This window comes from Lientehia hominis (assembly GCF_021044755.1).
In the GTDB taxonomy this organism is placed as follows: Bacteria; Bacillota; Clostridia; order Lachnospirales; family Lachnospiraceae; genus Lientehia; species Lientehia hominis.
In genome coordinates this window covers 57,672-111,690 of the sequence record NZ_JAJNOR010000008.1, presented here as the reverse complement: position 1 = coordinate 111,690, position 54,019 = coordinate 57,672, and the positions used below count along the sequence as shown (strand labels likewise).

Sequence of the window (54,019 nt, the reverse complement as noted above, 5' to 3'; positions counted from 1 at the left end):
CCCAGGCCGCCGGGCAGCCAGCCCACTATGGCCCTCGCGAACTTAAACAGACGGTCCGTGACTCCGCATTTGTTCATCAGCTTTCCGGCGAGCAGGAAAAGCGGCACCGCCAGGATCGTAAAGCTGTTGAGGCCCGCCATCATCTGCTGGCCGATGGTGATCCATTTCATGCCCGTGCTGAACCGCATGATGAACAGCGCGGAAAAGCCCAGGGCATAGGTGACCGGCAGGCCGGACAGGAAAAGAACCAATAAAAGTAATAATCCCCAGATCGGATCCATATGCTATTCCCCCTTCTTCTCAAGTTCATGCTGTTTTTCAAACGCTTCTTTCGCGGCTTCCAGCTCCATGGCGTCTTTCTCATCCTGTGAGATGTAGACGGCCTGGCCGGTCAGCAGGAATACGCATCGTACGATATTGAAGATCACGGTAGCCACCAGGCCGACCGCCACGATGATATAGACCCAGCTGATGTGCAGCCAGCGGTTGGACGCGGCGATGATGCCCTTCGCGTTCTCAATGTTCTTGATCAGGCTGTAGACACAGATCCCCGCAAATACAGACATGGCAATATGAAAGACCGCCAGCACTGCATGCCGTATCTTTCCCGGCAGCTTATCGAATAAAAAGGTCACGCATACGTCCGTCCCCCTCAGAGCGGCGATGGGCCAGGCCAAGAATGCGAAGATCACATATGCATATCTTGCCAGTTCCTCGGTGCCCGTCATGGAGATGTTCAGTTTTCTCGCAATAACCTGGAACACTACAATAATGGTGATGATAACGAGCAAGATGCTGTCAATGGTTATAACAGCCTTCTCGATGGCGTCCAGAATCTTGTTAAAGGTTTTCACCATATATCCCCCTTCCTTGATAAATGATGGAAAAGACACCCGCACACCTTATATTCCCATTCGAATATAACCGGGCGGGTGTCTTCAAATGAAGTCAAGCAATATTACTTTTTACAATGGCTTCAAAATATGATTTCTTATTGTTCGCCGGCCATGATCGCCTGAACCTCTTCCAGTGTGGATGAAGTCCAGGTAGATTTGAAGTAATCAGCCCAGATAGCTTCTGCTTTTTCTTTAAATCCACTCATGTCGGGCTGGATGAACTCACAACCGCCGTCGATCAGCTGCTGCTTGTAGTCGTCTTCTCTTGCGATGGCTTCTTTCTCAAGGTAATCAATCGCTTCCTGTCCAGCCTTGTCTACGACAGCCTTGTAGTTGTCGGGAAGAGACTGATACAGATCTTCTGCCATCCACATACCAACGCTCTCACAGATATGCTTTGTTTCAATGATATAATCCTGAACCTCTTCCAGATTGATGCTCTTCATCTGCTCCCAAGGGCCTTCTGAAGCATCGGCAGCGCCGTTCTGAATGGAAGTGTACAGCTCGCCTAAAGCGATCGGAACGGGTGTAGCGCCAAGAGTGCTCCAGCTCTCGCTCCACAGCTGGTTGTCATTCAGACGAAGCTTAACGCCCTTAAGGTCATCAACAGAATTGATCGCTTTGTTGCAGGACATGTTCCTGTATCCACGATATGCCATGCCGGCAACGTCTCTCGTGTTGTACTCATTCCTCCAAAGCTCTTTAGCCTGCTCTACCAGATCACTGTTATAGAGATTGTTGTAAGCTTCGCGTGTCTCGATCAGGAAAGGAGCAAGCATGAAGCCATAATCCTCACTGTAAAGATAGAACGGTGTAGGTCCGAATCCACAGAATTCCAGTTCGCCGGACTTAAGAGCCAGGAAGGAATCGTTCTCGCCCATCAGGGAAGAATCCGGGAATACGTTCAGGGTGATAGCACCGTCAGAATATTCGTTCATCAGATCCGCAAATTTATAATATGCGTCGACCATGGGTGTTCCGGTTGCATATGTAGTCGCTAAAGACCAGGTATATTTCTCATCGAAGGGACCTTCGATCTCGCCGGCTGCGGCTTTCGTCGTTTCGTCGCCGGCTGCCGTAGTCTTCTCTTCTGCTGCCTTTGTGGTTTCTTCCTTGGCCGCCGTCGTCTTTTCTTCCGCAGCCTTTGTAGTCTCTTTCTTGTCGCCGCCGCAGGCCGCCAGTGACAGCACCATGGCCGCCATCAGAACAAGTGCTAATAATTTCTTTTTCATGTAATTACCCTCCACTCTTTAAATATCTTTTTTAAGTGCTTTCTGTTTTAAATATTTTAAGACCTGAAACCTCCTTTCCTGCAATTTTTTCTGTCAGCTTATTAAGCTCCCCCGGGTCAGTATCAGTTGCTTACTCTATTAAGTCTCAGCTTGTTGCTGCTGCAGAAGTTCTGCTTATAAAAACGAATAACGAATCTCACAAAATCCCGTTGTTTGGATTTTCATAAAGATTCCTATTGTGTTAAGATTATATAAAAGTTCCGTTAGCTTTGTGTTAAAATAAAGTTTATTCTCTCTAAAACTTTATAAAATTTCTTACTTCATTCTTAAATAATTATATCTTTCAGATTTCATTTCCTCTTCATTTGACATACTAAAGAAAAGTGCAAGTTTTGTGTTGCTGTCACAAATTCCCATTTTCCTATATTTCGTGAATTTACCGCCGACCGTTGACTGCCCCGGCAAAACCCGATATAATGGAGGTCAATGTCATATAAAAGAACGTGTTTTATCACGAATAAGAAAGGATCTGTCTGCCATGTGGACTGCCGATAATTGGAACGATTACGAGGTGATCGACACCTCAAAAGGAGAGAAACTGGAACGCTGGAACAGCTATCTGCTCGTCCGTCCAGACCCTCAGGTCATCTGGGACACCCCCCGCATCCACGGCGGCTGGAAACAAAAAAACGGCCACTATCACCGCAGCAGCCGCGGAGGCGGGGAATGGGAGTTTTTTGACCTGCCGGAGCAGTGGAGTATCCGTTATGAGCCTCTCGGCCTTACCTTCAACCTTAAGCCCTTCAGCTTTAAACATACGGGACTTTTTCCGGAGCAGGCCGTAAACTGGGACTGGTTTTCCGGAAAAATAAAAAAGGCCCGAAGGCCTGTGAAGGTTCTGAATCTGTTCGCCTATACCGGCGGCGCCACTCTGGCGGCGGCTTCTGCCGGCGCTCAGGTGACCCATGTGGACGCTTCCAAGGGTATGGTGACGTGGGCCAGAGAAAACGCAAGATCCTCCGGCCTCTCCGAGGCCCCCATACGATGGATCGTAGATGACTGCGTGAAGTTCGTGGAAAGGGAGATCCGTCGCGGCAATACCTACGACGGGATCATCATGGATCCGCCCTCTTATGGAAGAGGGCCTAAAGGTGAGATATGGAAGATAGAAGACGCCATTTACCCTCTGGTAAAGCTGTGTACAAAGCTTTTATCGGATGATCCTCTGTTTTTCCTGATAAATTCTTATACCACCGGGCTCGCCCCCTCTGTCCTTTCCTATATGATGGAAATCCAGCTCTCCCGTTTTCAGGGCGCCATAACCGCCGATGAAGTAGGGCTCCCCGTGACAGAAAGCAGCCTGGTGCTCCCCTGCGGCGCTTCTGGACGATGGGAATCTCTCTGACGGCAGATCATTTCCCCATCTCCTAAAGGAACCCTTTACCATTTGTTCCGTACTTTCTCTGCAAACCCCATCATATGACTGATCTGGATCTCCGTTCCGTCGTCTAAGACCGCACTGCCGTCAAAATGACCGAATATCTGATGCTGATCACTCAGGATAAGTACCGCCGACGTACACGCACTCCGGTTTAAGACCGGAGTAAACGTAAGCTTCAGCCGCCCGTCGGATGAAAATACATTCCATGGCTTCATGAACTCCGGCTTCCCATCTTCTTCTCCCGGAATCCGGAATGTGACCGTTCCAAGCTTATGCGCCCTGCCGTTATAAAAGAGCATATTTTCCGTAGCTGCCGAAGTATCCCCGAATCCATAGCCCAGGTTAAAGCCAAACTTTCCGTTTCCGGCCTGGCCCATGGCGGCGCTCCAGTACCAGGTATTGTGATATGTCCAGACACCTCTTCCCCAATCCAGAAGCCCGAGGCTGTCCTCCGGGCGAAACTCGTAAATCTTCCCTCCGAATTCTGCCTGTCCTCTAGCTTTCATCCCTATAATCTTCTGATTATAATAAAATGCGGTTTTTTTCTCCGGAAACGGCGTGGCAATGACCATGCTGTCCTCCGGTTCCTCCGTCAGCTCGAAGCGGACCCGTATCGGCAGTCCCTTATGAAATTTATCCATCTCCCCTTCCAGGATTCTCTTCTCTCCCTCATGGCGGAAGGACATCCTAATATTCTTTTTCTCCAATGACACGTCCCCCTTTGCCGAGGAAGCCGGAAATCCTGTTTTTCCCATCGGAAAAGCGGTCATCGGACTGCTGGTATACTCTGTCTGTTTTTCAAAATCCAGGAGGGAAATGCTCGCCAGCCCCATATATGAATTGTCATCCAGCGTAAGGGCGACTCCGTACCTTTCATTGTAGATCAGATAATAATCCCACTCCTTGATCCGCATGGCACCCGCCTTGATCCTGCTCCTGTCATATGTTTTTACGAGGGACGTTGCATATCCCGCCTGACAGAGCTCCCCCCTGCCGTTCAGCAAAGGTCCCGGCTCCAGGAGCATTTGTTTTTCCGGTCCTCCGTAAACATCTCTGTTTTTTCCCTTTGTCATATTAATATAGGTTTTCTTCATGGCCGTCCTCCTCACCCGATACAAACAACAAGCCGCCGGATTCCTGAATAATGAGCTCCCGCTTTCGCGGGAGCTCTCAACCTGCTCATTTTCTATATTCTTTTAAAACTTCTGAAGATTCAGATACTGCTCTGCCGCCGTCACCGCATTGGCTCCGTCGGAAGCAGCCGTCACGATCTGGCGCAGTTTTTTTGTGCGGATATCTCCAGCCGCAAAAATCCCAGGCACTGACGTAATCCCGTCTTCACCGGCCACAATATAGCCGGCCTTATCCATCTCCACTAATCCCTTGTATGCTTCCGTCTCCGGCAGAATCCCCACAGCGATGAAAACTCCCTGGACGTCCTTTTCCTCGGTATTGCCAGTCTTCACATTTTCCAGCACAATGCCGGAAACCGTATCTCCTCCGCGGATCTCTTTTACAACAGTGTCCCAGATCACTTCCACATTATCAAGGGAAAATAATTTCTCCTGAAGGCTTTTGGCGCCTCTGAGCTCATCCCTTCTGTGGATCAGATAGACCTTCTCGCAGATTCTGCCCAGAAAAATAGCGTCCTCAATGGCTACGTCGCCGCCGCCGATGACAGCCGTCGTCTTGCCTTTGTAAAAAGCCCCGTCGCAAGTGGCGCAGTAGCTGACTCCCATTCCAGACAGCTCTTCTTCTCCCGGCACACCCAGAAGCCTGTGCTTTGCTCCTCCGGAAAGGATTACCGCTCTCGCTTCGTAGCTCCCATTTTCGCACACCACAGTCTTATAGGGTGAGCCGTCCTCTACCCGTACTACATTATCTTCTACAAATTCCGCTTCCTGCTTGTCTGCGTGCTCCCGCATCTTCATTCCCAGATCAAAGCCGTTGATTCCGGGCAGTCCCGGATAATTGTCCACCTCGTAGGTATTCAGCACCTGTCCTCCGCTCATCATAGCTTTCTCTATTACAAGTGTATGAAGCCTGGCTCTCTGGGCGTAAATAGCCGCCGCCAGTCCGGCCGGACCTGAACCGATGATCACCAGATCATATTGGTTTTCCATAAGCAATCCCTCCTGAAACCATAATAGGCGATGGAAATGCGGATGTCAAGGCAGAACCCCTCGCAGAAACCAAAGCGGCATGCTATAATGATCACAAATACCATCTTAAGATCGGGGGTTCTTATGAAATCCATGAAACAAAATAAAAGTAAGACTGTTTTGATCACCGGCGCTTCCCGCGGCATCGGGAGGTCCATCGCCCTGCGCTTTGCCAGAGAAGGATTCCAGACCGCCATATGCGCCAGAGGAGAGCAGGCACTCCTTCATACAAAGCAGGAGATTGAAGCTGCAGGTATCCCCTGCCTCGCTGTCGCCGCGGATGTGGGAAAAGCCGGCGGCTGCCGCAAGGTATTTACTGCCGTTGAAAAAGCCTTCGGCCATGCGGACATCCTCATAAACAACGCCGGCATCTCCCATATCGGCCTTTTGCAGGACATGACGGAAGCCCAATGGGATGAGATCATGAGCATCAACCTCTCCTCCGTCTTTTACTGCTGCCGTCTGGCCATTCCCTCCATGATCGCCGCAAAGCACGGAAAAATCCTGAACATTTCCTCCGTCTGGGGAAGCGCAGGCGCCTCCTGCGAAGTGGCTTACTCCGCTTCCAAAGGCGCCGTGAATTCTCTCACCAAAGCCCTGGCAAAGGAACTGGCCCCTTCCGGCATCCAGGTAAACGCTCTGGCCTGCGGGGTTATCGACACGGAAATGAACCATTTTCTCAGTCCAGAGGACCGGGCCTCCCTCATAGAAGAGATCCCCGCGGACCGGCTGGGCACGCCGGATGAAGCCGCGGAAATGGCTTTCCAGATCATATCTTCACCTGCTTATCTGACAGGGCAGGTCATCACCCTGGACGGCGGCTGGCAGTGATCTTCTCCACCCACTCTCCGCGGCTCACTCTTCAAAAAGGAGGATTTCCCTGTCCTTTTCTGCAAAATAGGGAGTACCAAGAAGCTCCATCACCGCCCGGCCGCTTGTAGCTTCCGTCACTTTTTTCATAAACAGACCCGTCTGTTCTTCAGGTACAAGAATCCTAGACGTCACCATATCTGTATAGCTAGTATCCAGAGTATGGACTCCCATCTGACCTGCTGTGTACTGGATCTTTCCGATTCCATTGTAATCGCATTTGACCAATATTTCCTGTCCTGGCTTTTTTTCCAGAATGACGCAGTCCGCAAGCCCTTCCTGGACGGCTCTGGAATAGGCCCTGACCAGCCCTCCGGTTCCCAGCAGCGTGCCTCCGAAGTACCGGGTCACAACGGCGCACACATTATGCACCTGTTCTCCCAGCAGCACATCCAGCATAGGCCTCCCGGCCGTCCCTCCCGGTTCTCCGTCATCACTGCACCTCACCAGTTCATTCCGGACTCCGATGCTGTACGCCGTACAGTTATGATTCGCGTCCCAATATTTCTTTCTTGTCTCTTCCACAACGGCGGCTGCCTCCGCCTCTGACTTCACCGGCCGGATCGTCGCAAGAAATCTGGACTTCTTTTCCACGATTTCTCCTTCGCCGCCCTCATATATTTCCAGATAGCTCTGTCTCATACAGTCCTCCCTTACGGTTTTCCGGCTTTTGTTTTCTGTAACATAATTGTAATATAGAAGAGTATTTCAGGCAACCGCCAATTGAGCCGCGGATTTACCCCTTTATTTGTACCTGCTTTTTTGCTATAATGTAGAAACAAAACTTTATTTGTTTCAGTGAAATGTGTATCCGAAACTCAGGAGGGTTTCTTTATGAATTACGGTAAAAATGGCCTAAAGGAACAGATACGTTCCGCTTCGGCGAAATCCGGCAGGAAAAGGACGAGGGCGGCCGTCATTATATTCAAGATCCTGCTGGCCGGCGTCCTCAGCCTGTTTGTGATAGCCGTCTCCACCGGCGCCGGCATGTTCCGCGGCATACTCAAAAATGCCCCGGATCTGAACACTTTGGACATGTCCCCGGATGCGTCCGCGACCATCATCTATGACGCAGACGGCAAGGAAATGCAAACCCTTGTGATGGCCGGCTCAAACCGCCAGCCTGTGGAATATTCGGAGATTCCCCAGAACCTGATCAACGCTTTTGTTGCCATCGAGGATTCCCGCTTCTGGACCCACAACGGCGTGGATGTAAAGGGCATGACAAGAGCAGTGTTTTCAGGGCTGACCACCGGCGATTTTGACCAGGGGGCCAGTACCATTACCCAGCAGCTGATCAAAAACGTGGCTTTTAACGGCGGCGCGGAAAAATCCTTCGGATCCAAGATCAAACGAAAGATACAAGAACAGTATCTCGCCATCCAGCTGGAAAAGACCATGGATAAAAAGATCATCCTGCAGAATTATCTGAACACGATCAATCTGGGAGCCAATACCCTGGGAGTGGAAGCCGCCTCTGAGAGGTACTTCGGTAAAAGTGTCAGTGAGCTGAATTTATCGGAATGTGCCGTCATCGCGGCTATTACCCAGAATCCCACCAGATATAATCCCATCACCAATCCGGATGAAAATGTCAAACGCCGCAACATCGTTCTGGAGGATATGTTTGAACAAGGCTATATCACTCAGGAAGAGCTGCGTGCCGCGGAAACTGACGATGTCTATGTCCTTATCCAGGAGGTTGACGCGGCAAAGTCCAACGAATCCTCCGTCTACAGCTACTTTGTGGATGAGACAATCGTACAGGCTTTATCAGACCTGCAGGAGAAAGCCGGCTATTCGGAAACCGAAGCCAGAAACCTGCTCTACAGCGGCGGGCTCAAGATCTACACCACCCAGGATTCTGATCTCCAGAAAATCGTGGATGAGGAGATTTCTGACCCCTCCAACTACAGCAGTGCCATCCAGTACAGCTTCTCGTACCGTCTCTCCATCACGCATAAGGACGGTTCTACAGATAATTACTCCGAAGCGAATATAAAGTCCTACCTGCGGGAAAAGAACGGAGCGGCCGTAAAGCTGATCTTTGATACGGAAGACGAAATCCGGCAGTATGTCCAGGAATTCCGGAGCACTGTTGTCAGCCCGGAAGATATGGTCCAGGGAGAACGCCTGGACATCACTCTCCAGCCCCAGGGCTCCTGTGTCCTGATGGAGCAGGATACAGGCTATGTGAAGGCCATAAGCGGCGGGCGGGGCGAAAAGACCACCAGCCTGAGCCTGAACCGCGCTACGGACAGTCTCCGGCAGCCAGGTTCCACCTTTAAAGTCCTGACCGCATTCGCACCGGCTCTTGACAGCTCCGGCGCCACTCTGGGCACAGTCTATTACGATTCTCCCTATACACTGGGAGACAAGACCTTTTCCAACTGGTGGCAGTCGGGCTATGTCGGCTACGCCAACATCCGTGACGGCATCACTTATTCCATGAATATCGTGGCCCTCAAGACCATGATGAACACGGTGACCCCTCAGCTCGGATATCAATACGCCCTGGATTTTGGCATTACGTCATTGGTGGAAAGCGAAAAAAACATAGACACAGGAGAGATTTCCACCGATATCGGTCCCTCCCTCTGCCTGGGCGGCATCACCCATGGAGTCAGCAATCTGGAGCTGACCTCCGCATACGCCGCCGTTGCCAACAAGGGAGTGTATACCAAACCGGTTTATTACACGAAGATTCTGGACAGCAATGGAAAGATCCTCGTGGACAATGAACCGGAAACTCACACTGTGATCAAAGAATCCACGGCGTGGCTTCTGACCAACGCCATGGAAGACGTATGTGAGACCTCCTATCTGTACGGAAGGACCGACATCCGTTCCAGCGCTCCCCAGGCCAAGGTGGAGGGTCTTCCCACCGCCGGGAAGAGCGGTACTACTACGGCGAGCAACGACGTCTGGTTTGTGGGATATACACCGTATTACACGCTGGGGCTCTGGCAGGGCTACGATGAGAACAGCCCCATGTCCACCGGAGAAGATGTGAAATATATGTGGCACAAAATCATGAGCAGGGCCTGCGAAGAGCTTCCCGAAAAATCCTTCCCTGACATGCCGGGAAATATCGAGCAGGTGTCCATATGCCGGAAATCCGGCAAACTGGCCGTACCCGGTATCTGCGATCAGGATCCTGCGGGAGACATGACTTATACAGAATACTTTGCAAAGGGAACGGCTCCAACAGAGGTCTGCGACCATCATGTAAAGGTGACGGTCTGCTCCCTCAGCGGTTCCCTGGCGACGGAATTCTGCCCGGATTCTCTGAAGCAGACCAAAATCTACCGGGTCCTCACCGGAGATGCATCCGGAATCACTGACGACAGCGCTTATTTGCTGCCGGACGCGCTGAAAAACAGCTCCTGCTATATCCATACCGGGCACGCCTTCCCCTTTATGAACGGAGAAAACGAGACGGACAACAGTCTTTTGGATCCGGGAAATGGACTGGACGGTACAACTCCGGAAAGCAGCGAATCCAATATCGGTCCCCCCGGCGTGTTAAACAGTACCCTGGGTAATTGACCAAAGACGGCCGTCACAAAAATTTAATATTATGTATAAAATAATCCATACTGCACAGACTTTTCCTAAGAAAAAGTTTACCGGAAAGGTCGTGCAGTATGGATTATTTAAAAGCATTCTTAATCGGAGGCGCAATCTGCGCCCTGGTACAGATTCTGATGGACAAAACGAAGCTGATGCCTGGCCGCATCATGGTGCTTTTGGTGTGCTCCGGCGTAGTCCTGGGCTTTCTTGGTGTTTACGAACCCTTCATCGAATGGGCCGGGTCGGGCGCTTCCGTTCCTCTACTCGGCTTTGGCAATACCCTGTTCAAAGGTGTGAAAGAAAGTGTCAGTGAAGAGGGACCTCTCGGTTTGTTTTTAGGCGGTCTGAAAGCCAGTGCGGCAGGTATCAGCGGTGCACTGATCTTCGGCTACATTGGCTCTCTGATCTTCGAACCCAAAATGAAGGATTAACGGCGCGCTCTCATTCAGGCCGCTGTCCATAAGGAACGGGTGTATCGTTTTGCAGCGGTACGCCCGTTTTTCTCTGTTTTATTTCCAGGCAGGATCATAGAGGGTGATTTTCATCAGACATACCGGATCGCCCATCTTTATACTTTTCAGCAGCTCCACATCTGCCTTGCATGCAAACGCCTTTTCAAAAAGCACTTTACTGTAGCCGGCCGAACACTGACACCACGTTTTTGTCTCTAACCGATCCACTTCTGCAAGCATAGGGCACGGACAAAAATAAAACTGCAGGAAAAGTCCGCCATCTTCGCAGAAAAGCCCGGCAGCCCTCGCTTTCTCCGAATCCACAAATTCTTCTATGGATTCTGCATTTGACTTTAACTCCTTCACAAGCGCAAGTTTCTCTTCCATTCCGTAGCCGCATTGACAATTCATCCGTATTTTCTTCACTGCTCCGGGTTCAAATCTGCTTTCCAGACGGCGCATCGCAGACTTTACCCATTCAGCGTCGTTTTCCACAAGATTCATCCGTTCCCCGCCATACACAACTCTTTTGGCTGTATCCACGTCGCTTTCAGCTTTGACAGATTCATAAATTACTTTCTCCTGGATTTTCCTTATATCAAACATTGTTTCCTCCGTTTCTGAGATTTATCGATGAAACACCTTTGATTATAGAAAAAAACCATACTGCCGGCTTCTGAATTCTTGCTTTTATTCGATAGGGATGCATAAATCCATAACAACGCTGTGGTTATCCCAGTCGATACTGTGATAAAAATTCAATCCATACTGCCGCGCCATTCTGCAGCCGCTCTGAGGCAGCCATACACTAAAGATCCCTTGTAATGTCTCATAAATATCTTTGATTTCTCCATTGAAGTGATATACGATCCATCTGCCGCCTTCAATCCGCATTACATTATTCAGACCACAATCCGGTTCCGCCGTCATGCAAATATCACAGATACATTGAGATGAGTCTGTAATGGCAGGATCGTTAAAAAATCGTTCTGCCAAAATTGTCTTTTCCAACAAGAATTCCTTATATTTATCCAAAAAACAATACCAGTTCCTTTCAATATCCGCGTAGCTTCCAATAAATCTTTCATAGATTACAAAAAGATCATTTATCTCCTGAATCTCAATGTGGGCGGCATATTCCTTCTCTGTTTTAAAAGGAACGGCCCGTTCCGGAGTAAAAGGGACAGACATGCTGTGAGTTGTTATGGACTGCTTAAATACAGCCGGAGAAACCTTATGGCGCTTTCTAAATACAGTGCTGTAGTTGGAAGAACTGTATCCATAATCCAAACCGATCTCTGTAATCGCTTTTGTTGGGTTCAGCTTTATATCTACAGCGCTTTGGTCGATTCTGCAGCGTTTGATAAACGAATAAACACTTTCACCCGTTTCTTCTTTGAACATGCGGCTGAAATGAAATTTTGACATATAGGACCGCGCGGCAACGGTATCAAGCGACAGCTCCTCATTCAAATGCTGCATAATATAGTCAATACTCTGATTGACGAGTTTTTTCCTGTCCATATGTCCCCATTCTGTCAAAACAACCGTTTTCCATTTAAAATATCGATGCCAAGCTCTTTCGCCGTACTGGACTGCTTAAATGGATTGATCTTTTCCACTGCTCCGTCACGTTTAAAAAAGGTTCCTGTACTTTTAAACCAGAATGTAACATTTGCATTTATACATTGTTCACGGATGTTAAGCACCCATTCATAATCACATTCACGGGCTTCCCTCCCTGTTTCTCCGCCAACGGTAACATGGTCCGCCCCATGAAGATATGGCGTCAGGTCTATCGCCTCTAAAAGCGGCGCACAGGCGATGAAACGCCGTTTTATCGGATAGGATAAAAACAGGGGAAGCCGATGATCCGCCGTACTTTGGTTTTCGACCGTACATCCAATATTCACATTGTCGTATCCTGCCCCCCAATCTGACGGAAGTGACACAGGAAAACGATCGATGCGCTTTGTCAGGATCAAAAAATCAATGTCTGTTCTTTCCTTGATGAAAGCCCAGACTTCTTTCCTCCATTCGTCCGCTTCAGGAAGAAAAAAGTCGGTGGCAAAGCAAGTGGCAAGAATCTTATTTCCTTTAATGTTGTATTCCCCTTTTGCGTTTTTCCTCATGGGCCAATCAAATTTATCTGTCTTTTTTATCGTGCTCTGACCATAGCGTTTTGCGTTCGGCCCATAAAAATAGCAGTTTGCACAGCCGTCGCTCACTTTGTAACAGCCCGTCCAAGGTTCCCAGTTCATAGATTTCCTCCTCGTGAAATGCAAAAACGGCATAGCCTAAACTACGCCGTTTTTGGAAATAACTCTATGCCGTTATTCTTTTAATAAAAAACATGGCCGCCAATTGTGATTCCCTCATATCCGGGAGCTATGGTACGGAAGTGGAGAAGGTCCCCGATATAGTTTTCCGTCCCGTTCATGGCTGCCTCCGCCGCCTGCCTGCAGGTTGCGTTCACCCCGTTTTTTAGGGCATTGATATACTTCGGATATCCCCAGGGGCTGAACTGGTAGGGCTGAGAGAGTACACCCAGCATGGTATTGGGATACCGGCTGCTTCGGATTCGGTTCATGATGACATTCCCCACTGCTACCTTGCCTTTCCATGGCTCCATATTGGCCTCACGGTAGATCATGGCAGCCATCAGTTCCAAATCCGTATATTGGGAATAATCGATCTCATCCTCTCCGCCGTCAGGCGCCTGAGTGGGCGCTTCCGTTGGTGCTTCTGTGGGAGCCTCTGTCGGCGCCTCCGTTGGTGCCTGGGTGGGCGCTTCCGTAGGCTTCTGGGCAGGCGCCTCTGTGGGGGAGTCGGACGGCTTTACCGGAGTATCCGTACTCCCGTTTCCGCCGCTGGGTTTGTCGGCCGCCGCCGTACTCCCGCCGCCGTTCTCATTTCCTCCCATCCCGTTATTTCCGCTGCCGGAGCCGCCGTCCGCGACCTGAGTCCCGTTGTCTGTGAGCTCCGCCATCTGATTCTCCGCCTCCAGTTCCTTCTGCTGCAGCTCCGACCGGTACTGCGCCAGCTGTCCCTCGGCATCCTCCAGATTTCCTGCACAGGCTTCCATCTTCTCAGCCGTCTCTCCGATGGCTGCGAGAACTTCGTTCCTCTTCTGTTCTGTATCCCGCACAACCTGCTCCAAAGCGTCCTGCTCCTCCAAAAGGTCATGTTCCTTTTGAGCCACCAGCTCCTTTGTCTCTTTATATTCTGTCAGCATTCTTCTGTCATATCCGGCCATGTCCATGGCATATTCTGCCTTATTCATGATTCCGGACAGGCTTTCTTCGGAAAATATCAATCCCACAAAGCCGGCGTCCCGGTTTTCATACATATATTGGATCCGCTTTTTCATATCCTCATACTGCCTGGACTCCGTTGCCTTCGCTTCCTCCAGCTCCTCCTCCGTAATGGTCAGGCGGCCGTTCAGCTCTTCCTTCTGTTTCGCCAGCTCCTCCATATCGGAGGTCAGCTGGTCCAGCTGCGTGTTCAGTTCTTCCAGATAGCTTTCCAGGCGTTCTCCGGCTTCTTTCAGATCCTTTGCCTGCTCCTCGGCACTTTCCACCTTATCCCCAGCACGCTGCAGATCGTCACCAGCGGCCGAAGAAGACAGCGCGCCGGCTGCCGCAATCATAACGGAAAGGAACAGACACATACGGCGAATCCTGTTTCCTGCGTTTTTTTTCATATATTATCCTCTCGGTCCTGTGCTTCTCGTTTTCTCTTTTAGCTGCAGTTCCATCATTATACAACAAAAAACGCCTTTTTTCAACACCGGGAAACGGACTTCCGTCCTGAAATCAGATTGCCACGCTTCCGGTCTCTTCACCGTTGATGACATAATATACCATATTTTCTTCGACCTTAACGTACAGCTCCATCGTCTTGATCTCGCTGACCTTATGCTTCTTAGCTGTCCAGTCCTTTTTGATCAAAGCGACCATTTCCTTATCAGAAATATCCTTTCCCATGTACTGTACCGAGACACTCGTCTTCATTTCCGTTCTCTTCACGGGCTTTCTCACAGCAGGATTTTTTGCCTCCGCCGCTCTTGTTTCTGTCTTCTCCGCTGCCTGAACTTTTTTTCTTGCCATAGCTTCACTCCTCTTTTCCTCTAATACAAGTGTCAATATAATATCAACGCAAGCTTTGTCCCTTTATCACTTTATTTTGACAAAGAAAACTGGCCGCGTTTTTATCATACTGCATACTGGAAATATTTTCAAGTTCTTCAAATGTAAAAGGAATTTCCCACTGCCGGAGCCTTTACACCTGCCCGTCCTTTTGTTACAATACTCTTCGTGGCAAATACATTTCATTATATTTATATCTCTGAGACCAGAATATCAGACTGTCTGGCAGGAAAGGTATATTCATGATCCCTAAAGAACGCATGTTGTCCGGCAGGCTATATCATATGACTGCCGATGAAGAACTTACAAAAGATTACATCCGGTGCAAACGGCTTCTGACCGCCTTTAATCATATGACAGAATACGATACGGAAAAACAGGATGCCATCATCCGCGAGCTTTTTGGGAAAATCGGCAAGGGCTTCCACGTGGAACCCCCCTTTCGCTGTGACTATGGAAAGCAGATTCTCGCAGGAGACCATCTGTATATCAATTGCGACTGCATCATCATCGATGTGTGCCCTGTGACCATCGGAAATCATGTTCTCATCGGGCCCAGGGTTGGTATCTATACCGCCGCTCATCCCGTCGACGCGTCCGTAAGAAATACCGGATTGGAGTATGGCCGCCCCATAACCATCGGGGACAACGTATGGATTGGAGGAGGCGCGACCCTTAATCCGGGCGTCACCATTGGAGAAAACTCGATAATCGGTTCCGGAAGCATCGTCACAAAAGACATCCCGCCAAATGTGATCGCTGCCGGGAATCCATGCCGGGTCCTGCGTCCCGTCACGGAAGAAGACGCCATTTATTGGAAAGGGAAGGAGCTTGATTACCTGCAGGATAAAGACGCCCCGCCCATTCCGTGAGCGGGACGTCTCCTTAAACGGCAGACTGCCTTTTTGTCAAGTTATAGTACCCTTTACTGACCGAACAGATCATTAAATGCTTCACTCATGGTAGGATGTGTATAGATCTGTCTGCCCAGCATCCGGCAATCAGCTTCCAGATCCATTGCCAGCTTTACGGTATTGATTATCTCATAAGACTCTTCACAGAGCAGCATCGCTCCCAGGATTCGGTTCGTCTTTTCATCGATAACGGCTTTCAGAAGTCCCTTAGGGTTCTTTAATACCTGAGCTTTCGGAATCGCCGCCGCCGGCATCTTCAGAATCTTTACCTGATATCCTGCCGCCCTTGCTTCTTCCTCATTCAGTCCCACCCGTGAAAAGGACGGGGTAATGAATACACTGTATGGCACATTTTTTCTGTCTGCCCGTGTGTAATCTCCCCCATTCATCTGGGACCATACGATTCTGAAGTCATCCAGTGATACATAGGTAAACTGGAGACCGCCTGTTGCATCTCCCATCGCCCAGATATTTGGAGCGCTGGTCTTCAGCTTGTCATCTACGATGACAGCGCCGCGGGCGTCTAACCTGACCCCCGCGTTCTCTGCGTCAAGGTCTTCTGTATTGGGCTTCCTTCCAGTCGCCGCCAGCACCGCCTGAGACTGGAGGAGCACTTCTTCCCCTTCCCACAAAATGCTCGTCTCCGCATAGCCTTCCTTTGCTTCCACCTTTTGTATCTTGGCTCCCAGCCTGAATGCCACTCCCCGTTCTTCCAGTATAGAACGGATCGCTTCCGCCACATCCCTGTCTTCCCTCTTCAGAAAGGTTTTCCCATCCTGCAGGATCGTGACCTTTGTACCGAAGCCGGAATACATGGACGCGAATTCCAAGCCTATGTATCCGCCCCCGATGATGACCAGACGCTCTGGAAGGGTATCCAGATCCATCAGGCCGGCGCTGGTATACACATACGGATTTCCCTCAAGTCCCTCAATGGGAGGGATCACCGGTGTCCCGCCGGTATTTATAAATATTTTTTCTCCTTCCAGTGAGAAGGTTTTATTCTCTGTCTTTACCGATACAACTGTATTGGAGATAAAGGAGGCGGTTCCATTATATACCGTAACATTTTCCATATCATCAAGCTTCGAAAAATTCTTTCCGCGGAGCGCAGCCGTAAGACGTCTCTTCTCTTCGACTGCATCCTTATATTCCCGTGCTTTTTCCTCAAAGCTTTTCTCAGGATGGAGCGCAGCAATTCCAGAACTCCTCACCAAAGATTTCGACGGAATACATCCGACGTTGATACAGGTTCCTCCATACATATCCGGATCCTTCTCGATCATGGCAACCCTTTTCCCCTGAGCTCCCAGCTTGGCCGCCAGTGTTTTTCCCCCTTTACCAAATCCGATGATTATCGCATTATATCGTTCCATCCTGTTTACTCCTTTCCAGCTCTGATCATTTTCCATTCCCTTTAAAAATCTGATCGTCAATATCCTGAATGGTCATGTTTTCCAGCCTTTTTTTACAGAGCTCATTCAGTTCCCCGTATATTCCATCCATGATCCCGGCCATGCCGGATGCGACCAGACAGTCCATGTCCAGACTCCCGGACCGCCAGGAGGCTTTCACCATATCTGCCTCCAGAGCCTCGCATATCTGGCGGAGGTTTACCTCCTCCGCTTTCCGCACCATGTAATAGCCTCCGTTCAGCCCCTCTTTTGTCCCCACCAGGCCTTTTTTCTTCATTTTTGCCATGACTTTCCTGATGCGCGCCGGATTAGTGCACACATTCACTGCCAGGGCCTCGCTGGCCAGAGTAGCTCCCTTATGATTTAAATATACCAGGGCATGTACTGCAATTGAAAATTCACTCGTCATTCTGTCGTCCGTCCTTTACTATGGTAGTTTCCTTCTTCTTTCCCATGCCGCTGCAGATTGCTCCATGGGGGCAGCTTTTCAGGCAGTCCCCGCACCGGATACATTCCCGGCTGTTCGGTGTTTCCCATACTCGAATATCCATTTTACAGGCTTTTTGGCATTTGCCGCATCTTGTGCACTTTTCCGGGTCCACCTGGTACCGGTACAGCGCAATCGGATTAAACAGGCTGTATATGGCGCCCAGAGGACATATATATTTACAGAAGGGCCTGTATACGATAACAGACAGGAAAATCATGAGCAGCAGTACAGCCATTTTCCAATGGAACAGCCAGCCGATGGCGCCCCGGAGCGGCTCATTGAGCAGCACCAGGGGGATTCCTCCCGTAAGTGTCCCGCTGGGACAGATATACTGACAAAACCAGGGACTTCCCTGTCCGACGATGTCCACCGCGAACAGAGGAAGGATTATGACAAAGACCGCCAGTATCACATACTTCATCCAGACCAGCACCTTGTGTCCGGGCAGATTTTTCCGTTTCTTTATAAAAGGAATTTTATAAAGCAGATCCTGAATAAGTCCGAACGGGCAAAGCCACCCGCACACGAACCGCCCTGCCAGGGAGCCGATCAGCATGAGAAACCCAATCACGTAAAAGGAAAATCTGTAATTTCTGCTGCCCAGCACCGCCTGCAGAGAACCGATGGGGCAGGAGCCCAACGCCCCGGGACAGGAGTAACAGTTAAGTCCCGGAACACATACGGCTTTCGTCGGCCCCGTAAAGATCTTTCCCTTTACAAAGCCCAGCAGGTATCCATTAGTAAGGGCAGAAAATCCAACCTGCACCCAGAGTCTCGCCCTTTTTTTCATTCGTTTTAAAAGTTCAGCCAATTCCTATACACTCCAAACATATATTCACTGCTTTTTTCAGTACGGTTCCCGCTTCGCCTCTGCTGATGCCGAATATCAGGAATCCCACCGCTGCCGCTATCAGAACCCTTCTGATCCAGATAACCTTTTTATCTTTCATCTTTCACCTGCTCCAGCAATTCGTTTATAGCCTCTTCCCATTTCTCCTTGCTCTTCGCCCCATATTGAGCGGAGCCTACCTGTTTGCCCTCCTTATCCACAAATACGGTAGTGGGCACAACCTGCACCTCTTGTAAATAGCCCAGATACAGATCCTTCGATACAACGATATGCGTGTAATCCGCTCCCGTTGTGTTCACGATCTCCAAAGCCGTCTCGTCCTTTGCTTCTACCACATCACTGACGATTCCGATCACCTGGACCCCTTTGTCCTTGTACTCTTCACTTATTTCTCCCAAGTCGGGCATCTCACTGATGCACGGCCCGCAAAAGGTTCCCCAGATATTCACCATAGTCAGATCTGCCCCAGAAAATATCTCCTGATCCACCGCTTCTCCATCCAGAGTCTCTGAGGTAAAGCTTCCGAATAAAGGAGACGCTTCTGCCGTCTCTTCTTCCGAAGATTCAGAAGCTTCTGTCCCTTTTTCTTCGGTAGATCGTGTTTCCTCTTTAGCCGTCTCCGGTTCCGCACGCTTCGCACCGCAGCCGGCAAACATTCCTGAGCTGGTGATCATGAGGATTACTGCAGCACCGCTGATAAGTCGTTTCAGTTTCATATACACCTCCGGTTATAAACTGTTCTATTTTCTGTCTCAGTTATTACTGTAATTATAATCATAACAGTTTGTTTTGTCAAGAGCTTTTTAAAAGGATGCAAAAGCCATGAAGTTCAAAGATATTCTGTTAATCATGATACAAAATACTTTTTGGAATCATTTATAGTTAGCTCCGATCAAATTCTGGTTCAGCACCGGCAGAAGTTCCGGACCGTCACGATTTCGGTTCGCTGGCGATGCAGGGGCCGCTTTATCCCCCGCTTTGGCAGTACCGCTCACATGTCGACAGGAAATCTTTATGATTTCCCGTCTCCTGTTCGCTCAGAAACGGAATCGGATTTTCCGTTTCTGCCTCCCTCCGCCTGGGGAACACCGGCCGCTGCCCTGCGGCGCTCTCCTTTAGGCCGGCCCGGAATCGTTCCGCCGGTTTCCTGTCTGCCGCACCGTTTCAGACATGCACTATATTCCTGATTCCAGAAAAGGATCGGATATCCACAGGGCCCGCACGCCTTACGGCGGCGGGCCTCCGTGGCCGCCTCAATGGCTTTCAAAACAAACTGGAGGTTATTTCGGTGCGGAAAGAGGAGCAGGAGGAACGATCCGATTCCATCGTAAGGGGAGCGCCGCAGGGGCGTTAGCAGGATCTTTCCGGCCGCAGGGAGGTAAAAACCGAATTTCATGCAGGTTTTTATTGGAATCTGACATGGAAAAATATCGATTTATCCATGTCAGTTGGAAAAGACCGACTAAAGGCCGCAAAGATGCTGGTTACGGCTGCCAGCGACTCGCCTGGATGGAAGCGGACTTTCTCCTGCCTCCTTTGATTCGTTAAGATAAGTTTGTTTGAGAGGTATTCAAAGGTATACTTCTATTTGGGGGAATCCTGATATGACCTATGATTTTTACAGGTTGAGAAAAAATATACGACAAAGAGAAAAGGCTCCGCTGCCCTTTAATTTATCTGACCATATACACGGAGCTGTTACTAATTTACTTTTTGGCCTGTCAATAAGCAGCTGCCACGGCCATATATTTCCTTAATTGTCATATGCTATCAGCCCTTCTGCGCTTCTTTGTACATCCAGCACGCAGATGATCTCTTCACCCTTCCGGTATACTCCCCGCTTTTTCCATACCTCACCAGAATTATTATAAAAGTTTCTTCCTTGTCTGAGACTCTGATATGCGAAGGGTTCTTATCCATTTCTACCTGGACCGCAAAAAGGACCCGTCCTTTATAGTATATAGTCCCGCAAAAATAGTCGGGAAGAAGGGAAACCGGATAAACGGACATATTGATGCAGATTTCTTCTACGTCCTGAAATTCCACCGCATAGACAGTGCTTCCCCATGAAAAGCAAAGCACCTCCCGCTTCTCTTCATTTTCCATTTTTGCTCATCCTTTCTTCCGCCCGGCTTTTCTGTACACTATCTATAAAAGCATCCACATCAATGAACATACAGACCTTTCCGTTTCCCATAACGCTGCACCCGTTCATGCCCGTCCGCCAAGAACCGGACACTTTCCACAACAGTATGTTCCAGCGGAAGTCTGAGGCTGATGGAAGTCCCCAATCCATCGCGGCTTTCAATTCCAAGATGTCCGCCGTCGTCCTCTATCAGCCTCCTCACAATGTCCATGCAATTGTACTTTGTGCCGTTTGCATATTTCTTCCGTAATATTGGACATACATATCAGGACCACGTCGCCTGCCTCATGTCCATACTGGTTGTCTATCTTTTTAAAATTATCCACGTCAGCCATGAAATATCAAATATTTTCCATGGCCGGAAATTCGCGCCCAAGAAAGAACGCCGGCAGAAGTTCCGGGCGTTGAAAACATCCGGGAAATGTGTTAGAGTTTAGTTATATCCGGTTAAAATGGAATCCTGAAGGAGGTTCACCAGAATGAAGGAAGATTATATTACCTTTACCATTGCAGAAAAGAAAAACATTGCTTTGATCGCTCATGATAATGAGAAGCCTAAGCTGATTGAATGGTGCGCGGAAAATTATGATATTTTGAAAGAGCATAATCTGTGCGGAACAGGCACTACAGCAAGGATGATCGCAGATAAAACGGGCCTGTATATAAAAGCATATAACAGCGGGCCTCTGGGGGGAGACCAGCAGATCGGGGCGAAGATCGTGGAGGGTGTCATAGATTTTGTCGTCTTTTTCTCCGACCCTCTGACAGCCCAGCCGCATGATCCGGATGTAAAGGCGCTGATGAGAATTTCCCAGGTCTATGATATACCTATGGCGATCAACAAAGCGACGGCGGATTTTATGATTCAGTCAAAATTCATGAACAAGAAATACGACCACCAGGTAATTAATTTTCACAAAAATGTCAGCGACAGAGCCAAATCCCTGTAGACTGCCTTCCCCGCTGGCACTGCAGGAAAATGAAAAGTATACTCCCTCCTAAGAGACAAGCTATTATATGATTTCACTTGTCTGCCTAAAAGGGAGCATATCAAAGATAATATTAGAACGCGCAGTTCTGGGGAATATCGTTACACGTGCTTCTATTACAGCAAAACCTTTTTTCGATATTTCTTAATGGAAAAGATAAGATAATTCCTGATCTGGCTTTTTATTCTTCAGTTCTGCAGACATCTGTCAAGCTCCTGCTCGCAAACGCGGTATTTCCTGACAACCGGCTTTTTAAACGCTTTTCCGCGCGCGACTACCATATACGGAGTGCGGAGTGCGGCCAGATCCTCCAATGGATTTTTCTCTGTGATCAGAAAATCCGCACTTTTCCCCGGCTCTATACTGCCTGTCTCCTGTCCAATGCCTGCGATCTCCGCGTTTCTTTTCGTCGCCGTGTAAAGTGCGAAGGCCCGGCTCACACCAACATATTTATGGAAATACTGCAGCTCTCTCCACATGTCGTAATGGGTGACAAACGGACATGCCGTATCAGTGCCCAATCCCACCGGTATATCATGTTCAAGCGCCGTCTTGGCGCAGTTTATGATGCCTTCCAGCACAATGTTTCCGTTATACCTCATCATCTCCGTGCTGTCCATAATTTCTTTCCCGAACTTCGCCAAGGGAACGGCAGGTGAAATCGTGCAGATGTCACAGGCTTTCTTTTTTTTGAACAGGGCGATGATCTCTTCATCGGGAGACGCCCCGTGTTCAATCGTATCCACCCCGTTTTCCAGCGCTACCCGTACTCCCTCCGGACTTTCTGTGTGGGCGGCCACACGGTATCCCGCTTTATGAGCTTCTTCGCAGCAGGCTTTTACGTAAGAAGGAGGCATCTTCAATACTCCCGGCTCTCCCTTCACCTTCGCGTCCAGTACGCCTCCGGTAATCATAAGTTTTATCCAATCGGGTTTCTCTCCGGCGATTTTTCTCACCAATGCACGGCATTCTTCTTCACTTCCCGCGGAATATGCCACGGAGCCGGTCATATGGCCTCCCGGTACGGAAACCGCCATATTGGATGCCAGGATCCTCGGGCCGTCCAGCTTTCCGGCGCTGATGCGGTCACGGATCAAGGTATCAAAATTTCCGAGACCGCCGACCGTGCGGATCGTAGTCACTCCAGATAAAAGCTCCGTCTTCGCAAAGTTTTCGCACATCTTTATTCCGATAAAACGGGTAAGTCTGTTTTTCATCACCAGCTTGGCCGCCGCTGTACTGTCCTGCTGCTTTTTCTTTGGCGCACCGCTTCCCGGCAGATGAACGTGCAGATTAATAAGGCCCGGCATCAAATACCGGCCTTCCAGATCGATGACTTCTCCTTCTCCGGAAACCGCCTCCTCCTTTGTGACCGATACGATCCTGCCGTCTTCTACAACTAATGTCATGTCCGGCTGCGGCTCCATTTTTTCCGATCCGTCAAGTACCGTACAGCGGCGATAGATAGTTTTCATTTTATCCACATCCTTTCCTTTTTCACATCATAATCTGTTTAACACATCATACTTTTGAATATCTTAAATTATATTCGTTTTTATTACCAGGTGGGACAGAAGGAAATCACCAGCGATTTCCAAAAAAGCTTATAATCAGCCAACAACCCGCGCGGCAAGGTCTGTAAAAGAATTTTGACACGGTTTTTTTCTTTGTGCCAAAGATATTTGATAAACCTCGACGTTCTGCTGAAAGGAGCTGTCATGATCAATATCATAACGGCGGCCTTGCTGATCATGCTCCATATGTTCATACCAGAAAACTTGTATTTCCTGTCCGGTGTTTTTTGTCTCATGGTCATCAGCTCATCCATTTTACTCTATCAGTTCTAATGCCTTCCCCGGATGTTCAGCCAGTCGGCGATATCGTCGATGACATATTGGGGCACAGGCGTATTTTGACGGTATTCTACACTCAGCAGTTCCTGAAAAGGAACCGGATCGCCCTGGTAATCCCCCATAATATGGTTCAGATCATCATAACGCTTATATGCCGCGTCCGGATGGCCGGCTAATGCGGTCTGCCATGCCATGATTCCGTTTTCCGGCGTAACCTGACGGTCCCTTCCTCCCTGGAGGATCAGAATCGGTTTTTTATCCGCAAGATGCAGTTCCGCAGGTTCTAAACTAAATAGATGCCTGGAATAAATACCCGGAAGTCCGAATACAGTCATATCCGCCAGTTCATCTTCCGTGTATTCTGAAATATGCTCGGCCTTCTGCACCTCTTCATCAAGCATCGCCTGTCCGACTGCCTTCTGCACTTCATTCTGCTCTTCCAGCGACATCTCATTTTGCTGCAGAGAAATCTTCCACAGCGGCAGCGGCGTGCCACCCATGCTGATATATCCCGCCACATCAGGACATTCTTTTCCTATGGATGACAGCAAAGAACCGCCCAAACTCATTCCCAGCACATAGATGGAGTCTCCGGGGACCGATTCCTGCTGCTTCAGCCAATTCACAGCGTTTACAGCATCCAAAACAGATTCCTCCTCCACCGTGAAAGCAGAACCATATTTTTCCGTCACTTTTTCACCATAAGTGTATGTCACCTTATCATAGCGGAGAACGGCGATTCCCTGAGCGGCGAGACCATATGCCAGATCACGAAACGGTTTATTAAAACCAATCGTAGAATCCCGGTCCAGGGGGCCCGAACCATGGACGAGGACCAAAGCCGCCCTCGGCACCTCTTTTGGCATCGTCAACGTACCATATATCGGAAATCCCGGCTGCGAATCAAAGGTGATTTCCTGCTCGGTGATCCCCTCCGGCAGGTCAGACTTGATCGGTCCGGCTTTCATAAAAAAACCGGCAACAAGTCCCTGAGAATCAAACACAGTGCGCTGAACGGCCGTCCCGTTTTCACAGATGAGCTCAAGTTCCACCACTTCATATCCCTCAGTTTCAAATTGAATGAATTCGCCCGTTTTCTGAAAGGTCCCGAATCCACTTTCCGTCTCATCCCATATTTTTTCCCAGTCCTTCGCAGATAGGGTTTTCATTTGATCTCCCATAAAGCCGGCAATCTCATCATATTCTGATCCGCTGAGTTTTTCCGTGATTTGTTTTGAAATCTGTACCAAATCTTTTTCGCCTTCTGGCTGCTGCGCCTTCGGCTCCCCGCATGCGGCCAGAGCTGCTGTAAGAATGACTGTCAGCAGAATGCAAACTGTTTTTTTCATAATACCCCTCCTCCTGTACCCACCATATAATAAATATATTTTACTGTCAAGATAAATGGTCTCTATCATGTATACAAAAAAAGACCCGGAAACTCAGGATTTCTCCTGAATTTCAAGGTCTATTCTTTGTTTGTTTCTTATTTAGTCTTTTGTTCAGAGGATAATGACTTTCTCACACTGGACGATAATAGTGATTTCCCTGTGACACAGCAGAAATCAACTGCCTACTTATTATTAAGCGCCGCCTGTGCCGCCGCCAGTCTTGCGATCGGTACGCGGTAAGGTGAGCAGGATACATAGTTCAGTCCGATCTTATGGCAGAATTCTACGGAGCTGGGGTCGCCGCCGTGTTCACCGCAGATACCAAGCTTCAGATTCGGATTAGTCTTGCGTCCCTTCTTAGCCGCCATGGCGACCAGCTGACCTACGCCCTCCTGATCCAGCTTTGCAAAAGGATCGGATTCATAAATCTTGTTGCTGTAGTAGGACTGCAGGAACTTTCCTGCATCGTCGCGGGAGAAGCCAAAGGTCATCTGAGTCAGGTCATTGGTCCCGAATGAGAAGAACTCCGCCTCTTCTGCGATCTTATCAGCAGTCAGAGCCGCGCGGGGAATCTCGATCATGGTCCCTACATGATAATTGATGTATTCGCCCTTTTCTTTCATGACTTCTTCTGCCGTGGCAATCACCACATCTTTTACAAATTTAAGCTCTTTCTTTTCGCCGACCAAGGGAATCATGATTTCGGGAACGATGTCATATCCCATCTCTTCCTTCACTTCAATGGCAGCTTCAATGATCGCTCTCGTCTGCATCTTCGCAATTTCCGGATAGGTAACCGCAAGACGGCATCCACGATGGCCCATCATCGGGTTGAACTCATGAAGATCGTCGCACTTCGCCTGCACCTGTTCAGGAGTCAGGCCCATATCATCCGCCAGTGCCTTAATATCCGCAGGATCGGTGGGAACGAACTCATGAAGCGGCGGATCCAGATAACGTACGGTCATCGGACGGCCTCTAAGAGCCTTATACATTGCCTTGAAATCCGCTTTCTGGAAAGGAATCAGCTCGTTCAGAGCAGCCTCACGCACTTCCACAGAATCGGAAAGAATCATCTTCCGAATCTTCGGAATCCTGTCAGGATCAAAGAACATATGCTCAGTACGGCAGAGGCCGATGCCCTCCGCACCCAGCTTAACAGCATTTTCTGTATCAACGGGGGTATCTGCATTGGTACGTACCTGCAGCTTACGGAACTGATCCGCCCATCGCATGATACGCCCGAAGTTTCCGCCTACGGAAGCCTCCACTGTTTTGATATCGCCTTTATAAATCTTGCCTGTCGTGCCGTCCAGAGAAATATAATCCCCCTCTGTGAAGGCATGTCCGCCCAGTTCAAATTTCTTGGCGGCTTCGTCTATCTTGATTTCTCCGCAGCCGGATACACAGCAGGTGCCCATGCCGCGCGCCACTACTGCCGCATGTGAAGTCATGCCGCCGCGCACCGTCAGGATTCCTTCTGCCGCGTGCATACCCTCGATATCCTCGGGTGATGTCTCCAGACGGACCAGGATGACTCTTTCGCCTCTTTCGTGGGCTTCTTTTGCATCCTCAGCAGTAAAATAAACCTTTCCTGCCGCAGCTCCGGGAGACGCGGGAAGCGCGCTTCCGATCACTTCTCCGGCTTTCAGCGCAGCTGTATCAAAGGTGGGATGAAGCAGCTGATCAAGGGATTTCGCCTCAATACGGCATACCGCTTCTTCAGGAGTGATCTTGCCTTCGTCCACCAGGTCGCAGGCTATCTGGATAGCCGCGGGAGCAGTCCTTTTGCCGTTACGGGTCTGGAGGAAGTAAAGCTTCCCTTCCTGAATCGTGAATTCCATATCCTGCATATCGCGGTAGTGGTCTTCCAGCTTATTCGCGATCGCCATGAATTCCTTATAGCATTCCGGCAGATCCTCCGCCAGTTTGGTGATAGGCTGGGGAGTACGCACGCCCGCCACAACGTCCTCGCCCTGCGCGTTGATCAGGTATTCGCCATAAATACCTCTTGCGCCGGTGGACGGATTACGGGTGAAGGCAACACCTGTTCCGGAAGTATCGCCCATATTTCCGAATACCATGGTCTGTACGTTTACGGCAGTGCCCCAGTCACCGGGAATATCATTCATTCTTCTGTATACGATGGCACGGGGGTTGTCCCAGGAGCGGAATACAGCTTTTACCGCATCCATCAGCTGAACCTTGGGATCCTGAGGGAATTCCTCACCGTTCATCGCATCTTTATAAACCTGCTTGAATCTCGCGATCAGCTCCTTCAGATCATCGGCCGTCAGCTCCGTATCATAATGAACGCCCTTCGCCGTCTTTACCTCATCAATGATCTTTTCAAAGAAAGATTTGGGAACCTCCATAACAACATCGGAGAACATCTGAATAAATCTTCTGTAGGAATCATATGCAAACCTGGGGTTCCCTGTCTTCTTTGCAAATCCCTCAACAGAAACATCGTTTAAGCCTAAGTTTAAAATTGTGTCCATCATACCAGGCATGGAAGCTCTGGCACCAGAACGTACGGATACTAGGAGAGGATTCTCTGTATCGCCAAATTTTCTGCCGTTCTCGGCTTCAAGCCATGCTAACGCGTCGAAAATCTGTCCCTGAATTTCTTCTGTAATCTTCTTTCCACTGTTGTAATAATCGGTGCAAGCCTCTGTAGTTACAGTAAAGCCCTGGGGAATCGGAAGGCCAAGGTTGGTCATTTCTGCCAGGTTGGCACCCTTTCCGCCAAGAAGGTTACGCATGTCCGCATTTCCTTCTTTAAACAAATATACCCATTTTGCCATATTTTAAATCCCTCCTGTGTTGAATTTAGACGTTAAAGAGCAGGTTGGCCGCCTGCTCCTCATATTATAGCATATAACGGCTTGTCCGCAAACCATTTTTTTGCCATTTTCTCTAATTTTTGTATATTTTTCCAAACAATATTTGGTGATTATTTATTAATCCATCTGATTTCTGATATTTTCGAGCTCTTTTACTCCGAATTGATACCGTTCGCTGCAGAAATGGCAGGAAACCTCCACCGGTTCGCCGGCAGCGATCATATCATCCAGCTCTGTCTTCCCTACGCTGAGAAGCGCCTTTTCCACCTTTTGCTTTGAACAGTCACAGTAAAACCTGGTGGACATCTTATCCAGTATCTCCAGGCCGAAATCTCCCAGGATGGCCTGCAGAATCTGTTCTGGTGACTTGCCTGCATCCAGAAACGAGGTGATGGACGTGATTCCTGACAGATGCCTCTCCAGTGCCGTTATCAGCTCTTCCTCCGCATCCGGCATGAGCTGGATGATAAAGCCTCCCGCCTGCCGCACTGTATTTTCCCGGTTCATCAGCACTCCCAGAGCTACGCTGGACGGAACCTGTTCCGACACTGCATAGTAATAAGTGATATCCTCCGCGATCTCTCCGCTGATCAGATCAATCTGACCGGAATACGGCTCCTTCAGTCCGATATCACGGATTACGGTAAGCGTACCTCTGCCAACCGCCCCCGCCACATCCAGCTTCCCTTTGGAATTGGCATGGATCAAAACCTCCGGATTGACCACGCAGCCCTTCACATCTGCCCTGGAATCCGCGGTGACTGTGATGCCGCCGATGGGGCCATCCCCCTGGATCCTCAGCGTGAGGATATCCTTATCCCCTTTCATCATGCTTCCCATCATCGCGCCTGCCGTCATCAGGCGCCCCAGCGCCGCTGTCGCCACCGGACTGGTATTATGCCTTTTTCTGGCCTCCTCCACCAGGTTTCTGGAAGTCGCTGCAAACGCCCTGATCTTAGCATTCGCCGCCGCCGCGCGGACGATATAGTCTCCCAAGCCTCCGTCTGCTCTTTTTTCCATATTCTCATCTTCCTTTTCAGATATTCCGTTCCCCACTGTCATTCCCTCTTCTATTATTCTCAGACGCAGATTTTCTTTCCCCGTTCTCTGGCAACTACATAAACCCGCTCGCTCTCCTCCCCAGGCGGTTCCCTCGTAAATGCGTCATACGCGTCCACAAACTCCATGCCCGCCTCCATAAGAGCCCCCTGAAACTCAGCAAGTGTATATGCTTTCTGATAATGGATCTCCTCATATTTATGATAAAGAGAAACCCCTTCACCTCTGCCTTCTCCGAACGCCGAATCTGCCTTTACGAATATCGCCAGCTGGTATTCATTGATTCCGCTCTCTTCGTCAAAGTAATTGTCCCAGATAAAGCTTTCGTTCTCCCGATTCTCCGCTATGGTCTTGTCCCCCAAAAGCTCCTGGTATTTATACCAGGTATTGAAATCAAAAATAAAGATGCCGCCAGGATCCAGATAATTGTTCACCAGCCGGAATACCTCCACCAATTCTTCATATGAAGTAATATAATTCATGGAATCGCAGATGCTGACGATGCCTCCCACTGTGCCGAATAATTCAAATTCTCTCATGTCCTGCAGGAGATACAGGATGTCTCTTCCTGACTCCGCTCGTTTTTCCATGGCTATTTCCAGCATCTCTTCCGATTGATCGATTCCAATCATATCGTATCCGGCCTCGGACAGCAGTTCTGTAAGGCTGCCTGTGCCGCAGCCCAGATCTGCAAGCAGACAGTCCCGGCATCCATAATCCCTTAAAAGTCCGGTCAGATAAGCACACCACTCTTCATATGGAACATTGTCCATGAATTTATCATAGACCGCCGCAAAACTGGTATAAGCCGATCCACTCTCCATTTCCATCTGCCTCCGTTATCATCTATGATTCCTTTTGTCCGGTCTGTTCAGCGAATGTATCATACCACAGAAGAGCAAAGTGAGCAAGCCCGCGGAGCTTTTGCCAATGCTCAACTGGAAATCAAAAACGATTTCAGAAAGTATTTGATATCAAAGAACAAAGAATCCCGCTCTGCCGCAGTGCGGTCTTGCCCGGAAGGCTTTTTATTTCATAGAACGAACTTTCCTATACCTTTGAAGATCTTTCAAACGAGTTTTCTTTTTCTGGAATCTAAGAAATGAAATTTGTCCGGTACAGCGCGGCAGGCAGGGCACCGGCAGAACGATTCCGGGCCGGCCTAAAGGGGAGCGCCGCAGGGCAGCGGCCGGTGTTCTCCAGGAGGAGGGAGGCAGAAACGGAAATACCAATTCCGTTTCTGAGCGAACAGGAGACGGGAAATCATAAAGATTTACTGTCGACATGTGAGCGGTACTTCCGGAGCGGGGATAAAGCGGCCCCTGCATCGCCAGCGAACCGAAATCGCGACGGTCCGGAACTTCTGCCGGTGTTTAACCGGAGCCTAAGAGAAATTAGCTAAAAATGATTCCTAAAGGTATGAAATAAAAAAATGAAAAAGAGGTGTATAAGACTTCTCTTCCCGGGCATACTTAAGATAGTACCAAAGAAAAGAGAAATACTTATCCTCCCCTTTTGATTTCCCCCTCACTGCATTGGATGCGGCGGGGGGGATTTTTTATAATTTAATTATTTACGAACACGATATAATTTCTCCGTGATCCATTTCAATAACGGTATCACAAAGTACAGATATATCTTCTTTATTATGACTTGCCAAAAGAATTGTCTTTCCTTCCTCTTTTAAACTCAAAAAAAGTCTTCTCATATCTTTCACTCCTTGATTATCTAACCCATTCATCGGTTCATCCAAAATTAATAAAGATGGGTTTTCCAGGATAGCCTGTGCAATTCCAAGACGCTGACGCATCCCCATAGAATATTTACCAACATTTTTGCGATTAGACGGATCTAACCCCACCAATTCTAAAACATCCTCAATACGCGTTTTTTTCACATTTCCAGATAATTCAGCTAAAAAGCGTAGATTTTTATATCCGCTGTAGTTAGGCAAAAATCCAGGATTTTCAATAATTATTCCAACGTCTTCTGCAATATCAGTGTCTTTACCTATTCTCTTCCCATTAACAATTATTTCTCCCAGTTCTGGATACATAAAGCCACATATACACTTAAAAAGCACTGTTTTTCCGCTGCCATTACGGCCTACGATTCCATGTATCTTTCCCTCTTCAAAAGTTAAAGAAATATTATTTAAAGCAATAAATTGATTAAATCTCTTTGTAACATTTCTTACCTGAATACAATCCATACAATACTCCCCCGATATTAATTAATGATAGTCATAATCTCAACTGCCTGTTTTCTAAATTTACAATACGAAGACACTATTAATACTATAATTCCAGCAATCAGAAAAACAATTGCATAACGAATGGTCGGATAAGGAGATAATCTATTTTTTCCAAACACCATCATACTCATCCAAGTAGGTGGAGAGAAATAATATCCCGTATACATATTTGAAAAAATCCTCGCTAAATATGGTGTAAATGCAACTGCAGCACCTGCTATGGGCCCTAAATATTGATGTCCAAAAATATTAATGCACATCATTAGTAAGCCAGTAAAAATAAATACCAAACAACTCATACCGCATGTGCCCAGTAAAGCCTGCCATGGTTTAAAATCTATTATCATCTGGTACTCTAATTTTACTGTTCCTATCTGCGATGCGGCATCCGTTTGGGCAAGTGTTCCAATTATTTTCCCCCATCCCATATCTATTTTCAAATATGGAAGTATAAGTATAATGCTGATAAAATATAAAAATAAACAATAAATAAGAGAAACAGCAGCAATATATCCTACCTGAGCAGCAAACCATCTGCTTCTTCCAGTCCTAATCATAGTATAAGGTGTATTATTTTTAATAAACGGGGCATCACAAAAAATCAAAACCACCCCTAAAGTAACTATATTCTGAATGTAATATAAAGACGTCAAGTGGGGAAATAGCCATGGCGTGATAGAATAACCAGTCTGGGCACATAAAGTTCGGATAGGCCCCTCAATTTGCTGAAATAAAATCCCTGCCAAAATTAATGCTATATAAAATCTCGGAGAAACAAAACATAGAGATAAATTACCCCGGATAATTTTAACTATTTTTTTAATGGCCAAACTGTATCCTCCTCCTTACATTTCTTAAAAACAATATTCCTACAAGCCCAATCCATAATAAGTAATAACCTACTGTGACAAAAAGGTTCTGAATCCAGGGTAAATCAGGCATAACGCCTATTTTTTGTGACTGCCACATTAATATTGAAGGAAGTCTAAGAGTGCCACATAAAAAATTAAATATGTAGTAAAATATAATAGGAGAACTAAGTACTATAAAACGGTTAGTATCTTTGCTTGATATAAGAAGTGCTACGCAAGCTAAAAAACAATACATCAATGCTTCTGGTATTATAGTGACTAAAAAGTATAACTGCGGAATCCGGGAAAAAGCAGCTTCCTGAAAAGCAGTTGGAGTAAGTTGCATATAATATTTAATTTCTTCTACTCCTCTGGGGAACAATGGATAAAACAATCGAAGTATTAATACAAATAAAATATATCCGGCGATTGTCGCCACCAGCGTTCCAATTACTGTAGTAATTATTTTTGAAATTAAATAACGGTTTCTATTCCCCCTGATTAATTCAATCTTATAATAACCATAATCCCAATCCACACAAAAACTCAGGCAATATGGAAGTATAGCAAAAAAAATCAATAACATTTCAAAGGCACCTACTACTGCCCGGCCATTAAATAAATATAAAACAGAACTTTCAGTAACAACGCCTGTCTCATCCAGAATATTTAGAACATTAATTCCCAAAATGCCAATTACGGCAATATAAAATTGAACACTCGAAAACAGTCTCTTTAAATCCATGCGAATGTAATTTTTTAATTTGGCTTTTTTCATCTGCTTTTCCTTATCATTGTAATAATATTTCTCTTCCTGTCAGTGCGTTAAAATATATATTAGATTTTATCGTCGGGTTATCGCCTAATTTCTCAATAATTATTTCTCTCATTTTTTCTTGTTCTTGCTGTGGCAGTTGAACATAGCCATTTTCTTTCATAATAGTATCAATGGATTTTTCCTGTTCCACAAAAACCTTCCACATCGGAATCAACTGCAGTCCACCGTCCTCACCATAGACTGTTAAATACATCAATTTCAATTGTGTGATTTTCATATTTCCGAGCTCAATTATAAGATCAAATTTTTCTTTAACTTTATTCAGTACTTCTTCTACATTAAGAATGTTCTTTGAATCTATCTGTTCCTTTATTTCTATCCCGCCATCAATGTTGAGGGAAATAATCCCTTTATTTGTATATGTAACCCTTATTGAATTTCCCCATATTTCTTTTTTGTTCTCATCCTCATAATAATTTCCATATATAGAAATATTATTTATAACAGCATTATAATAAAAGATATATACTCCATCCTCTGGGTTCCATACTCCTTTATACGGATAATTCTTTTGTTCTACCGCATCTAAAAATTGAGGATCATCTTTCCAGCTATCCTCTTCTCGCTGCAATTCCTTCGAATTAATAGAATAAGCTCTATCAAGCTCAAAGTCGTTTACGCCTAACCTCTTTAACGTTCTTTCAATCTCGATTTTAGCCTCTTCAAGAGAGCAAAAAGGTAAATCTTCCTGTTCTCCATCCTTTTCCAAACTTGAAAACTGCCCGTAAAGCACACTATCCCATATTCTGGAGTAACTTAAATTTTCTCCTACTGTGAGCGATTCCTCCGGCGTTTCAAATACAAAAAAGCCGTTTCTTTCTTGCATTACTATATCCTGGTTGGCAAAAAAGACCTCTTTCGCTTTTTCCGGCGAATATCTCAAATAGTCTACAGTATACACGGGTACTTTTCCTGTGCCAACCGGGTTGTCAACAAGGGCCTGAACTGTAACACCGTCCGCCAGTTGTGTCTCTATGAAATCCGTTTCCGCATTCGAAACCAATGTCGTAGAATCCGTACTGCTTATTTCAACATTCTGTAAACTGGTTTCCGACCTTTTCTCAATATCTTCAGATGCCGCACAGCCCGTCACAAATAATAGAAATGTTATAATTGTCACTAAACCTATAGATCTTTTTTCCATTTTTATTCCCCCCTGATAGTATGGCCGCCATGTCAGTACGACACGGCGGCCATATATAATTTACGTTACGGACACCAAGTCCCTGCTGACGAGCTTAAATGCTTCATGGTCTGCATTTTATCTATTAAATATTTAGAAATCGTGCTGTACTCTGTAGCACAATTTTTACTTACACATCGCGAACTCGAAAATATACATATGTATATTAATCCCCGTCTTTCAGTTTAGCCATTCGTCCCTCGCCAAAATCTGGCTGTTTGGATGAAGTATTAAAAAATACAAATTCAAATTCTCCACCCCACGCAAATGCGGAAATTGATACGGTAAATAAACATAGACTAAGTAATAAAAAATAATTTTATAGTTCTTTGTTTGGCAATATTGTATAATTATATATTTTTATATGATTGTAATCAATTATCGAAAGATTAATTCTCTACACAAATCAAATTTAACTTTTCAATATACTATTAACTTACTATATTTTCGGTCTATTTGCAATCACTTTTTTCTCATTTTTTAAAATCAAACTATTAGAGATTTATACCTATGGTTCGACTAATTTGTATCTGTCTTTTCTTTCTTATACTTTTCCATACAGAGCCTTACCGCCTCCCTGATCCCTTCCGCATATGTGGGATGGGGATAGACGACGGACGCCATCTGGGACAGCGTGAGCCTTAAGGAAACCGCCATTGTAAAAATAGAAATCATATCCGTTGCGCGCCCGCACATCATCTGGGCCCCTAACACCTTTCCTGTTCGCTTTTCCGCCACCACCCGGATAAATCCTCTCTCGCCGCCCCCAATCACCGTTTTTCCGTTGGCAGACATGGGATATTTCGCGGAAACCGCTTCTATCCCTTGTTCCTTCGCCTGATCCACCGTAATTCCCACCGCCGCGATTTCCGGGCTGGTATAGACACAGGAAGGAATGACGTTGGCTGAACCTGAAACTGTTTCCCCCATCATAGCCGCAACGGCACGGACGGCTTGGGCAGAAGCCGCATGCGCCAGCTGGATTCCCCCTGTGATGTCTCCGATGGCATAAATCCCCGGCACACTGGTCTCACAACGGGAATCCACGAGTATCCTTCCGTTCTCTGTTTTTACTCCTGCGCCCTCCTGAATTAGCCCCTCTAAAGACGGTCTCCGGCCGGCGGCAATCAGCACGCAGTCCGCCTCCCTTTCCAAACAGGCTTCCTTTTCCCGAAACCGGCAGGCAATCCTTCTTTCCGAACCCGCGGACAGGCTCTCCACTGCCGCCGATGTATGGATTTCCACCCCTTTCTTCTTCAAAAGCATCCGCACACTTTGCGAAATCTCTTTATCCATTCCCGCTAAAACGCGGTCAAGGGCCTCCACGATCGTCACCTGAATCCCCAGCCTCTGAAAAGCGGATGCAAATTCCACTCCGATGACACCGCCGCCGATTATCAGAAGACTGTTCTCCTTCAAAAAAGGTCTTTCTAAAAGCTCATCGCTGGTGACCACTCCAGGCAACTCCGCTCCCGGTATGGGAGGCCGCGCCGGTCTCGCTCCGGCCGCTATCAGGATTCTCTCCGTTTCCAGAATTCTGTTTTCTCCGGCTTTTCCGCCGTTTCTGACCTGGACATGTCCGGCATCCAGCACCATCCCTTCTCCCTGGATGAAATCCACCTTGTTTCTTTTAAACAGACCGATGATTCCCTGGCGGAGTGTTTCTTGTACCTCTTCCTGCCGTTCTTTCAGCCGCCCCGGACGAAGGGCCATATCTCCGGCCTCTACTCCGTATCCATTTGCTGATGACAATTCTTCCATGAGCTCCGCGCTGTGGAGGAGCACCTTCGTGGGAATGCACCCCCTGTTCAGACAGGTACCTCCAGGCTGTCTTTTTTCAATGACCGCCGTCTTTATTCCTCTTTTAGCTGCTTCTAACGCTGCCGTATATCCTCCCGGACCGGCTCCAATAACAATCAGTCCATACATTTTCCCCGCCGCCTTTCCTGTTTTCCTTTTCCGTTACAGACCATCCAGTATCAGAGCTTTTACGTCCTCTGTCTGTCCGGCCCTATCCGGATTCCTTTCCGCCAGCCGCATAAGCGCCCCGTATATATCCCCCGCTCTGTAAGGAATCCCGGTCAGGGAATCCCTGAGGCTCTCTATCCATCCCGGTTCCATGGCATCAGAATATATCCTGCACTCCGCGAGTATTCCCCGGTCAACCTGGTACTGCAATTCTATCTCTCCCCAAGAGAACCGTTTCCGTATCTCATATTGCAGATCTGATTTTTTTCCAAAGTTCCACTCCCAGGAGGAAAATTTCTTCTCTTCCTGCCTGAGAAATCCTTCCGGCAGCCCTTCTTCCGCAATCCGTTTTATAGGAAGACCGTAAACCAGGCTAAATGCTTTTTCCATCAATTCTTCCATCATCCTGATGTTTACGTCCGGACAATATTCCGAAAGATTTGCCACTCTGGATCTGACTGATTCTATCCCCTTTGACCGCAGCTTTTCCGGGGAAGCGTTCAGATACCTTCCCATCTTCTCTTTGTCCGCAGACAAAAGCAGAGTCCCATGATGGCAGCAGAAGCCATCTGATTCATAAAAAGCGTTTCCCGATATTTTTCTGCCGTCCACTGTGATGTCATTTCTGCCTGTCTTTTCTGCCCTTACTCCCAGTATCTTCACCGCCTCCAGAATCACCTTCAGCTGCCGGTCCACATGATAATCCTCTTTCCGGACGGTAAATGTAAAATTCAAATTCCCCATATCATGGTAAACGGCGCCGCCGCCGGACATTCTCCGCACCATCCGCCCGCCGTCCCGCTCCAGGGCCCTGACGCGGCATTCCTTCCATGCGTTCTGGTTTTTTCCGATGACTACCGTGTTCTGGTTCTGCCACAGATAAAGAATACATTGTCCCTGCTTCACATGGAAGGTCAGATATTGTTCCAAAGCCAGATTATAAAATGGGTTAGTACTCTGAGTAATCAATAATCCCAAGCTTTCAATCATAAAAATACCTCAGCACTGGCTTTCTGGCTGCCCGCACTTCATCCAGCCGTCGGACCGGAGTCTTTACCGGAGCCTCATGGATTTCATCCGGATTCTCCAGTGCCCTTTGGTACAGGGCCCGGAACCCTTCCGCCGCCTCGTCCAACGTCTCCCTGCTCTCCGTTTCCGTAGGCTCCACCATGAGCGCTTCGCGGACAATCAGCGGAAAATACATGGTCGGGGGATGAATGCCATTATCCAGCAGGCCCTTCGCAATGTCCAAAGCGGCCACTCCTGTTCTGTCTTTCAAATCCTTCATGGTCATGACAAACTCATGCATGCAGGTGCCGGGATATGCCATGGGACAGAACTCTTCCAGCTTCTTTTTCAGATAATTCGCATTCAGCACCGCGTTCCTGGCCGCCTCCGGTATTCCGTCCGCTCCCAGTGTGAGCAGATACGCAAACGCTTTCACGATCACCAGGAAATTCCCGTAAAAGCTCCGCACGGCTCCAATGGAAGACTCCGGCACAGCAAATCCACTGGAACCGTCCTCTTTTTCTTCCGTCACAGGGCCAGGAAGAAACTCTGCCAAGTCTTTTTTACACCCTACGGGGCCGCTTCCCGGCCCTCCTCCGCCATGGGGCGCGGAAAACGTTTTATGCAGGTTTAAATGAATGATGTCGAATCCCATATCACCTGGCCGCGTTATACCCATGACCGCATTCAGGTTGGCGCCGTCGTAATAGCAGAGGCCTCCGGCGTCGTGGATAATCCGGGTGATTTCCAGGATATTCTTATCAAAAAGTCCGACGGTGTTAGGATTGGTGAGCATCAGGCCTGCCGTATCTTCTCCAACCGCCTCTTTCAGCTTCTCAAGATCCACACAGCCGTCTTCTCCTGACGGGACGCTCACCACCGTATATCCGGCCATCGCCGCGCTGGCCGGATTGGTCCCATGAGCAGAATCGGGAACAATGATTTTCGTCCTGTTTTTTTCTCCGTTTTTCTGGTGAAAAGCCCTTATCATCAGAAGTCCGGTAAACTCTCCGTGAGCCCCGGCAGCCGGCTGAAAGTTCATGGCATCCATTCCTGTAATTTCACAGAGGTATTTTTCTGTACGTCTCAAAAGCTCCAGGGCCCCCTGCACCGTGTAATCCGGCTGCAGCGGATGCAGTTTCGCAAAACCTGGCAGGGCCGCCATCGCTTCGTTTATTTTAGGATTATACTTCATCGTACAGGAGCCCAAAGGATAAAATCCGTCGTTCACTCCATAAACCTGTTTTTCCAGCTCCGTATAGTGACGGCTGATTTCTGTCTCAGAAAGATGCGGCAGGCGGAGTTCTTTTTTCCGCAGACATTCCGGACTCATTTCCGGCACATCGCAGGGAGGCAGGATATCACAATGTCTGCCAGACGTCCCCAGTTCAAATAAAAGTTTCATGATCCCGCCACCTCCTCTACGATTCTGACAGCTTCATCCATCTCTTCCTTCGTATTCAGCTCTGTAACACACCATAAAATCCTTGTTTCGTCTAATGGCAGCCCTCCCAGTATCCCATGATCCTCCAGCTTTTTAAGTATCATCCGGGAAGGAATGTCCGACCTGGTCACAAATTCATGGAAAAAGTCTCCGGGATAGACCCTGGATAATCCTGCCGTTTTCAGCTTCTTTTGGAAATAGTGGGCTTTGCTGTAGCACTGACGGGCCGTCTCTCTCAGCCCTTCCTCTCCCATCACCGCCATATATGCCGCCGCGCGCACAGCGCAAAGGGCTTCATTGGAGCAGATATTGCTTCCGGCTTTTTCTCTCCGGATATGCTGCTCTCTCGCCTGAAGCGTCAACACATATCCCCGATTTCCCCCGGCGTCGGAAGTCTCCCCAACCATGCGGCCAGGCAGCCTCCGGAACATTTCCTTCGTGGCAGCCATAAAACCTAGATACGGTCCTCCGAAGCTCAGAGGGATTCCCAGTGGCTGCCCCTCTCCAACCGCCACGTCGGCACCGCATTCTCCCGGCGTCCTGAGAAGTGCCATGGCAATGGGATTCCCGCCCGCCACAAGCTTTGCCCCCGCCTCATGGACGATATCGGCCATCGTTTCCACGTCCTCCACCTGGCCAAAATAATTGGGCTGTTCCACATAAAAGCAGGCGCATTCTGCTGAAAGCATCTCTCTCAGCTTCTTCAAATCGGTAACGCCGTTTTTTTCCGGTACCGGAACCAGGCGGTTCCCGCTCCCAAAACAATAGGTTTTTAAAACCTGATACACTCCAGGATTTATGGCGGCGCTCGCCAATACTGTTTTTCTTTTTCTGTCTGTACACATGGCGGCCGCCTCCGCAGCCGCGGACGCTCCGTCGTACACAGACGCGTTGGACGCCTCCATACCGGTCAGCTCACAGATCATCGTCTGATACTCAAATATGGACTGCAGAATCCCCTGGCTGATTTCCGCCTGATAGGGCGTATAAGCTGTCACAAACCGTTCCTTAGACGCCACCTCCTCCACAACCGCCGGAATATAGTGGTTATATGCCCCGGCTCCCCGGAATATATAGTTAAAAATCCGGTTTCTTCCGGCCAGAGCCTCTACCTGCCTGCGTACAGAAAGCTCAGGACTTCCCTCCGGCAGGTCCAATTTCCGGTTCAGGCGGACACATTCCGGTATTTCTGTATACAGGTCATCAAAGCTTTGGAACCCGGCCTCTTCCAGCATCTCCCGCTGTTCGTTTCCAGTATTCGGGATATAAGTACCCATATCACACCTCCTTTTCCTGCTCTCAGTTTTCTTCTGTTTCAGCAAAAGCCCGGTACGCCTCCGCATCCATAAGCTCTTCTTTGTCCGTCACTCCGGTCACCCTGACAAGCCATGCTTCGTAAGGGGACTGATTTATCTCTTCCGGGGCGTCCAAAAGCGCCTCGTTGATCTCGGCGACTGTCCCGCTTACCGGAGAATAGACATCCGATACCGCTTTCACCGACTCCACGTCCGCAAATGACTCCCCTACGGTAAGCTCACCGCCAGGCTCCGGCAGATTCACATAAACGAGATCTCCAAGCGCATCCTGTGCAAAATCGGTCAGCCCGATCAGGGCGTCTTCCCCCTCCAGCTTCACCCATTCATGAGATTTAGAATATAGCAGCTCCTCTGGATAATTCATATTAATATCCTCCTTCTTCACTTATTTTCAATTATATTTTTATTTATCTGATTGCTTTCTTTTATAAAAGGGCAGCTTTACCACCTCTGCCTGAATCCTTCTCCCCCGGACTTCTGCCTCCAACAGCTGTCCCGGAGACGATATATCCACATCCACAAAAGCCATGGCCGCCGGATATCCCAAATAAGGACAGTGAGTTCCGGACGTCGATACCCCGGCGGGATTTCCGTCCGCATATAAAAGGCAATGCTCCCGTATTATCCCCCTGCCGAGCACCTTCAGGCCGACTCTTTTCCGCTTCGCCGGCCCGGCCGCCTTTATGGCCTCTTTCCCGACGAATTCCGGTTTATCCATTTTCACAAAGCTTCCAAGCCCGGCCTCCATGGGAGTCGTCTCTTCGTTCATCTCATGCCCGTAGAGAGGCATGCCTGCCTCCAGCCGCAGGGTATCCCTGGCTCCAAGTCCGCATGGGATAAGCCCATCGTCTTTACCGGCTTCCATCAAAAGCTCCCACAGGGGAACCGCGCACCCGGAAGCCACATAAATCTCATAACCATCTTCACCCGTATATCCTGTTTTCGCTATCATGCATTCCATATCCCCGATTTTGCGCCGGAACCGGGCGCTATAATATCTCTCAGGGATATCCTGTGCGGAAATCACTTTTTTCAGCACCTGCCGGGACAAAGGCCCCTGGATGGCTATCTGTGCAACCTGTTCCGAGATATCCTGAAATTCTGTATCCCCCAGCCGGTGAGCCTGCATCCAGTCAAGATCCTTATTCTTATTCCCAGCGTTCACTACGATCAGATACCGGTTTTCTTCCTGCTTATAGACAATCAGATCATCCAGAACTCCTCCCCGTTCATTGCACATAGGGCTGTACCTGGCCTGGCCGTCATCCATCTGCGTATAACAGTTGGTCAGAAGATGATTCAGATTTTCCTCCGCGTCTGTACCTGTACATAGTATTTCCCCCATATGGGACACATCAAAAAGCCCGCATTTTGTCCGCACCGCCATGTGCTCAGAAACTATTCCACTTCCATACTGCACCGGCAGCAGCCAGCCGGCGAACGGCACCATCTTTCCGTGGTATTCGACATGTCTGCCGAAGAGTGGCGTTTGTTTTTCCATATCGCTGACCTCCCCAATCAATTTTTTTCAAACATTTGTTCTCTGTAAGTACATAAAAAAGAGCGCACAAAAGATTTCTCTTCTATGCGCTCTGTCATTAACCTGAAAGATTCTCCCATATGGGGTTGCTTCGTCGGTGCTTTCGCTTTCCAGAGTTTCGTCCGAATCCAGTCCTTCTGCCTGAGAGTTTTTGCAACTTCCCCTTCGGCGCCGTCCTCACAGACGGTCTCTCCTAGATTCCTCTACCGATATAACATGATATTCCATTTGCCGGATAATCATGTGTCTTTTTCACAATATAGCACGCTCTTCCAGTTCTGTCAACAAATTTTCAGAACTTTCATCCTGCGCATTCCCTGAATATTGAATCAATCAACAGCCGCAACTCTGAGTCTGTCCGGATGCTCTCCGGACCATCCGGCCAAAGGCATATTCCGGATTGCCTCCATATCCTCTTCGGAAATGTTAAAACCGAATACATCCTGATTTTCCTTCATCCGTTCCATGCTGGAGGTCTTGATCAGAGGCAGGATGTTGCTCTGGAGCAGGAATCTGAGGCAGATTTGTGCCACAGATACCTCATATTTCAGAGCCAGTCCCTTCAGGAATTCGTTTTCCAGGAGCACTCCCCGGCCCGTGGGGCTCCATCCCTCCACCACAATCCCGTGTTTCCGGCAGAATTCCACTGCTTCTTCCTGCATATAACCGGGATGCAGCTCCAGCTGATCCACCGCGGGCATCACGATGCTGTTCTCCATGATGTTCAGCAGATGGTGGGGCATGCAGTTGCACACTCCCAGTACCCGTATCTTCCCGTCAAAGTACAGCTCTTCCATGGCTCTCCAGGTATCCAGGTTCAGCTTCCTCCAATCCGTGTAGTTCACATAGGGAAGCGGCCAATGAATCATATACATATCGAGATATGTCGTCTGCAGCTTATCCAGACTTCTCTGGAAAGCCTCCTTGGTCTTCTCATATCCCATATCCGTCTTGTAGACCTTGGAAGTCAGGAAGAACTCTTCTCTCGGTATCCGGCTCTTCTGAATGGCTTCGCCTACCTCCGGCTCCGTCCCATACAGGGATGCCGTATCGATATGGCGGTAGCCCGCCCGGATCGCCTGTCCGATCACATCCGGATTCTTTCCTCTGGTGGCGAGATAAGTCCCAAATCCCAGGCACGGTATAGTCCTCGTATTCAGCAGTTTAAAAGAGTCGTCTATGCTGGTCATGATCTTATTTGCCATAAATGCTCTCCTCTATCTCTTTCACGCCTTTCAGACCGTCTTGGAGTGCTTCCGGCGCGGCTTCGGAAAAACCGATGGAAAATTCCGCGTCCAAAAACGCCTCGACCATCTGCACCGCCTTGTAGCCTCCGTTGAACAGACCGCCAATCGATAATACGTTGCAGTTATTGATGATCTTGCAAAGGCGGGCAGACATCACACTCTCGCATAATCCGCAGTAAACTCCTTTATACTTGTTGGCTACAATATTTACGCCCATTCCTGTACCGCAGAAAATGATCCCCTGGGGATATTCTCCGGACGATATCCTCTTTCCCACTTCGGAGCCCACTTTATAATAATCCACAGGATGCTCTTCATCAAGAGTTCCCACATCCAGAACCTCGTAGCCTCTTCCTTCCAGGTATTTCTTCACCTCTTCCTTTACCGTGAAGCCAAAAGGGTCCGCACCGACAACGATTTTTTTCATGTGATCTTCCTCCTTTTTATTTATATCCGGTGATATCCGCAAGATCCGTATAGCACCCCTTGAGCTGCTCATACAGCTTCAGATACAGCGGAAACATCTTATCATAAACGGCTTTGTTCTCCATATTGGGCGTATGGGACGCACCGACCTTCGCCCAATCCTTCGCTACCTGATAATCCTTAAATACGCCCGTACCCACGCCGGCGGAAATCGCATCTCCAAAGGGCGCTCCCTTCGCCTCCTTCATGTAGCTGGTGGGCACACCAATCACATCGCTGACCATCTGCCTCCAGAATGGGCTCTTTGCTCCTCCCTCACAGAGTACAAGGGGAGGCGTCATCTTGCATCCGCTGGCCTTTACAAGCTCATAGTTATGGCGGAGCGCCATCACCGCACCCTCCATAAAAGACCTCAGAAGGTGTTCCTTCGTATGGGAGAGGGACATTCCGAATACGTCTGCCCTCGCGAGCGGATCCCAGATGGGAGTCCTTTCCCCCATGAAATAGGGGAGCGTGATCAGACCGTCGGCTCCTACCGGAGTCTTCTCCGCTTTATCGCTGAGCATCTGGTATACATCCAGCCCTTTTTCCTCCGCCTCTTTCACTTCTTCGGCGCCAAAGGTGTCCTTAAAGTAGCGCATCACCGAACTGCAGGCACAGATGGCCACGCAAGTCGTATAGGTGGTCTTAGACTTCACCGTATGGGGAATCGTGATCATGTTAGGAGTAAACCGCGGCTCATTATGTACAAATCCCATGCAGCCCGCAGTCCCCATGGCCAGAGACATATCTCCGTCCTCAATTGCGCCGCCGGCTACCCAGGCCGCCGTAGCGTCGGTCGTACCGGCAATGACCGGTGTCCCGGCCGCCAGACCCGTCCGCTCTGCAGCTTCCTTTGTCACCTCTCCTATGATCTCATCACAGGCATAAGAATCCGGCAGTTTTTCAATATCCAGCCCGATCTCATCCATGGTCTTTTCATCCCAGCGCTTATTGATGATATCGTATCCAATGCCGATCAGGCTTGCATTGGAATAGTCGGTGACCGCCTTTCCCGTCAGCTTCATGACCGGGTAATCTGCCGCCGTCTGGAGCTTATAGGTTTTCTTGTAAAGCTCCGGCCGGTTATTTTTTTCCCACATCATCTTTATGGCCGCATAATAGGGATCGATGGGATTCCCGCTCAGCTTTCTTACCCGTTCTTCCCCGATATGCTCCTTGACCCAGGCAGTCTCCCTGGTCCCTCTTCTATCCATCCAGATATGCCCCATCTGCAGCGGCTTCAGATCCTTATCCACCAGGATACATGCCGGAGCCAGGGCGCTGATGCCCACGCCGCGTATTTCCTTCGGATCGACCCCGGCCTGTTTTATGGATGCCTGAATGGTATCCGCCACCGCGTTCCAGTAGTCCTCCGGATCCTGCTCAGCCCACCCCGGCCTTGCCGTCACCAGCTTATACCCGATAGAGTGAGTACCCAGGATGTTACCCTCCTCGTCGATCACTACCGCTTTCGTTCCGCTTGTCCCCACATCGCAGCCAACTAAATAATTTGCCATAAGAACTTCTCCTCCTTTATCATGTTCCCGACGGTACTCCTCCCGTCATGATACCCATGGATTCTCTGATCGCCACAAGCCGCTCGATCTGTTCCTTCGTCAGCTCCCGGCTCTCTCCCAATACCTTTTCCGTGATCATCATAATGGACGCGTAATATTCCACCGATTCCATCCGCCTCCAGGCTTCCAGAATATCCTTTCCCCAGGTCAAAGCACCGTGATTCGCCAAAAGAACGGCATTGTAGTCTTTGCAGTACGGCGCAATGGAATCCGGCACCTCTTCTGTGCTCGGCGTCGCGTAAGGCGCCAGCGGGACTACGCCCAGCTGCAGGACACCCTCCGTGATGATCGGCCTGTCAAGCGGCCTGCCCGCGATGGCATACGCTGTGGCCATCATCGGATGAGCATGGACGACCGCGGCCACAGACGGGTTCTCACGGAAGACTCTCAGATGCATCTTGATTTCGCAGGAAGGCCTGCAGTCCCCCTCCAGAACCGTCCCGTCCATATCCAGCTTGACCAGCATCTCCGGCGTCATAAATCCTTTGGAGACACCTGTGGGTGTGGCCCAAAGTTCATTTTCTCCCACCTTGACGCTGATATTCCCGTCATTGGACGCTACAAACCCCTTATTATATATCCTTCTGCCGATTTCCACGATTGCTTCCTTCGCCTCTCGGTCCGACATCAGGGTACTCTCATTTTCGCTCATTTCACCGTCCCCTCTCTTCAGCGTTGATATACAAAGATCAACGCTACTGTTTATAATATAATTTTATGTTTTTATGTTGTTTTTGTCAATATTTTATACTATTTTTTATTTGTATTTTATTGTTTTTAATTTGATTTGCACAAAAAATATTGTTTTTTGTGTGTTTTTACGATATAGTTAAGAAAAACCACTTTCCGTAATATAAATGAAGGAGGGTCTTATGCTCGCAGTTACCAGAAGGAACTTGATCAAAGCCCAGATACAGGAAAAGAAAAGTGTCACGGTGCCTGCCCTGGCAAAAAAATTTGAGGTCACAGAAGAAACCATCCGCCGTGATCTTAAGATTCTGGAAAGCGAGGGAGTGCTCTCCCGAACATATGGCGGCGCCTTCATTCAGGACGGCGTTCAGAATGAAGTGGATTTTACAGTCCGGATGGATGCCTATGTGGACAGTAAGACCATCATCGCGGAATCCTGCCGCAAGCTGGTCCGCCACGGCGATTCCATCTATCTGGACAATTCCACGACCGCTCTCTTCGTCGCAGAAAGCCTGATGCAGTTCCGCATCACTGTGGTGACCAATTCCCTGGCCATCATCAACCGGCTGAGCAGTCAAAGCAGTATCCATCTGATCGCGGTCGGCGGCTCCTTCGATTCCGACACCAATTCCTTCATGGGAGCCGGTACTCTGAACGCCCTTTCCTCTTATCATGTGGACAAGGCTTTTCTCTCCTGCCGCTCTCTTTCCATGGAACACGGCGTCACTGATTCCTATGAGGAGCTTGCCCAACTGCGCCGGGTCATCCTGAACCGTGCGAACAAGTCTTATCTCATCGCTGACCATTCCAAGTTCAATTACGCCTCATTTGTAAAGATCAGCGGGTTTGAACCGATCAGCGGCATTGTCACCGACAAAGCCCTGTCTCCGGAATGGCGAAGTTTCCTGGCTGACAAAGGCATCGCCTGCTATGACGGCCCGGCGCTCCCGCCCGGAGACTGCTGATTTTTCCTTATTGTAAAAAGAGCGTCCGGAATCTGTTCCGATACGCTCTTTTTTGATACGGCAGTTTCAATACCGCCCTGTCTTATAGTTTCCCGTGCTGTTCTGGAACATGCTGCGGACCGTGGCAAAGCTGGCAATGGCGGTCAGGCCATAGCCGACGATCAGGTCTTTATAAAACATGCCGCTGATCTCCGGATATGTCATAAACTCCGGAATGGAACGGTACGCGTCAAAAAAGGTGATGTCATATTCCTTGAATTCCCTGTAGATTTCCAGCGCCAGACCCACGTTCTGGGCAAAATAGATCACAACTGCCACGATTGCCAGTGAGACCACGACGCCGGCCACATTGATCTTTCCGCCAAACTTCTCATATCCTTTCAAGGCACAAACCGCCGCCACCAGGCCCGCGATCCCGGCTATGTATCCCAGCTGATAGATGATGACCCAGAGCACGCCTCCCAGCAGAGCTCCCAGTAAGGCTCCTACGATCCCAGTCACGATATTGCCTTTCCGTTCTTTCATCTGCTGTTTGTTGATTTCCAGATTATTGCAGAGCCCGCCATAGCAGCCATCACACATAAAATCCATACAGCCGTTTATGCTGGAAAGCGTCACAGGCACTTCTTCTCCGCAGCAGCCGCAGCAGGGCACATAGCCGTTCTGTGTAAGATACGCCGCAATGTGGTCCAGTATATCCCGTATCTGAAGGCCGGCTTTTCCGGAAGACCTCATAAGTATCTCAATCCGCTTTCCGTCATAGGATGCCTTCGTTACCTTTTTCACGCCGGAACGCATCTCCGCCAGAAAACCGTCCATCAGATAACCGGGAGGATTCTGTCCCTGCTTCGCATCCACCACGATACGCCAGAATGCGCCGCCGTTCACTCCGAACACGACGTTGACCGGATATCCCGATATGGTACCCTGAATCACATTTTTGGGTTTTTCGATCAGAGGATCGTTCCCTTTAATCTGTTCTGCAAAAGACTGCTTCATCTCACTACTCCTTTTTTCTCCATATTGTCTTTTTCCTTCGAGATGGTACTTGCCAATCTTTTTCTATCTTACCATCGGCTGATGAAATTCACAACATCTTTAGAAAAAACCCCATACACTCCTCCGCCAGGAGCACCACTGTCTCCGGATGGGTGAACTGTGTGATGTTCCTGTCAAAAAGCAGTGTGACCTTCGCCGGAAATTCCTCATCGCCGTCCCAGAACATCACCCGGATAGGAATACAAGAAAACGCGGGCACTTCAAATCCTGCGTCTCCATACGGAATCGGGGCAAATCCCAGTCTCCTCCCCGCTTCCTCAAATGCTTCCGTTCTTCCGGCGAACGCTTCCGCAAAAGGACGAAGCACCATTTTTTCAAACGCCTTTTCAAATACACCGGCATTTTTCACCTCCCGGAAATTCACCCACTCCCCCGAATTATACGGATGTTCTGACGAATAGTACAGCAAATGATAGATTGCCATCTGCGTATTGAAGGATGGTACGTACTCAGGCTCGCCGGGACGGCTTATAAGCCCCGTCTTCCTGTCAATCCTGCAGCGTATGCCAAAATAGGACAGCCTGATGCTGTCCTCATCATAATCTTTGATCCCCAGCTTCCGGCATAACGCCTCCTGGTCCCACCCCAAAAAATCTCTCCGCCACTGTTCACTCAGCTTCTCATAGTTGGAACTCGTCTCCTCTTTCACCGCCGCACCTCCTGTTCTGATGCTCTGCTTCACCCTTACTGTCTGCAGGCATGCTTCATAAAAGCAATCTCTTCTGTCCATCCCGCCTCGTCATTGGGAGTTTCCATGATACAGGGCAGTCCCTGTACGGCCGGATGGTTCACCAGACGGACAAAAGCATCCCTGCCTATGGTGCCGTTTCCCAGCGTGGCGTGACGGTCCTTATGGCTCCCTCTCGGATTCTGGCTGTCGTTGGTATGAAGAGCTTTCAACCTCTCCAGGCCGATCACACGGTCAAATTCCCCGAGAACGCCGTCCAGATCATTCACAATATCATAGCCGGCATCCCATACATGGCAGGTATCCAGGCATACTCCGACCTTTTCCGAAAGGGCCACCCTGTCCAGGATTCCGCGCAGCTCCTCGAATCGGCCGCCAACCTCGCTTCCCTTTCCCGCCATAGTCTCCAGGAGCACTATCGTATGCTGATCCGGGGTGATGATCTCATTTAAGATTTCAGCAATCTGTTCGATCCCCTTTTCTGTCCCCTGTCCCACATGGCATCCCGGATGAAAATTATAGTAATTCCCCGGCGTATACTCCAGACGTTTTAGATCGTCCTTCATGACGTCCCTTGCAAAATCCCTCAGGTTTTCTTTGGCCGCACATGCATTTAGAGTATAAGGTGCGTGCGCCACCAGAGGACCAAATTTCAATACGGCCGATATCTCCAGGAATTCCTTCACATCCTCCTGTTTTATATCCTTTGCTTTTCCTCCTCTGGGATTTCTCGTAAAAAAGGCGAAAGTATCGCCTCCCAGCTTTTCTATCTGTTTTCCCATTGCCGCATAGCCCTTGGCAGAAGAAATGTGGCTGCCTGCAAATATCATAAATTTCCCTCCAGCTCCAAAAGTCTCCTCTTGATGAAAAGACCTCCCCCGTATCCATTCAAGGCTCCAGATATAGCTCCTGAAGCCTTGCCAGCTTCTCCTTTGTCAGCCCCAATGGTCCCTCCAGAAATGCTTCCATAGAACCATAAACCGTTTTCATGGTCTCAAATTCCTTTTCCAGATATCTCCGGTCCACTGAATTCAGGATACGGATTTCCTCCAACATGCCGGCTTCGGCGCCCAAAGTCCGCGCTTCTTCCAAAAGGCCTTCGGTCTCTTCCTCAAGGCAGTCGTTGGTGTAAAGATAATTTTCTATAATGACCTCCTCTTCCACGCCCAAGGCGCACAAGACCAGGGCCGCACCTGTGCCTGCCCGGTCCTTTCCGGCCGTACAGTGCCACAGGACCGCCCCCTCCTCGTTGGAAAGAAGCAGTTCAAAAAAGCTTTTATAATGAGTCACACAATGTTCATCCGTCACCAGGACCGGATACAGGGAAGTCATATAATCCAGAGCCTTTCCTCCCAGTCTTTCTGCCAGCCACATCATCATTTCTACCGGTCTCCCATACTCCGGCATGCTGTCCGTCTGCCTGGTGAGGCCGCCCTCCAGCTTCTTTAGGATCGGGTCATGTATCATACGCACGCCGGGAATCTCTGGATCCGGTTCACTTTCATATTCAGTCAACGTCCGAAAGTCCACGATGGTATGCACGCCGTATTCCTCTGTCAGAATCCGGATATCTTCTTTTGTGGCGCGGGTCAGGGCACCGCTGCGAATCAGCCTGTGCTCTCTTAACAGACGTCCGTCCTTTGTCCTGTGACCGCCTAAGTCCCTCGCATTTCTGATGCCCGTGAGCGGGATTCTCTTCTGTACCATGCTGTCCTCCTTATTTCCGGCGCCGGCACACCGGGAGCCTTTCTTTTCCTATTCTGTCTCTTATTCTAACACACTTTTCCGATAACTGATATAGGCCGCGGCAAAATACAGCAGATACACCAGGAGGAACAGGCAAAGAGCGCCCAGCACAGAGGGCAGGAACAGCGCCATTCCCACAAACATCCGGCATAGTTCATTGACACAGAATGTAATAAACGCGCTTAAGAACACCGGAAGAATCAGGGGCGCACCAAAATAGAAGACCATCTGTTTAAATATCAGGCGTTCCATCCGGCTTTTCGTCATACCCAGGTTGGAGAGCACCCGATACCGGAACTTATATCTGGACGCTTCGCTTAGCTGTTGGACCACCAAAATAGTAGCCACCACACAGCTGAAGATCAGGGACAGATAAAACAGAGCAAAAGAAAATACTGTAAAAAACGAATATTTTTCATTCAATGTCTTTCCCTTCACTTCTATCCAGGCGTCTCTCATCAAGACTTCCGATTCATATATTTCACCATTTTCGTCTATTGACTCAATCTTTTTGACCGTCTTGCTTCTAATACTGTCCAGGTTCTCATAGTCCTGCTCCGTCGTTTCCCGTGCCGTATCCACCGCAAGGCTCTTCTTTTCCACCGCAAGTCCAAGAGCTACGTCGTCGGGAACTACCAGAAAATAATAATAACCATTGATGCCGTTCTGGGCAAAATTCTCCAGTCGGCATTCCTGCATGCTCAGTCTCCTTCCATTGATTTCCAACGGTATCTTCTGAGATCCGATACATTCACTGATATTTCCCAGTGAAGAAATCAAATAAGAATCCTTTTCCAGAAAGACCGGTTCATAACCCTGGATTTCCCGAAGAGCCTGATAATCACTATAGGCAATCACCGGGTCCGAATCAAACCAGTCTACAGCCAGTTTGGACGAGTGTTCTTCTATCCAGTTCCATACCGTCCTGTTTCCGCTCACATACAGAGAATATTTGAGCTTCCTTTGAATCCCCAGGTTCTCTTCCAGATATGCTTCATAATCGGAAAAATCAAAATCTTTTTTCTCCTCATCCTCCACATTGGCGGAAATCAGCACGTCAAACCCGGTAGAAATGGCCGCCTGCGACTCAAAAAATCCATTGAACAAAAGAGCCACCTGAGAAGCCACCAGGGTGAGAGTAATCAGCATGGCCAGTGTTCCCAGTGTTATACTCATGGTATTCATCTTGGCTGTCAGATTCCGGAACAGGAACATATTATCCTTTTTATATTTCCTTTTCTCCTTCTTTAAAAACAGTCTGGAGAGAAAAGCAGAAAGAAAGATATAGCAGCCATACAGGCACACTATAAGACAGGCAGTCCCTATCAGAAGAGCGTTCCCTATCTCTTCTTCCGCATTCTGAAATCCCTCGTAAAGTTTGAAGCATCCGAAGAATCCCACGGCAGCAGAAGCTATCAGCAGGATCCAATGCCCTCTTGTCTTCCCGATCGCAGTATTTTCATTCTTTTTTTCTGCATACAAGAGGTCGCAGATCTTCATCTTTTTCAGACGCCTTCTGGTAAAAAACAAGGCAAACAGATAAATGAGCGCAATATATATCCCGGTCAGGACAAGAGCCTGTACAGAAAATGCCAGCCGGATCTCATAATGGGAATGGAAGATATTCATAATCACAGAGACCAGTATCTGATATAAAAAGCTGCCCAGAAGGATGCCGCAGAGCGCGGCTACGACTCCCATAAAAACCTGTTCCAGCAGAAACATCCGGGCGATGGTACGGTTAGAGATTCCAAGCATCATATACGTCCCCAGCTCCCTGCTCCTTTTTTGCAGCATGAACTTCGTCATATAGGAGACCAGCCAGCCCACTGCCAGGACCACTATGGCCGACACCATGATGATCGCTATGGTCATACTGTCCATGGACGAGCTTAACTCTTTAATGTCATCGGAGTAGATCAGCATATTATATGCGTATATCAGGGCAAAGGCGATAGTCACCGTGACCATATAGATTCCGTAGTCCTTTGCAGACCGCCTGGCATTGCGGAAAGCCACTTTACCCAGCATCGGCTTCACCTCCCAGGAAGGTCACCACATCCATGATCTCGCCAAAAAATTCTTTTCTGGTCCGTCCTCCCCTCCAGATCTCATTGAATATCTTTCCGTCCTGCAGAAATAAGATCCGGCTGCAGTAACTGGCGGAAAACAGATCATGAGTCACCATCAGAATGGTCGCATCCATATTCCGGTTCATATCGGTGAAGCTTTCAAGGAGCATCCCTGCAGCTTTCGAATCCAAAGCTCCCGTCGGCTCATCAGCCAGGACAAGAGACGGCCTTCCGATCAGCGCCCGTGCACAGGCGCATCGCTGCTTCTGCCCTCCCGACACTTCATAAGGAAACTTTTTCAGGATATCCTCGATTCCAAGCCGTTTTGCGATTTCCTTTACATGACTGCCGACGTCCTCTTCTTTTCCGCTGACGAGCGGAGCCAGCGCGATATTCTCCTCAATAGTCAAAGTGTCCAGCAGATTAAAATCCTGAAACACAAAGCCCAAGTTCTCCATACGAAATCTTGCCAGCTCTCTGTCACGGAGTTCTGTGATGTCCCTGTCTCTCAGATGGATATGTCCCGCAGTCACACTGTCAATAGTGGATATACAGTTTAAAAGGGTTGTCTTTCCGCTTCCCGATGCCCCCATGATACCCAGGAACTCCCCCTTTTCCACCTGAAAAGATACATTGTCCAGGGCTTTTGTCATATAGGCTTTTGAGCCGTAATATTTTTCTACGTTTGAAATCTTCAGCAATGCTTCCATGTGCCGTTCTCCTTTCCGGTCTTCTTCTCTACGTACACTATAACAGGCATTGCTTCTTTTGTTTACTTACAGTTTTGTAATATTTTCTACGGCCTTCTGGCCGGATCCACATAATCACCCACAGGGAAGCCAATGACTGCTCTTGTATAGTTTCCCTGGACTGAATCGATTTCCAGCGACAGCCCCAGGCGCCCGCACAGCTTTTTGCTGAGATAAAGTCCCATCCCGGTGGCTTTCTGATTACCCCTGGCTCCTCCGGTAAATCCCTTTTCAAATACTCTCGGAAGATCCTTTTGACTTATCCCGCACCCATTGTCCTCCACATAAAGCCGCACACTGCCGTCGGTTTTCTCCCCACGCAGAGAAATCCAGGAATCCTTTTTATCCGCATATTTCACTGCATTTGAAAGGAGTTGATTCAAAATAAAAGTCATCCATTTCTCATCGGTCCAGACCGTCTCCGGCAGCTCCTCTGCAATAAGGCGGATCCCCTTTTCCTGGATTGCAGTCCGCTGGGAACGGACAGCCGGATTCACCACGTCAGACAGCGGCAGTTCTCTGATAAAATAATCCTTTTCCACGTTCTCACTCCGGGCATAATAAAGCACCTGTTCCACCAGGCCGTCTACATTCCTCAGCTCTTCCCGGATCCGTCCTGTTTCCCCGGTCTCATGATTTTTACAGATCAGATCTATAGCTGTGATCGGCGTCTTTATCTCATGGATCCACTCTTCAATATACTCCTTATAGGCCGCCGTGGTCTCTCTTGCTGCATGAATCTCATCGGCCATGGATTTACAGGCGCTCTTAAGGATCTGATGATACATCCTTCCCCCCATCTCATCCGGCTCTTCCAAAATCTCTGCGATCAGGTATTTCCGGTCCAGACTCTCAAGTTTCTCAAAAGCCTCCTTCTGTCTCTTTTTCCATTTCCAGTATCCGAACAGAACGACTGTCAAAAGAACCAAGATCCAGATAAGGTCGATCAGCAGGATGTTTCCCGGCTGGTTTCCGAGCAGTATCAGATAAACGGACAGAATCACCGCCAAAAGCAGATTTCCCACCAGCATCATGGCCTTTTCAATACAGTAAGTCATGAAATCCGTCATTTTTCCGCCGCCTCCACTTTGTATCCCTTCCTCGGGACCGTCTGCACAAGGTCAGAAAGCCCTGCGTCGGCCAGCCGCTTCCTCAGCCGGGACAGATTTACATTCAAAATGTTCTCATCCACATACATCTTGTTATCCCAGAGATATTCCATCAAAGAATCCCTTGATACCACCTTCCCCTGATTCAGGCATAAAAAATAAAGCATTCGGAGTTCCTTAGGTGAAAGCTCCAGACAGATCTCACCGCAGGTCAGCTGCCCCATGACCAGGCTGAGCGTCGCTTCTCCCACCCGTATCTCCCCTGCTCCCGCCCGGTTCCTTTCCAGCATACGGCCGACCCTGGCCAGAAGAACCGGAAGGCTGTAAGGCTTTCGGATAAAATCATCACCGCCCAGGCGGATTCCTTTCAACTCATCCCGTTCCCCTTCTCTTCCGGTGACAAAAATGATGGGAACCTCCGATTCCTTTCTGATATTCCGGCAGAGGGCAAAACCATCTGTTACATTCAGATTAATGTCCAGGAGAATCATATCCGGTCCTTCCGCCAAGATTTCTGCCG

57 protein-coding genes and 1 riboswitch (1 of these 58 running past the window's edge) are annotated in these 54,019 nt (G+C 48.7%); of the genes, 9 read left to right on the top strand and 48 right to left on the bottom strand.

The features are described 5' to 3' along the window. The 3 genes from LQE92_RS12620 to dctP all read right to left on the bottom strand — a co-directional run. On the bottom strand, window positions 1-281 hold a 281-nt coding region (locus tag LQE92_RS12620; protein WP_231063310.1), incomplete at its 3' end, for a TRAP transporter large permease subunit. A 3-nt stretch (window positions 282-284) separates the two neighbouring features. Next, window positions 285-857, bottom strand: coding sequence for a TRAP transporter small permease (locus LQE92_RS12615; RefSeq protein ID WP_231063309.1), 573 nt, complete (start codon window positions 855-857; stop codon window positions 285-287). A gap of 134 nt (window positions 858-991) precedes the next feature. Further along, window positions 992-2,128: a TRAP transporter substrate-binding protein DctP gene (gene dctP, locus LQE92_RS12610; protein ID WP_231063308.1), complete on the bottom strand. Its 1,137-nt coding sequence runs from the start codon at window positions 2,126-2,128 to the stop codon at window positions 992-994. A gap of 538 nt (window positions 2,129-2,666) precedes the next feature. Here dctP and LQE92_RS12605 point away from each other — a divergent pair. Next, window positions 2,667-3,533 carry a class I SAM-dependent methyltransferase gene (locus LQE92_RS12605; protein WP_231063307.1) on the top strand — a complete coding sequence of 289 codons (867 nt, stop codon included), beginning with the start codon at window positions 2,667-2,669 and terminating at the stop codon, window positions 3,531-3,533. Between the two features lie 35 nt (window positions 3,534-3,568). On the opposite strand, the gene LQE92_RS12600 is transcribed toward LQE92_RS12605, so the two are convergent. Both LQE92_RS12600 and trxB read right to left on the bottom strand, forming a co-directional pair. After that, a complete protein-coding gene (locus LQE92_RS12600; RefSeq protein WP_269141953.1) occupies window positions 3,569-4,663 on the bottom strand; it encodes a DUF2804 domain-containing protein in 1,095 nt (364 codons plus the stop codon). Between the two features lie 102 nt (window positions 4,664-4,765). Beyond that, a complete protein-coding gene (gene trxB / locus LQE92_RS12595) occupies window positions 4,766-5,692 on the bottom strand; it encodes a thioredoxin-disulfide reductase (RefSeq protein ID WP_231063306.1) in 927 nt (308 codons plus the stop codon). Between the two features lie 132 nt (window positions 5,693-5,824). Between trxB and ymfI the strand changes: the two genes are divergently transcribed. Next, window positions 5,825-6,562 carry an elongation factor P 5-aminopentanone reductase gene (ymfI, locus tag LQE92_RS12590; RefSeq protein WP_334301398.1) on the top strand — a complete coding sequence of 246 codons (738 nt, stop codon included), beginning with the start codon at window positions 5,825-5,827 and terminating at the stop codon, window positions 6,560-6,562. 24 nt (window positions 6,563-6,586) lie between these two features. Here ymfI and LQE92_RS12585 read toward each other — a convergent pair whose 3' ends face one another. After that, window positions 6,587-7,243 (bottom strand): YigZ family protein, encoded by a 657-nt coding sequence (locus tag LQE92_RS12585; protein WP_231063304.1) that lies wholly within the window; start codon window positions 7,241-7,243, stop codon window positions 6,587-6,589. A 192-nt stretch (window positions 7,244-7,435) separates the two neighbouring features. Here LQE92_RS12585 and LQE92_RS12580 point away from each other — a divergent pair, with 192 nt between their 5' ends. Then, complete coding sequence (locus LQE92_RS12580) at window positions 7,436-10,150, top strand: transglycosylase domain-containing protein (RefSeq protein WP_231063303.1); 2,715 nt, start codon at window positions 7,436-7,438, stop codon at window positions 10,148-10,150. A gap of 98 nt (window positions 10,151-10,248) precedes the next feature. Next, entirely contained in the window at window positions 10,249-10,605 is a 357-nt protein-coding gene (locus tag LQE92_RS12575; RefSeq protein WP_147595194.1) for a SpoVA/SpoVAEb family sporulation membrane protein, read from the top strand. Window positions 10,606-10,683: 78 nt separating this feature from the next. On the opposite strand, the gene LQE92_RS12570 is transcribed toward LQE92_RS12575, so the two are convergent. From LQE92_RS12570 to LQE92_RS12550, 5 genes are all read right to left on the bottom strand, one after another. Beyond that, window positions 10,684-11,232, bottom strand: a complete 549-nt coding sequence (locus tag LQE92_RS12570) for a DUF6144 family protein (protein WP_231063302.1) — start codon at window positions 11,230-11,232, stop codon at window positions 10,684-10,686. Between the two features lie 84 nt (window positions 11,233-11,316). Beyond that, window positions 11,317-12,150, bottom strand: a complete 834-nt coding sequence (locus LQE92_RS12565) for an AraC family transcriptional regulator (RefSeq protein WP_231063301.1) — start codon at window positions 12,148-12,150, stop codon at window positions 11,317-11,319. Between the two features lie 14 nt (window positions 12,151-12,164). Continuing rightward, window positions 12,165-12,887: a DUF5131 family protein gene (locus LQE92_RS12560; RefSeq protein WP_231063300.1), complete on the bottom strand. Its 723-nt coding sequence runs from the start codon at window positions 12,885-12,887 to the stop codon at window positions 12,165-12,167. 80 nt (window positions 12,888-12,967) lie between these two features. Further along, window positions 12,968-14,329, bottom strand: coding sequence for a cell wall hydrolase (locus LQE92_RS12555; RefSeq protein WP_231063299.1), 1,362 nt, complete (start codon window positions 14,327-14,329; stop codon window positions 12,968-12,970). Between the two features lie 112 nt (window positions 14,330-14,441). Then, complete coding sequence (locus LQE92_RS12550; RefSeq protein WP_269141952.1) at window positions 14,442-14,771, bottom strand: DUF6465 family protein; 330 nt, start codon at window positions 14,769-14,771, stop codon at window positions 14,442-14,444. A gap of 245 nt (window positions 14,772-15,016) precedes the next feature. On the opposite strand from LQE92_RS12550, the gene LQE92_RS12545 reads away from it, so the two are divergent. After that, a complete protein-coding gene (locus LQE92_RS12545) occupies window positions 15,017-15,646 on the top strand; it encodes a sugar O-acetyltransferase (protein ID WP_231063297.1) in 630 nt (209 codons plus the stop codon). Window positions 15,647-15,699: 53 nt separating this feature from the next. On the opposite strand, the gene LQE92_RS12540 is transcribed toward LQE92_RS12545, so the two are convergent. The 10 genes from LQE92_RS12540 to LQE92_RS14705 all read right to left on the bottom strand — a co-directional run bounded on the left by LQE92_RS12540 (window position 15,700) and on the right by LQE92_RS14705 (window position 20,924). Beyond that, window positions 15,700-17,064 (bottom strand): FAD-dependent oxidoreductase, encoded by a 1,365-nt coding sequence (locus tag LQE92_RS12540; RefSeq protein ID WP_231063296.1) that lies wholly within the window; start codon window positions 17,062-17,064, stop codon window positions 15,700-15,702. Between the two features lie 25 nt (window positions 17,065-17,089). Next, window positions 17,090-17,512 carry an RrF2 family transcriptional regulator gene (locus tag LQE92_RS12535; protein WP_231063295.1) on the bottom strand — a complete coding sequence of 141 codons (423 nt, stop codon included), beginning with the start codon at window positions 17,510-17,512 and terminating at the stop codon, window positions 17,090-17,092. Beyond that, window positions 17,502-18,383 (bottom strand): 4Fe-4S binding protein, encoded by an 882-nt coding sequence (locus LQE92_RS12530; RefSeq protein ID WP_231063311.1) that lies wholly within the window; start codon window positions 18,381-18,383, stop codon window positions 17,502-17,504. Before LQE92_RS12530 ends, LQE92_RS12535 begins: the two co-directional genes overlap by 11 nt. A gap of 13 nt (window positions 18,384-18,396) precedes the next feature. Continuing rightward, window positions 18,397-18,543, bottom strand: a complete 147-nt coding sequence (locus LQE92_RS12525) for a CD1871A family CXXC motif-containing protein (protein ID WP_231063294.1) — start codon at window positions 18,541-18,543, stop codon at window positions 18,397-18,399. Next, complete coding sequence (locus LQE92_RS12520) at window positions 18,533-19,159, bottom strand: TlpA family protein disulfide reductase (protein WP_231063293.1); 627 nt, start codon at window positions 19,157-19,159, stop codon at window positions 18,533-18,535. The genes LQE92_RS12525 and LQE92_RS12520 overlap by 11 nt, the downstream gene beginning before the upstream one ends. A gap of 156 nt (window positions 19,160-19,315) precedes the next feature. Continuing rightward, a complete protein-coding gene (locus tag LQE92_RS14470) occupies window positions 19,316-19,438 on the bottom strand; it encodes a hypothetical protein (RefSeq protein WP_269141951.1) in 123 nt (40 codons plus the stop codon). 17 nt (window positions 19,439-19,455) lie between these two features. Next, window positions 19,456-19,839, bottom strand: coding sequence for a hypothetical protein (locus LQE92_RS12515; protein WP_231063292.1), 384 nt, complete (start codon window positions 19,837-19,839; stop codon window positions 19,456-19,458). A 374-nt stretch (window positions 19,840-20,213) separates the two neighbouring features. Next, window positions 20,214-20,549, bottom strand: coding sequence for a chemotaxis protein CheW (locus LQE92_RS12510; RefSeq protein ID WP_231063291.1), 336 nt, complete (start codon window positions 20,547-20,549; stop codon window positions 20,214-20,216). Between the two features lie 59 nt (window positions 20,550-20,608). Beyond that, complete coding sequence (locus LQE92_RS12505; protein ID WP_231063313.1) at window positions 20,609-20,800, bottom strand: hypothetical protein; 192 nt, start codon at window positions 20,798-20,800, stop codon at window positions 20,609-20,611. Continuing rightward, the gene (locus LQE92_RS14705; protein WP_231063290.1) at window positions 20,748-20,924 is read right to left on the bottom strand and encodes a diguanylate cyclase domain-containing protein; all 177 of its coding nucleotides are present in this window, start codon (window positions 20,922-20,924) and stop codon (window positions 20,748-20,750) included. The genes LQE92_RS12505 and LQE92_RS14705 overlap by 53 nt, the downstream gene beginning before the upstream one ends. Window positions 20,925-21,068: 144 nt before the next feature. On the opposite strand from LQE92_RS14705, the gene LQE92_RS12495 reads away from it, so the two are divergent. Further along, window positions 21,069-21,539, top strand: coding sequence for a methylglyoxal synthase (locus tag LQE92_RS12495; protein ID WP_231063289.1), 471 nt, complete (start codon window positions 21,069-21,071; stop codon window positions 21,537-21,539). A 227-nt stretch (window positions 21,540-21,766) separates the two neighbouring features. Here LQE92_RS12495 and LQE92_RS12490 read toward each other — a convergent pair whose 3' ends face one another. Then, window positions 21,767-23,053, bottom strand: a complete 1,287-nt coding sequence (locus LQE92_RS12490) for an amidohydrolase family protein (protein ID WP_231063288.1) — start codon at window positions 23,051-23,053, stop codon at window positions 21,767-21,769. 243 nt (window positions 23,054-23,296) lie between these two features. Between LQE92_RS12490 and LQE92_RS14465 the strand changes: the two genes are divergently transcribed. Further along, on the top strand, window positions 23,297-23,425 hold the full coding sequence (locus LQE92_RS14465) for a hypothetical protein (RefSeq protein WP_269141950.1): 129 nt from the start codon (window positions 23,297-23,299) through the stop codon (window positions 23,423-23,425). Here LQE92_RS14465 and LQE92_RS12485 read toward each other — a convergent pair. The 4 genes from LQE92_RS12485 to LQE92_RS12470 all read right to left on the bottom strand — a co-directional run bounded on the left by LQE92_RS12485 (window position 23,422) and on the right by LQE92_RS12470 (window position 29,551). Then, entirely contained in the window at window positions 23,422-24,780 is a 1,359-nt protein-coding gene (locus tag LQE92_RS12485) for a DUF3887 domain-containing protein (RefSeq protein WP_231063287.1), read from the bottom strand. The two genes, LQE92_RS14465 and LQE92_RS12485, sit on opposite strands and share 4 nt — an antisense overlap. A 224-nt stretch (window positions 24,781-25,004) precedes the next feature. After that, window positions 25,005-27,629: a pyruvate, phosphate dikinase gene (gene ppdK / locus LQE92_RS12480; RefSeq protein ID WP_231063286.1), complete on the bottom strand. Its 2,625-nt coding sequence runs from the start codon at window positions 27,627-27,629 to the stop codon at window positions 25,005-25,007. Window positions 27,630-27,785: 156 nt separating this feature from the next. Continuing rightward, window positions 27,786-28,664: an Hsp33 family molecular chaperone HslO gene (gene hslO / locus LQE92_RS12475; RefSeq protein WP_334301397.1), complete on the bottom strand. Its 879-nt coding sequence runs from the start codon at window positions 28,662-28,664 to the stop codon at window positions 27,786-27,788. A gap of 83 nt (window positions 28,665-28,747) precedes the next feature. After that, the gene (locus LQE92_RS12470) at window positions 28,748-29,551 is read right to left on the bottom strand and encodes a class I SAM-dependent DNA methyltransferase (RefSeq protein WP_231063284.1); all 804 of its coding nucleotides are present in this window, start codon (window positions 29,549-29,551) and stop codon (window positions 28,748-28,750) included. A 278-nt stretch (window positions 29,552-29,829) separates the two neighbouring features. On the opposite strand from LQE92_RS12470, the gene LQE92_RS12465 reads away from it, so the two are divergent. Next, on the top strand, window positions 29,830-30,129 hold the full coding sequence (locus LQE92_RS12465) for a hypothetical protein (RefSeq protein WP_231063283.1): 300 nt from the start codon (window positions 29,830-29,832) through the stop codon (window positions 30,127-30,129). Between the two features lie 171 nt (window positions 30,130-30,300). Here LQE92_RS12465 and LQE92_RS12460 read toward each other — a convergent pair whose 3' ends face one another. From LQE92_RS12460 to LQE92_RS12395, 14 genes are all read right to left on the bottom strand, one after another. Then, on the bottom strand, window positions 30,301-30,939 hold the full coding sequence (locus LQE92_RS12460) for an ABC transporter ATP-binding protein (protein ID WP_231063282.1): 639 nt from the start codon (window positions 30,937-30,939) through the stop codon (window positions 30,301-30,303). A 17-nt stretch (window positions 30,940-30,956) separates the two neighbouring features. Then, a complete protein-coding gene (locus tag LQE92_RS12455; RefSeq protein ID WP_231063281.1) occupies window positions 30,957-31,811 on the bottom strand; it encodes a hypothetical protein in 855 nt (284 codons plus the stop codon). Next, window positions 31,801-32,610, bottom strand: a complete 810-nt coding sequence (locus LQE92_RS12450) for a hypothetical protein (protein ID WP_231063280.1) — start codon at window positions 32,608-32,610, stop codon at window positions 31,801-31,803. The genes LQE92_RS12455 and LQE92_RS12450 overlap by 11 nt, the downstream gene beginning before the upstream one ends. Window positions 32,611-32,623: 13 nt before the next feature. Next, the gene (locus tag LQE92_RS12445; RefSeq protein WP_231063279.1) at window positions 32,624-33,814 is read right to left on the bottom strand and encodes a hypothetical protein; all 1,191 of its coding nucleotides are present in this window, start codon (window positions 33,812-33,814) and stop codon (window positions 32,624-32,626) included. 558 nt (window positions 33,815-34,372) lie between these two features. Then, window positions 34,373-35,782, bottom strand: a complete 1,410-nt coding sequence (gene lpdA, locus LQE92_RS12440) for a dihydrolipoyl dehydrogenase (protein ID WP_231063278.1) — start codon at window positions 35,780-35,782, stop codon at window positions 34,373-34,375. 33 nt (window positions 35,783-35,815) lie between these two features. Then, window positions 35,816-36,811, bottom strand: a complete 996-nt coding sequence (locus LQE92_RS12435) for a lipoate--protein ligase (protein WP_231063277.1) — start codon at window positions 36,809-36,811, stop codon at window positions 35,816-35,818. Next, window positions 36,804-38,234 (bottom strand): aminomethyl-transferring glycine dehydrogenase subunit GcvPB, encoded by a 1,431-nt coding sequence (gene gcvPB / locus LQE92_RS12430; RefSeq protein WP_231063276.1) that lies wholly within the window; start codon window positions 38,232-38,234, stop codon window positions 36,804-36,806. The genes LQE92_RS12435 and gcvPB overlap by 8 nt, the downstream gene beginning before the upstream one ends. Next, window positions 38,231-39,550 (bottom strand): aminomethyl-transferring glycine dehydrogenase subunit GcvPA, encoded by a 1,320-nt coding sequence (gene gcvPA / locus LQE92_RS12425; protein WP_231063275.1) that lies wholly within the window; start codon window positions 39,548-39,550, stop codon window positions 38,231-38,233. The genes gcvPB and gcvPA overlap by 4 nt, the downstream gene beginning before the upstream one ends. 22 nt (window positions 39,551-39,572) lie before the next feature. Continuing rightward, window positions 39,573-39,953, bottom strand: coding sequence for a glycine cleavage system protein GcvH (gcvH, locus tag LQE92_RS12420; RefSeq protein WP_231063274.1), 381 nt, complete (start codon window positions 39,951-39,953; stop codon window positions 39,573-39,575). Window positions 39,954-39,992: 39 nt separating this feature from the next. Next, the gene (gene gcvT, locus LQE92_RS12415; RefSeq protein ID WP_231063273.1) at window positions 39,993-41,090 is read right to left on the bottom strand and encodes a glycine cleavage system aminomethyltransferase GcvT; all 1,098 of its coding nucleotides are present in this window, start codon (window positions 41,088-41,090) and stop codon (window positions 39,993-39,995) included. Between the two features lie 158 nt (window positions 41,091-41,248). Beyond that, window positions 41,249-41,335, bottom strand: a riboswitch (glycine riboswitch). A 123-nt stretch (window positions 41,336-41,458) separates the two neighbouring features. After that, on the bottom strand, window positions 41,459-42,334 hold the full coding sequence (locus LQE92_RS12410; protein WP_231063272.1) for an aldo/keto reductase: 876 nt from the start codon (window positions 42,332-42,334) through the stop codon (window positions 41,459-41,461). Beyond that, window positions 42,324-42,803 carry an RpiB/LacA/LacB family sugar-phosphate isomerase gene (locus LQE92_RS12405; RefSeq protein WP_231063271.1) on the bottom strand — a complete coding sequence of 160 codons (480 nt, stop codon included), beginning with the start codon at window positions 42,801-42,803 and terminating at the stop codon, window positions 42,324-42,326. Before LQE92_RS12405 ends, LQE92_RS12410 begins: the two co-directional genes overlap by 11 nt. Before the next feature lie 16 nt (window positions 42,804-42,819). Beyond that, entirely contained in the window at window positions 42,820-44,361 is a 1,542-nt protein-coding gene (locus tag LQE92_RS12400; RefSeq protein ID WP_231063270.1) for an FGGY-family carbohydrate kinase, read from the bottom strand. A gap of 19 nt (window positions 44,362-44,380) precedes the next feature. Then, window positions 44,381-45,073 (bottom strand): class II aldolase/adducin family protein, encoded by a 693-nt coding sequence (locus tag LQE92_RS12395; RefSeq protein WP_331001298.1) that lies wholly within the window; start codon window positions 45,071-45,073, stop codon window positions 44,381-44,383. 220 nt (window positions 45,074-45,293) lie between these two features. Here LQE92_RS12395 and LQE92_RS12390 point away from each other — a divergent pair, with 220 nt between their 5' ends. Then, entirely contained in the window at window positions 45,294-46,076 is a 783-nt protein-coding gene (locus LQE92_RS12390; RefSeq protein ID WP_231063269.1) for a DeoR/GlpR family DNA-binding transcription regulator, read from the top strand. Window positions 46,077-46,142: 66 nt separating this feature from the next. Here the strand turns inward: LQE92_RS12390 and LQE92_RS12385 are convergent, their stop codons facing one another. The 8 genes from LQE92_RS12385 to LQE92_RS12350 all read right to left on the bottom strand — a co-directional run. After that, window positions 46,143-47,075, bottom strand: coding sequence for a hypothetical protein (locus LQE92_RS12385; RefSeq protein WP_231063268.1), 933 nt, complete (start codon window positions 47,073-47,075; stop codon window positions 46,143-46,145). An 88-nt stretch (window positions 47,076-47,163) separates the two neighbouring features. Further along, window positions 47,164-47,784: a DUF3786 domain-containing protein gene (locus LQE92_RS12380; RefSeq protein WP_231063267.1), complete on the bottom strand. Its 621-nt coding sequence runs from the start codon at window positions 47,782-47,784 to the stop codon at window positions 47,164-47,166. A gap of 35 nt (window positions 47,785-47,819) precedes the next feature. After that, complete coding sequence (locus LQE92_RS12375) at window positions 47,820-48,653, bottom strand: deoxyribonuclease IV (protein ID WP_231063266.1); 834 nt, start codon at window positions 48,651-48,653, stop codon at window positions 47,820-47,822. Window positions 48,654-48,711: 58 nt separating this feature from the next. Beyond that, entirely contained in the window at window positions 48,712-49,530 is an 819-nt protein-coding gene (locus LQE92_RS12370) for a tyrosine-protein phosphatase (protein ID WP_231063265.1), read from the bottom strand. Window positions 49,531-49,590: 60 nt separating this feature from the next. Next, window positions 49,591-51,600: an ABC transporter permease gene (locus tag LQE92_RS12365; RefSeq protein ID WP_231063264.1), complete on the bottom strand. Its 2,010-nt coding sequence runs from the start codon at window positions 51,598-51,600 to the stop codon at window positions 49,591-49,593. After that, window positions 51,590-52,351 (bottom strand): ABC transporter ATP-binding protein, encoded by a 762-nt coding sequence (locus LQE92_RS12360; protein ID WP_231063263.1) that lies wholly within the window; start codon window positions 52,349-52,351, stop codon window positions 51,590-51,592. The genes LQE92_RS12365 and LQE92_RS12360 overlap by 11 nt, the downstream gene beginning before the upstream one ends. Before the next feature lie 86 nt (window positions 52,352-52,437). Beyond that, window positions 52,438-53,460: a sensor histidine kinase gene (locus tag LQE92_RS12355; RefSeq protein ID WP_231063262.1), complete on the bottom strand. Its 1,023-nt coding sequence runs from the start codon at window positions 53,458-53,460 to the stop codon at window positions 52,438-52,440. Beyond that, a protein-coding gene (locus LQE92_RS12350) for a response regulator transcription factor (protein ID WP_231063261.1) crosses the window boundary here: on the bottom strand, window positions 53,457-54,019 show its 3' portion. The gene runs 169 nt beyond the window's last position; only the last 563 of its 732 coding nucleotides appear in the window; the start codon falls outside the window, past its right edge — the gene reads right to left on this strand; it ends in the stop codon at window positions 53,457-53,459. The genes LQE92_RS12355 and LQE92_RS12350 overlap by 4 nt, the downstream gene beginning before the upstream one ends.

Excerpts from the sequence above, each read along its gene's own strand:
- LQE92_RS12615 (WP_231063309.1), bottom strand. The coding sequence starts at position 857 with ATGGTGAAAACCTTTAACAAGATTCTGGACGCCATCGAGAAGGCTGTT.
- dctP (WP_231063308.1), bottom strand. The coding sequence starts at position 2,128 with ATGAAAAAGAAATTATTAGCACTTGTTCTGATGGCGGCCATGGTGCTG.
- LQE92_RS12605 (WP_231063307.1), top strand. The coding sequence starts at position 2,667 with ATGTGGACTGCCGATAATTGGAACGATTACGAGGTGATCGACACCTCA.
- LQE92_RS12600 (WP_269141953.1), bottom strand. The coding sequence starts at position 4,663 with ATGAAGAAAACCTATATTAATATGACAAAGGGAAAAAACAGAGATGTT.
- trxB (WP_231063306.1), bottom strand. The coding sequence starts at position 5,692 with ATGGAAAACCAATATGATCTGGTGATCATCGGTTCAGGTCCGGCCGGA.
- ymfI (WP_334301398.1), top strand. The coding sequence starts at position 5,825 with ATGAAACAAAATAAAAGTAAGACTGTTTTGATCACCGGCGCTTCCCGC.
- LQE92_RS12585 (WP_231063304.1), bottom strand. The coding sequence starts at position 7,243 with ATGAGACAGAGCTATCTGGAAATATATGAGGGCGGCGAAGGAGAAATC.
- LQE92_RS12580 (WP_231063303.1), top strand. The coding sequence starts at position 7,436 with ATGAATTACGGTAAAAATGGCCTAAAGGAACAGATACGTTCCGCTTCG.
- LQE92_RS12575 (WP_147595194.1), top strand. The coding sequence starts at position 10,249 with ATGGATTATTTAAAAGCATTCTTAATCGGAGGCGCAATCTGCGCCCTG.
- LQE92_RS12570 (WP_231063302.1), bottom strand. The coding sequence starts at position 11,232 with ATGTTTGATATAAGGAAAATCCAGGAGAAAGTAATTTATGAATCTGTC.
- LQE92_RS12565 (WP_231063301.1), bottom strand. The coding sequence starts at position 12,150 with ATGGACAGGAAAAAACTCGTCAATCAGAGTATTGACTATATTATGCAG.
- LQE92_RS12560 (WP_231063300.1), bottom strand. The coding sequence starts at position 12,887 with ATGAACTGGGAACCTTGGACGGGCTGTTACAAAGTGAGCGACGGCTGT.
- LQE92_RS12555 (WP_231063299.1), bottom strand. The coding sequence starts at position 14,329 with ATGAAAAAAAACGCAGGAAACAGGATTCGCCGTATGTGTCTGTTCCTT.
- LQE92_RS12545 (WP_231063297.1), top strand. The coding sequence starts at position 15,017 with ATGATCCCTAAAGAACGCATGTTGTCCGGCAGGCTATATCATATGACT.
- LQE92_RS12540 (WP_231063296.1), bottom strand. The coding sequence starts at position 17,064 with ATGGAACGATATAATGCGATAATCATCGGATTTGGTAAAGGGGGAAAA.
- LQE92_RS12535 (WP_231063295.1), bottom strand. The coding sequence starts at position 17,512 with ATGACGAGTGAATTTTCAATTGCAGTACATGCCCTGGTATATTTAAAT.
- LQE92_RS12530 (WP_231063311.1), bottom strand. The coding sequence starts at position 18,383 with ATGAAAAAAAGGGCGAGACTCTGGGTGCAGGTTGGATTTTCTGCCCTT.
- LQE92_RS12525 (WP_231063294.1), bottom strand. The coding sequence starts at position 18,543 with ATGAAAGATAAAAAGGTTATCTGGATCAGAAGGGTTCTGATAGCGGCA.
- LQE92_RS12520 (WP_231063293.1), bottom strand. The coding sequence starts at position 19,159 with ATGAAACTGAAACGACTTATCAGCGGTGCTGCAGTAATCCTCATGATC.
- LQE92_RS12515 (WP_231063292.1), bottom strand. The coding sequence starts at position 19,839 with ATGAAATTCGGTTTTTACCTCCCTGCGGCCGGAAAGATCCTGCTAACG.
- LQE92_RS12510 (WP_231063291.1), bottom strand. The coding sequence starts at position 20,549 with ATGGAAAATGAAGAGAAGCGGGAGGTGCTTTGCTTTTCATGGGGAAGC.
- LQE92_RS12505 (WP_231063313.1), bottom strand. The coding sequence starts at position 20,800 with ATGGACATTGTGAGGAGGCTGATAGAGGACGACGGCGGACATCTTGGA.
- LQE92_RS14705 (WP_231063290.1), bottom strand. The coding sequence starts at position 20,924 with ATGGCTGACGTGGATAATTTTAAAAAGATAGACAACCAGTATGGACAT.
- LQE92_RS12495 (WP_231063289.1), top strand. The coding sequence starts at position 21,069 with ATGAAGGAAGATTATATTACCTTTACCATTGCAGAAAAGAAAAACATT.
- LQE92_RS12490 (WP_231063288.1), bottom strand. The coding sequence starts at position 23,053 with ATGAAAACTATCTATCGCCGCTGTACGGTACTTGACGGATCGGAAAAA.
- LQE92_RS14465 (WP_269141950.1), top strand. The coding sequence starts at position 23,297 with ATGATCAATATCATAACGGCGGCCTTGCTGATCATGCTCCATATGTTC.
- LQE92_RS12485 (WP_231063287.1), bottom strand. The coding sequence starts at position 24,780 with ATGAAAAAAACAGTTTGCATTCTGCTGACAGTCATTCTTACAGCAGCT.
- ppdK (WP_231063286.1), bottom strand. The coding sequence starts at position 27,629 with ATGGCAAAATGGGTATATTTGTTTAAAGAAGGAAATGCGGACATGCGT.
- LQE92_RS12470 (WP_231063284.1), bottom strand. The coding sequence starts at position 29,551 with ATGGAGAGTGGATCGGCTTATACCAGTTTTGCGGCGGTCTATGATAAA.
- LQE92_RS12465 (WP_231063283.1), top strand. The coding sequence starts at position 29,830 with ATGAAATTTGTCCGGTACAGCGCGGCAGGCAGGGCACCGGCAGAACGA.
- LQE92_RS12460 (WP_231063282.1), bottom strand. The coding sequence starts at position 30,939 with ATGGATTGTATTCAGGTAAGAAATGTTACAAAGAGATTTAATCAATTT.
- LQE92_RS12450 (WP_231063280.1), bottom strand. The coding sequence starts at position 32,610 with ATGAAAAAAGCCAAATTAAAAAATTACATTCGCATGGATTTAAAGAGA.
- LQE92_RS12445 (WP_231063279.1), bottom strand. The coding sequence starts at position 33,814 with ATGGAAAAAAGATCTATAGGTTTAGTGACAATTATAACATTTCTATTA.
- lpdA (WP_231063278.1), bottom strand. The coding sequence starts at position 35,782 with ATGTATGGACTGATTGTTATTGGAGCCGGTCCGGGAGGATATACGGCA.
- LQE92_RS12435 (WP_231063277.1), bottom strand. The coding sequence starts at position 36,811 with ATGATTGAAAGCTTGGGATTATTGATTACTCAGAGTACTAACCCATTT.
- gcvPB (WP_231063276.1), bottom strand. The coding sequence starts at position 38,234 with ATGAAACTTTTATTTGAACTGGGGACGTCTGGCAGACATTGTGATATC.
- gcvPA (WP_231063275.1), bottom strand. The coding sequence starts at position 39,550 with ATGGGTACTTATATCCCGAATACTGGAAACGAACAGCGGGAGATGCTG.
- gcvH (WP_231063274.1), bottom strand. The coding sequence starts at position 39,953 with ATGAATTATCCAGAGGAGCTGCTATATTCTAAATCTCATGAATGGGTG.
- gcvT (WP_231063273.1), bottom strand. The coding sequence starts at position 41,090 with ATGGAAAAACAAACGCCACTCTTCGGCAGACATGTCGAATACCACGGA.
- LQE92_RS12410 (WP_231063272.1), bottom strand. The coding sequence starts at position 42,334 with ATGGCAAATAAGATCATGACCAGCATAGACGACTCTTTTAAACTGCTG.
- LQE92_RS12405 (WP_231063271.1), bottom strand. The coding sequence starts at position 42,803 with ATGAAAAAAATCGTTGTCGGTGCGGACCCTTTTGGCTTCACGGTAAAG.
- LQE92_RS12400 (WP_231063270.1), bottom strand. The coding sequence starts at position 44,361 with ATGGCAAATTATTTAGTTGGCTGCGATGTGGGGACAAGCGGAACGAAA.
- LQE92_RS12395 (WP_331001298.1), bottom strand. The coding sequence starts at position 45,073 with ATGAGCGAAAATGAGAGTACCCTGATGTCGGACCGAGAGGCGAAGGAA.
- LQE92_RS12390 (WP_231063269.1), top strand. The coding sequence starts at position 45,294 with ATGCTCGCAGTTACCAGAAGGAACTTGATCAAAGCCCAGATACAGGAA.
- LQE92_RS12385 (WP_231063268.1), bottom strand. The coding sequence starts at position 47,075 with ATGAAGCAGTCTTTTGCAGAACAGATTAAAGGGAACGATCCTCTGATC.
- LQE92_RS12375 (WP_231063266.1), bottom strand. The coding sequence starts at position 48,653 with ATGATATTTGCAGGCAGCCACATTTCTTCTGCCAAGGGCTATGCGGCA.
- LQE92_RS12370 (WP_231063265.1), bottom strand. The coding sequence starts at position 49,530 with ATGGTACAGAAGAGAATCCCGCTCACGGGCATCAGAAATGCGAGGGAC.
- LQE92_RS12365 (WP_231063264.1), bottom strand. The coding sequence starts at position 51,600 with ATGCTGGGTAAAGTGGCTTTCCGCAATGCCAGGCGGTCTGCAAAGGAC.
- LQE92_RS12360 (WP_231063263.1), bottom strand. The coding sequence starts at position 52,351 with ATGGAAGCATTGCTGAAGATTTCAAACGTAGAAAAATATTACGGCTCA.
- LQE92_RS12355 (WP_231063262.1), bottom strand. The coding sequence starts at position 53,460 with ATGACGGATTTCATGACTTACTGTATTGAAAAGGCCATGATGCTGGTG.